We start from the raw sequence: 54,607 nt of genomic DNA, 5'->3' as shown, positions 1-54,607 counted from the left end.
ATCCGGGCGCTCGCGCTTCGCTCGCCGGATCGCCTGGCGGGTTCGGCGCACCGCTTCGTTGGTGACCGCGCAGCTATTCACAACGACCGCATCGCGGTCCCCGATCAGTGCGCGGACGCCTTCGCTTTCCGCGATGTTGAGGCGGCAGCCCAGGCTGATAATCTCTGCCATGCGTTACAGCGCAGTCTGAACGGAAAGGAACGACATGGCCGGTGATCTAGGGCGCGCAGGGGCGGAAGTCCACGCAGTCGCGCGCGATATCCTCGACTTCTGGTTCAAGGAATTGTCGCCCGAACAGTGGTTCGCCAAGGACGCCGAGATCGACGCGGCCATCGCTCGCCGTTTCGCCGCGACGCGCGACATGCTGATTGCGGGAGGTGCCGCCTCGTGGCGCGACAACCCCGAAACCCTGCTCGCCGCGGTGATCGCGATCGACCAGTTTTCGCGCAACATTCATCGCGGCGCGGCTGCGGCCTATGCCGGCGACGAGCTTGCCCGGCAATTGACGCTGCTCGCGCTCGATCGGGGGTGGGACCGGCAGATGACCGACCACCAGCGCCAGTTTCTCTACATGCCGTTGATGCATGCCGAGGATATGGCCTTGCAGAATCGCAGCGTCAGCCTGTTCGAAAGCTTGGGTCTTGAGCAGGCGGCTCGGTTCGCGCGCGATCACCATTCCGTCATCGAACGGTTCGGGCGATTCCCAAGCCGTAATGCTGCGCTGGGACGTGCATCGACGCCCGAGGAACAGGAATATCTCAGCCAGCCAGACGCTGGTTGGTAGCTACGCGGACGGGAGGTTGATCGGGGTTGGGTGCTGCCGTGAGCAGGCGCTTTTCAGCGAGCAACCGGCGCGCGCCCGTCATCGACAGCGGTTTGCCGAAATGCCAGCCTTGCCCCTTTGAACAGCCCATCGCGAGCAGCCGGGCGGCGACCGCCTCGTCCTCGATCCCCTCGGCGGTGACCGGCAGGTTCAGGCTTTCGCCGAGCTTGGTGATCGCCGTGACGATTGCCGCGCTATCGGGATTTTCGGACATCGACACGATGAAGCTTCGGTCGATCTTGATCCTGTCGAACGGCAGCGCACGCAAATGCGCGAGCGAGCTGTATCCCGTACCGAAATCGTCGAGCGCCAGGCGAATACCCTGGTTTTTCAGGCTGCCGATGATCGACTGCGCCAGCGCCATATTGTCGAACAGGGCGCTTTCGGTGATTTCCACCTCCAGCCGCTCTGCCGGAAAGCGCGTTTCGGTGAGCAGCTTGATGATCTTCTGGGCAAGCCACGCATCGCGGAGCTGCCAGGGCGAGATATTGACCGCGAGCGAGATCGAGCTGTCCCAATCGCGCGCGCTGGCAAAGGCCTGACGCATGATCGACATCGACAATTCGGCGATCATGCCGGTTTCTTCGGCCACGGGGATGAATTCTTCGGGCGAGATCAGGCCGCGTGTCGGGTGTTCCCAGCGCGCCAATACCTCGAACCCCTGCAGGCGCATCGTGGCTAGGTCGATCTGCTGTTCGAAATAGGGAACGATCTCCTGCCGGGGAATCGCGGAACGCAGCCCGTTTTCCAGTTCGTTGCGCGCTTCCAGCTCGCGCTCCATCGACCGGTCGAACCAGGCGAAGCGATTGCGGCCCGATTTCTTCGCAGAATACATCGCGATATCGGCCGAGCGCATCAGCGCATCGATGCTTGGGCAGCCGAAATCGGACCGGGCCAGGCCCAGCGAGCAGGAAATATGGCAGCCGATCCCTTCGACCGTGAACGGCTGTGCCATCCGGCTGACGAGCCGGTCGGCAATCCGGTCGACGGTGCCGGGATGTTCGGGATCGAACAGCATCGCGCAGGCGAACTCGTCGCCGCCGAAACGGGCGATCAGCGCGCTTTGCGGCAGGATATGGGTCATTTCCTCGGCAACCGCGCGCAGCAACGCATCGCCGACGGTATGGCCGTGCATGTCGTTGACGCTCTTGAAATGATCGAGATCGAGCAGCAGGAGTGCGGTTGCCTTGCCGCGCTTCGTCCCGCGTGAAAGCAGCGCTGCGCCTTCTTCGGCCATGCTGCGGCGGTTGAGAAATCCGGTCAGCGGATCGCGCGATGCCAGCAACTGCGCGCGCTCCTCGGCGGCAGTGCGAAGCGAGATTTCCTCTGACAGGTAATGATGGCGACGCCAGCCGATCAGGATCAGCGCGACATTGAGCAGCAGGGCGATCACGATCGTGCGGTCGGCAGGCTCGCCGCCCTCGAAATAATAGGCAAGGGTAGCGGACAGAACCGAACTGCCCGTGCCGACGAACAGCAGGATCGCGGCGATGGCGACAGCGCCGCTCAGCAGTTCTCCGCTTGCGCGGCGCGCCTTTGCTGGCGTTCGTTCCGAACCCGGCGTCATTGTCGGTTCTTCCCCTTCCTTCGATCGGGGGATCATCGACTCGATCGGTATAAATCGGGTTAAGCCGGTCGAACTTGCGCTTTTGCCCGGAAGGCGCTAAAGGCCGCGTCGTTCGCAATCGCGACACGTATATTTGTACCGTCCCATGGGGCGACGCCGGCCGACGAGGTTTCGTCCGCCGGCGCATTTTGCGTTACGCGGGTGCGACAGGAAATTGGAGTGCGCATGTTCGATAGTTTGAGCGACCGGCTCGGCGGAGTATTCGACAGGCTTCGTGGGCGCGGCGCGCTGACAGAGGCCGATGTCCGCACCGCCATGCGCGAGGTTCGCGTGGCGCTGCTCGAGGCTGACGTGGCGCTTCCCGTCGCGCGCGCCTTTGTCGAGCGCGCGACCGAAAAGGCGATCGGTCAGAACGTGTTGCGTTCGGTCACGCCCGGTCAGCAGGTCGTCAAGATCGTCCATGACGAGCTGGTCGAGATGCTTGGCCCCGATACGGCCGAACTCGACATCGGCACGACGCCACCGGCGGTCGTCATGCTGGTCGGGCTTCAGGGTTCGGGTAAGACGACGACCACCGCCAAGCTGGCCAAGATGCTCAAGGGCAAGCAGAACAAGAAGGTTCTGATGGCGTCGCTCGACGTCAATCGCCCGGCGGCGCAGGAACAACTTGCGACGCTCGGCACGCAGACCGAAGTCGCGACCTTGCCGATCATAGAGGGCCAGCAGCCGGTCGATATCGCTCGGCGTGCGCTTCAGTCCGCGAAGCTTCAGGGCCACGACGTTCTGATGCTCGATACCGCGGGCCGCTTGCACGTCGATCAGGCGCTGATGGATGAGATGAAGGCGGTGGCAGAGGTCGCCAACCCGGCCGAAATCCTGCTCGTCGTCGATTCGCTGACCGGTCAGGATGCGGTCAATGTCGCGCAGAACTTCTCTGAACAGGTGCCGCTGACGGGCGTCATCCTGACCCGGATGGACGGCGATGCGCGCGGCGGCGCGGCGCTGTCGATGCGCGAGGTCACCGGCAAGCCGATCAAGTTCGCCGGCGTCGGTGAGAAGCTCGATGCGATCGAGCCTTTCCATCCCGAGCGCGTCGCCGGACGGATTCTGGGCATGGGCGACGTCGTCAGCCTGGTCGAAAAGGCGGCGCAGTCGATCGAGCAGGAAGATGCCGAGCGCATGGCGCAGCGGCTCGCCAAGGGGCAGTTCGACATGAACGACCTGCGCTCGCAGCTTGCCCAGATGCGCAAGATGGGCGGTCTCGGCGCGCTTGCCGGCATGATCCCGGGGATGAAGAAGGCGCAGGCGGCGATGGCTTCGGGCGCGGTGGATGAACGCCTGCTGCTCCGCATGGATGCGATGATCACCTCGATGACTCCGAAGGAGCGCGCCAAGCCCGCGCTCCTGAACGCCAAGCGCAAGCGCCGCGTCGCCAATGGTTCGGGCACGACGGTGCAGGACGTCAACCGGCTGCTCAAGATGCACCAGGAAATGTCCACCGCCATGAAGAAGATCAAGAAGATGGGCGGCATCAAGGGCATGATGGCAATGCTCGGAAAAGGCGGGCCGGGCGGTGGGCTCGGCGGCCTCGGCAACGCCATGGGCGGCCCCGAATTGGGCGATGCGATGGGCAAGATGGGCGGAATGCCCGGCCTCCCGGGCAAAGGCGGCATGCCGCAACTCCCGCCCGGTTTCGAAAATATGGTCAAGAAGAAGAAATAACGCTGCCGTCGAAAGCGTTTGGTTTTGAAAACGAACTCCCGGCCCGGCCGGATGGGTATTGAAGAAGGAAGAAAGTAGAAAATGGCACTCAGCATGCGTTTGTCGCGGGGCGGCTCGAAGAAGCGTCCTTATTACCGGATCGTCGTTGCCGATGCGCGCAGCCCGCGCGACGGCCGTTTCATCGAAAAGATCGGCAGCTACAACCCGCTCCTCGCGAAAGACGACGAAAAGCGCGTCGTGCTCGATGGCGACCGTGCGAAGCACTGGCTGGGCCTTGGCGCGCAGCCGACCGATCGCGTTCTCCGCTTCCTCGACGCCGCCGGCATCAAGGAACGCGCTGCCCGCAGCAACCCGAAAAAGGGTGAGCCGGGCGAGAAGGCCAAGGAGCGCGCCGAGGAGCGTGAGGAAAAGCTGAAGGCAGCGCAAGAAGCCGAAGCCGAGGCAGTTGTCGCGGCCGAGGTCGAAGCGGCCACCGAAGAGCCCACGCCCGAAGCCGAGCAGGTCGCCGAAGCGACGGCCGAAGAAACTCCGCCCGCCGAGGGCTGATCGGTGAATCCCTCCCGCTTGCGGGAGGGATCAGGGGAGGGCATCGACCTTGCCGTCTGAAACAATCCCTCCCCCGGCGCCGCAGGAATGCGGAAAGGACGATTTCGCCGTCACGCTGGCCGCCATTATCGGCGCGCACGGCGTGACGGGGGAAGTCCGGCTGAAGGTCTTTGCCGAGGACATCGGCCGCTATCGCAGCTTCAACGGCGGCGCGCTGACGCTGAAATCGGTCCGCAAAGGGCCGAACGGCGCGATTGCGCGCTTTGCCGAAATCGGCGACCGCACCGCTGCCGAGCGGCTGCGCGGGACCGAATTGACAGTGCCGCGTTCGGCGCTGCCGCCGCTTGATGACGGCGAATATTATCATGTCGATCTTCTCGGCTTGCCGGCGGTCTCCGCAGACGGAGAGGCGCTTGGCCGCGTCGTCGCGGTCGACGATTTCGGCGCCGGCGACGTGGTCGAGATAGAACGCCCCTCGGGCAAACGCTTCATGGTGCCGATGCGGCCCGAAGCGGTTCCCGAATGGAATGGCGGCCGCCTCGTGGTGTCGGCCGAGTTCGCTGAGTTTTAGGCGGGTCGCAGCAGCGATATCTGCGCCTTGCCGTGTGCGCGAACGGCGTCGGCCTCGAAGCCCGTTACCGTCACGTCTTCGCCGCGTTCGGTCTCTATGCTGATCCAGCTATGCTCGCCGATCCAGCCAAGCCGGTTGAGCCGGTCGAGCGCGACCGCGCCGGCACCGGTTCCATAGGGCGGGTCCATAAGGATCAGGTCGAGCGGTTGCGGCGCGGGACCGAGCGCCATGACCGATTGCGCACGGATGTCCGCTCCGCGTGCCCCCAGCCGCAAGACATTATCACGCAGCGCCTCGATCGCAGCCTGATCCTGATCGACGAACAGGCATGTCGCCGCTCCTCGCGACAGTGCTTCCAGGCCGAGCGCGCCCGATCCCGCGAACATGTCTCCGACGCGCAGATCTTCGAAGCTGCCTAGCCTGCTCGCCAGCATCGAGAACAATGCCTCGCGCGTGCGGTCGGCGGTCGGGCGTGTCGTTGCGCCGCGCGGCGCCGATAGCGGGCGGCCGCGCCATTGGCCGGCGATAATCCTCATGTGCCGGGCCGCTTGCGCTCAAGCGACTTGCGAAACACGATCAGGTCGTGGCGCCGGACTTCGCCGATCCCGCCCGATGGCAGGTCGCCAAGCTCGAACGGGCCATAGCGTGTGCGGATCAACCGGTTCACCTCCAGGCCGAGATATTCGAGAACGCGGCGTACCTCGCGGTTCTTGCCCTCGGTCAGGGTTAGTTCGACCCAGGTATTGGCGCCGGTGCGCCGCTCCAGATTGGCGTCGATCCGGCCATAGCGCATGCCGTCGATCTCTACCCCTTCGATCAGTTCCTCGAGCTGTTCCTGGCTGATCTGTCCGAATGCACGCGCGCGATAAGTGCGCTCGACACCCGTTGCGGGGAGTTCGAGCTGGCGCTTGAATTCGCCATCGGTGGTCAGCAGCAGCAGCCCCTCGGTATTATAATCGAGGCGACCGACCGGCATCAGGCGCGGTAAATCCTTGGGCAGCACGTCGTAGATCGTCTTGCGGCCCTTGGGGTCGCGCTCGGTGGTCAGGCAGCCGGTGGGCTTGTGAAAGAGAAACAGGCGTGCGGGCGCCGGCTCTGCCACCGGCTTGCCATCGACCGTGACGCCGCGCAGCGATGCGACGAGTGTCGCCGGCGTTTCCAGCACCTTGCCGTCGATCGCGACGCGACCTTCGCCGATCATCCGCTCGACCTCTCGCCGCGAAGCGACCCCGGCACGCGCCAGCAATTTGGCGATGCGCTGCTCCTCTTTTTCCGCGCGCGACCCGGGGTTGGGTTGCGCGGGGCGGGACGGGCGAGCGGGGCGGCGTTTGCGCGGCGGAGATTTGCGATCGGCGGACATATCGCGGGCACGTGTAGAGCTTTTGGCGGTTGGTGCAAAAACTTTGCTGCGCGCAACGATCATGCGGCTATGGCGTTGATTCAATCGCAGGCGAAACGGTTGGGCGTCGAGGGAGCGTACAGGTCGGCTTATGTTGTTCGGTAAGAAGAAGCGACGGATTCACAACATCCTGATCGTCGAGGATGAACCGCTGGTCGCTTTCGACAACGAACATCTGCTGGGCGACGAGGGGTTCGAAATCGTCGACACGACCGATTCGGTCACAGAAGCCATCGCGGTGATCGATGGCGACATGCCCGTCGATCTGGTGCTGGTCGATGTGAAGCTGAAGGACGGCAGCGGTATCGACGTGGCGAAGGCGGCGCACGATGCCGGCATGCGCGTCCTCTTCGTCACCGGAAACTGCCCGACAGAGGCGAGGGAACTGGCTTCCGGTTGTCTCGCCAAACCCTATTCGCCGCGCGACCTTCTGGCGGCCATCGATGCGATCGAAGCGGTCGCCGATGGAAAGAAACACAAGAAACTGCCGCGCAATTTCAGCCTGTTTGCCGCCGACGCCTAGATGGCGTCGCCGTTGCGGCGAACGATCTCGACGATCGTGTCGCCAGACTGCAGCATATCGCATTCGGAGTCGCAAAAGGCATGCGGCTGGCCGTCGCGATAGATACGAACGCCAAGCCCGGTGTCGATCGTTCGTAACGGTTGCCCGATCTCAGCATCGGTAACGGCTCTTTCGCGCAGCGACACGCGTCCGCGGATCGACGCGAGATCCATCATGTAATCGGCGATGTGCTGATGCGAAGACGATCCCGCCAGCAACAGCCCGGCAAAGCTGACCGGGTTGATGACCGTGCTCGCGCCCGCCGCGCGTGCCGGTACCTCATTGTCTTCGGCCTTTACGATCACGCTGATCGGCAGGTCCGCCGAAAGGTGGCGTGCGGTCAGCGTGATGAGGATCGAGGTATCGTCGCGTCCCGCCGACACGATCATCGACCTGGCGCGAGTCAGCTTCACGTCTTCGAGGGTCGCATCGCGCGTGGCGTCGCCCAGAAGGACGTTGCAGCCGAGTGCTTCTGCGCGGCCGAGCGCATCGGCGTCGCATTCGATCACGACGATGTCGCGCGGTTCGGTGCCGCGCGCGATCAGTTCATCGACGGCTTCCGATCCAGTCGTGCCGAACCCGGCGACGATGACATGGTCGTGAAGATTCTTCTGGATGAGCGCCATGCGCCATTTCTCCCATGTCCGTCTGAGGACGAAATTATAGGCGGTGCCGAGGAACAGCAGCACCACGAACACGCGGATCGGAGTGACCACCAGCGCATCGAACATCCGCGCGCGTTCGCTGACTGGGGCGATGTCGCCATAGCCCGTCGTCGTGATCGAAATCATCGTGAAATAGATGACGTCGAGAAAGCTGACATGGCCGTCATAGGTGTCGCGCAACCCCGCTCGGTCGAACCAGTGGACGCCGACCGCCAGCGCCAGCAGCGCGAACACGCCCGCGACACGCCACCCGATCGACAGCCAGACGGGCAGCGAGGATTGGCGCCGGAGCGTTGCCGGTCGCCTCTGCTCGGTCATGAACGGTGGGGCAGCTTGGTCATGGGATCGATCGGCTTGCGACCCTTGCGGATCTCGAAATGAAGTTCGGGACGATCAGCAAAGCCGGTGTCGCCCGAAAGGGCGATTTCCTGCCCGCGCTTTACCGACTGGCCCCGTTGTACGAGCAACTGGCTGGCATGGCCATAGACCGTCGCATAGTCGTCGCCGTGCTTCAGGATCACGATGCCGCCCAGCGCAGGAACGTCATCGCCGACATACACGACCACCCCGTCGGCGGCAGCGCGTACCGGGGTGTCCAACGGCACCGCGATCGTGATGCCGTCGTTGCGCTCACCGCTCTTGCCCGGGCCGAAGCCTTTCAGGACGGCACCCTCGACCGGCCAGGCGAACGGGCCGCTGAGACGAGCCGGGGGCTGGACCGCAACGGTCGGCGGCAGGACGCGCGCTGACGATGCGGTGGCCTTGGCGGGTCGGTCGCCACGTCCGATGGCGGGTTCGCCGCCGGTGACAATATCCTCGATGTCGAGGTTGAAGGCGGCAGCGCGTTCGGCGACCGTCATCGGTCCCGTGGAGGGGATCAAAATGCGCTGACCGACGCGCAGGATATAGGGCGATTCTAGGTCGTTCGCCGCAATCACCTGCGACCAGGGCACGCCATAGGCGCGGGCGATGGCGATACCCGTTTCGCCCTGCTTGACGCGGTGATAGCGCCCCCCCGGGATTGTCAGCTTCTGACCCGTATAGATGGTGAACGGGGCCGAGAGATGGTTGGCGCGCGCAATCGCTTCCGATCCGGCACCGGTCTTGTTGGCGATGCCGCGCAGCGTATCGCCGTGCCTGACCGTGTAGGTCGAGGCGGAAACCAGCTTCGCATCGGCCGAAACCGGTCGCAATTCCCAGGCGGGCGGCGTCGATGGCAGGCGGCTTACCGTCTGCGCGTCGCTCCGCTTGGGCGCCGGTCTGTAATCATAAGGCGCATATCCCGCAGGAATGCATCCGCTTAGCGATATTGCCATCGCCGCGATCGCTGCGCGCTTCGTCGTTCGCCCCCCCATGGTCCCCCCTGACCGTGTTAGCGATAGATTTCGGTTAGATTATTCAGCGATTTATGGTGTGTAAGGTCAAGATGTAATGGCGTCACCGCGACGAAACCGTCCGCTACCGCCTCCAGATCGGTTGAATGTTGCGGCGTGCTCACTGCCGGTCCGAGGCCGAACCAGTGATATTCATATCCGCGCGGATCGCGGTTGGTGACGATCTGCAGACGGCCATAGTCGCGCAGGCCCTGGGCGGCGACACGGATGCCCTTTACCGCATCGGCGGCAAGCGCGGGAAAGTTGACGTTCACGAGTGTTCGCGGCGCCCAGTCCATGTCGAGCAGCGGGCGCAGCGCACGTTCACCCCACCGCGCCGCCGCTTCGAATGGTACGGTATCGCCCATCCCTTCACGCGAATAGACCTGGCTGAGCGCGACCGACCGAACGCCGGCAAGCGCTCCTTCCATCGCCGCCGACACTGTGCCCGAATAGGTCACGTCCTCGGCAAGGTTCGCCCCGCGGTTGACGCCAGACAGGATCAGATCGGGCGGATCGTCCTTCATGATCTTGGCAAGCGCCATCATCACCGCGTCGGTCGGCGTGCCCGACACCGCAAAGCGCTTTTCGGCAAAGCGCCGCAGCCGCAAGGGGCGGGTGATCGTCAGCGAATGGCCGGCGCCCGATTGTTCCTCCGCCGGTGCGACCACCCAGACATCGTCGGAAAACCTGGCTGCGATCTCCTCCAGAACTTTCAGGCCCGGCGCGTGGTATCCGTCGTCATTGGTGCAGAGAATGCGCATCAGGCAGCAGGCTCCAACCGGTCGAGCCCTTTGAGATAGGGGCGCAGCGCGACCGGAACCGATACCGAACCGTCGGCCTGCTGATAGTTTTCCAGTACCGCGACGAGCGTCCGCCCGACCGCCAGACCAGAGCCGTTGAGCGTATGGACGAAGCGTGTCGTCTTTTCCCCTTCGCGCCGGAAGCGTGCGTTCATGCGGCGCGCCTGAAAATCGGTGCAGGTCGATACGCTCGAAATCTCGCGGTAGCGATCCTGCCCGGGCAGCCAGACTTCCAGGTCATAGGTTCGCGCGGCGGTGAAGCCCATATCGCCCGTGCACAGCTTCATTCGCCGGAAGGGCAGGTCGAGCCGGGTCAGGATGTCCTCTGCACAAACGGTCATCCGTTCGTGCTCGTCCTCGGACGCCTCGGGCGTGACGACCGACACCATTTCGACCTTTTCGAACTGGTGCTGGCGGATATAGCCGCGTGTGTCGCGCCCGGCGGCACCCGCTTCGGAGCGGAAGCACGGCGTCAGCGCGGCGAAGCGCATAGGCAGTTCCTCCTCGCCCCAGATATGGTCGCGCACGATATTGGTCAGGCTGACCTCGGCGGTCGGGATCAGCCACCGGCCATCGGTAGTGCGAAACAGGTCTTCGGAGAATTTGGGCAGCTGCCCGGTGCCGAAAACGGCCTCGTCGCGGACCAGCAGCGGCGGCACGACCTGTTCGAAGCCATGCTCACCGGCAAGCGTATCGAGCATGAACTGGCCAAGCGCGCGGTGCAGACGCGCAGCAGCGCCGCGGACCAGCGTGAACCGCGCGCCCGACATCGCTGCCCCGGTTTCGAAATCAAGGCCCAGCGGCGGGCCGAGTTCGTCATGCTCCTTGGGCGCGAAGCTGAAATCGGGCTTGTCGCCATGCGTCGCGATCAGCGCGTTGTCGTCTTCGTCCTCGCCTTCGGGAACGTCGCCCATGGGCAGGTTGGGGATCGTGGCAAGCGCTGCGTTCAGTTCCTCGCTCGCGGCTTTTTCTTCGGCTTCGAGTGCGGGCAGGCGCTGTTTCAGCTCCGCCACCTCGGTCATCAGCGCTTGCGCGGCCTGCTCATCACCCTTTGCCTTGGCGGCGCCGATCGCCTTCGACGCTTCGTTTCGCCGCGCCTGTCCGGCCTGCGCCTCGCTGATAAGCGAGCGGCGCTTTTCGTCGAGCGCGAGCAGATGGTCGGCGGCGGCATCGAAACCGCGCCGTGAAAGGGCTGCGTCGAATGCGGCGGGATTGTCGCGGATGGTGCGAATATCGTGCATGACGCGGGCTATGGCGTCACTGGCGGAAAGGCGCAACCCGTCAGGCGTCCGCGCGTTATTTCCTTACACAATCGAGCCAACGAAAAGGAGAAACGCGATGCAGGTTCCCCACGACAGCTTTGTGGTGGTCGCCGATGGACGAAAAATGCTCTTCCTCAGGAACGAAGGTGATGCCGAGCACCTCAATCTGGTTGTGGACCGCGTGCGCGAGCAGGACAATCCACCCGACCGCGAACAGTCGACCGACGGACCCGGCACGACCTTTTCGGGTCAGGGTAACGGCCGGAGCTCCTATCAGGAAACCGACTTCCATCAGCTGGAAGAAGACAGGTTTGCCGCGGAGACCGCGGAAATCCTGAAGAAGCGGGCCTATAACAATGATTTTGAATCGCTGATCGTCGTCGCGCCGCCGCGTACGCTGGGTGAGCTGCGCAAACATTATCACAAGGAGGTTCTCGACCGCCTGAAGGGCGAACTCGACAAAGACCTGACCGGCCACCCTGTTGCCGAAATCGAAAAGTCGCTTATCGCAGCGTCCTGATATGACGATCGCCGCTCCGGCCCATCGGCCGAAGCGGCGATTCCCCCACCTCGCATGAATTCAAAGGGTCGCTCAGGCGGCCTTTTCTTTTTTGCGCTTCAGTCGCTTGCGGGCGACGAGCGTTGCCGCGGCTCCGCCGAACAACAATACCATCGGCGGTGCGGGCACCGGCGTCGGCGTTCCGCTCGATCCGCCATGATGGCCATGATGATGCCCGCTCGAGCTCCAGCCGCTCGAACCCCAGCCGTGGCTCGAACCCCAGCCATGATTGTCCTGGTTCTGATTCTGGCCCTGACCCTGATTTTGGTTCTGGTCCTGATTCTGCTGCTGGTTCTGATCCTGGTTCTGGTTTTGCGACTGCTCGTTCGAGTTGTTGTTCGTATTCGAATTCGAATTGTTGTTCGTGTTGGTGTTGTTGCTCTCGGACGAGCTGTTGCTCGAATTGTTGTTGTTGTTGTCGTTCGACTGATTGTTGGTGTTCGAATTATCGGCCGAATTATCGTTGTTGTTGGTGCTGCTGTTCGAATTGTCGATGTTCACATTGCTGCCGCTCGACGTCGACGAGATGACGATCCCGCTGCTGCCGCCGCTGCTGCCACCGAAGAACCCGCCGGCGAAAAAGCCTCCGCCAAAACCGCCGCCAAAGCCGCCGCTGCCGCCGATGACGACCGGAACCGCACCGCCGCCGCTGCTCGACACGACCGGGACGTCGCGGCGCGGAGGCAGCGGAATGGGCGCGCCTTGCGACGTCACCGTCACGACTGCCGGCTGGCAGTTCGGCACAACCGGCTTCGCCGTTTTGACGATGCGCTTGGTCCGGTGGACCTTGGTCAGCTTCGTGACTTTGGTCGCCGGGCGATGATAGCTGTGGTTCTTGCTCGCCACCCGCTTCACGTGCACGCGCTTGGGCGACGTGTCGAGAGCGTGTACCGCGCCGCCGCCGACGATTGCGCCGCCGCAAGCGCAGGCGCACAATTTTGCCAAGGCCATCCGTACCGACATAAAGCGTCCTATTCTCTTCTTTTCGCGGGCCCGAAGGACAGGCAAGAGAGCCAGATCCTTTCGCCGCTGATGGCCTAGGAGGTCAGAAGAAAAGATTAAGCGCAACGCGGTTAACCATGCTCTGCTGGTCTATTTTGGGAAAATGCCGCCGCGGCAGCAACGCGATATGGATAACGTCCGATTTCGGGACATAATTGCGCTCGTTCCGGCCCGCACTTCTTCGCCAACATGGTTAACGCATGTCCCGGGATAGGTCGTTCTGACCACCTGCGCCATCTAATTTCCCCCATGTCACTAGGGATTTATGGCGAATTTCTGCCGATTCGCATGCTTGTCGAGCGGCCCGCTTGAACGTATAGGGCCGGCGAGGGGAAGGACGGTCCATCTGGGTAACAGCCGGCTGGATCGCTAGTATGGAGAGTGGGGATGGCAACAGTTCTGGATCTACGCGACGAACCTTCGGGCCATCGCGGTGCCGCCAACGACCTTGATGGGTATCGGCCGCGCGCGAACGAGCCGTTCATGAACCCGCGGCAGCAGGAATATTTCCGCCGCAAATTGCTCGATTGGAAGGACGCGATCTGTCGCGAGGCAGAGGGTACGCTTTCGCAACTCCAGTCCGAACCGCTGCGCGAGGCGGACCTTACCGACCGCGCATCGAGCGAAACCGACTGGTCGATCGAACTGCGGACGCGTGACCGCCAGCGCAAGCTGATTTCCAAGATCGATGCAGCACTTCGTCGCATCGAAGAAGGCGAATATGGCTATTGCGAAGTGACCGGTGAGCCGATTTCGCTCGCACGGCTCGAGGCGCGGCCGATCGCGACGATGACGGTCGAAGCGCAGGAACGGCACGAGCGCAACGAGAAGGTGTCGCGCGAGGACTGATGTTACTGCGGAAACCCGCCGGCGGTTAACGGTTTCGATAATGATTGCTGGTCTATTGTCGGCCACGTGGATTTTCGATCGAGCCGAGCAGCAATGAATCAGCACCGTTCCGATGCGTTTGGGGATAAGCCCACCGCTGCTGGCGGGCATAGCCGGTCGAATGCGCGCGACAGCATGTTTCTGTCGGCGAAATTTTGCCATGACGGGCTTTCGGAAGCGCAGGTTGTTCGCATCCGCAATCTGTCTGCGGGCGGCCTGATGGCGGAATATCCTGAGCGGTTGGCGGTGGGCACGCCGGTATCGGTGGAGATTCGCGGTATCGGCAAGGTTACCGGCAGCGTTGCCTGGTGCACCGATGAACGTGTCGGGGTTGCCTTTGATCGGCAGGTCGATCCGAAACTGGCCCGCAAACCGGTTGGCAAGGGGGCGAAGTCGCCCGTTTACACGAAAGCCATACTCCCGCGCCGCTGAACGGCGCGGGGCAGGGCGCGAAGGGCGCTAGTGCGCCTGCATTTCCTCCTTCACGCGCAACTTCTCTCGCTTGAGTTCCGCAACCAGAAGCTGATCCGGGCGGGGCCGGTGCATTTCGTCGGAAATGCGGCGGTCGAGCTTGTGGTGCTTGGCCTCGAGTGACGAGATATGCGCATTCTGCATGGCAATGCTTCTCCTTTCGAGCTTGGGGGAACATAATAAACCACGCTTCGGGCCGATTGTCGCTATCCTTGTGATGTGCTTTCGACGGGGCGTGCGGTATTCGGCACCAGTTAGCGACCATGGGGGCAGGGTTGGACGATCAGGATATCGAGGCGCGGCTGGAGCAGGTTCGGATCGAGCACCGCGATCTCGACGCCGCGATTGACGCGCTGCTTCGCGGTGCCAATCCCGATCAACTGCGCATCGCGCGCCTGAAGCGGCAGAAGCTGCGGCTTCGCGACCGCATCGCGGATCTGGAAGATCGTTTGATCCCCGACATCATCGCTTGAACCAAATGCCGCGGTTCGGTGAACCGTTTTGAGAAAGTTCTGCTGGCGCGAGGGCCGAATTTGCCGTTCCGTTTGCTGGCGCTTTCTGGCACTCCATCGGGATGCACGCGCGCGACGAAATGAATCGAATCCATCGCCGGTTGATCGACACGCTCTATACCGAAGCGATGCTTCTGGCCGACGAGGCGCGCGGCTATTTCGACGCGGCCGGTCGTGAGGAGCGCAGCACGCTCGATGCGATAACGCGGGTGGCGTTTTCGTGCGAATCGCTGAAGGTGACCACACGCCTGATGCATGTCATCGCCTGGCTCCTGACCCAGCGCGCGATCGATTGTGGCGAACTGCCCGCGAGGGAAGCACTCGACCCTTCGCGCCGATTGGGAGAGGCGCCCGAAAGCGATGCGGATTTGACCGGCCGGATGCCGGCACAGGCGCGATCGATCATCGATGCGAGCATCGATCTTCACCGACGGGCATCGCATCTCGACCGCGCCCAGGCGGGTGAAGTCGAGGTCGAAAGTCCCGCTCGCGCCATGATGGCGCGGCTGAACCGCGCGTTCTAGCTGCCTATTTCGCGTTGAGGCGCGCCAGCGCCTCGCGATATTCCTTCTCGAGACGGTCGACGCGGGCCGCGACGGGCTCCACCGCATGGACTGCGCCGATGCCCTGTCCCGAGCCCCATATATCGCGCCATGCCTTGGCCTTGCTGTTCCCGCCCGATCCGAAATTCATCTTGCTCGGATCGCTGTCGGGCAGATTGTCGGGGTCGAGGCCCGCTGCTTCGATCGACGAGCGCAGGTAATTGCCGTGCACCCCGGTGAACAGGTTGGTGTAGACGATGTCCGACGCTCCGCTATCGACGATCGCCTGCTTATATGCTTCGCCGGCATTCGCTTCCGCCGTCGCGATGAAGGGCGATCCGATATAGGCAAGGTCGGCGCCCATCGCCCTGGCCGCGAGCACCGCTCCGCCATTGGCGATCGCGCCGGACAGGATGATCGGCCCGTCAAACCAGCTTCTCGTTTCCTGCACGAATGCGAACGGGTTGAGCTGTCCGGCGTGGCCACCGGCGCCCGCGCATACGAGGATCAGGCCATCGGCACCTTTTTCCACCGCCTTGTGCGCGAACCGGTCGTTGATGACGTCGTGAAGCGTGATCCCGCCCCAGCCGTGCACCGCATCGTTCAGGTCCTCGCGCGCGCCTAGCGAGGTGATGACGATGGGCACCTGCCATTTGGCGCAGGTCGCGAGATCGGCTTCCAGCCGGTCGTTCGACCGATGCACGATCTGGTTGACCGCAAAGGGCGCGGCCGGTCGATCGGGATTGTCGCGATTCCAGGCCGAGAGTTCTTCGGTAATCCGGTGAAGCCATTCATCGAGCTGGCTCTGTGGCCGTGCATTGAGCGCCGGAAACGATCCGACGATCCCGGCCTTGCACTGCGCGATGACAAGGTCGGGAACCGAGATGATGAACAGCGGCGATCCGATGACCGGCAGCCGCAGACGATCGAAGAGCGGTGGAAGTGCCATGTACGTTTCATAGCGCAACTGAACCCGGTGTCCAGCACGCTGCCTTCATCAATCGATCCGCTTCAGCCCGGCGGCGAACTGGCGCGCCTTTTCGACATAATGCGCGGCCGACATTTTGAGCAGCGCGAGCGCCTGATCGTCGAGCTTGCGGATTGCCCGGGCAGGGCTGCCGAGGATCAGGCTTCCGGCGTCGAACGTCTTGCCCTCCGTCACCAGCGCGCCGGCGCCGATGATGCAGTCGTCCGGGATGACGGCATTATTTAGGATCGTTGCGCCCATTCCGACCAGGACGCGGTTGCCGAGCGTGCAGCCGTGCAGGATCGCGTGGTGGCCGATGGTGCAGTCTTCACCGATGGTGAGCGGTGCATCATGATCCGAATGCCCCATGGCGCCGTCCTGAAAATTCGAACGAGCGCCGACCAGCATCGGCGTGTTGTCGCCGCGAATGACAGCGCCGAACCAGACGCTGGCCTGTTCGCCAAGGCGTACATCACCGATCAGATCCGCGCTTGGTGCCACCCATGCGCCGTCGCCAAGTTTAGGCCGGTTTCCCTCGATCTCGTACAGCGCCATGCAATCCTCCCATATTGTGGTTGATGCCCACACTGGTTCAGCCCGGATCGCGTAGCAAGCGCCGCTGGGGTTGCGAAAATGAGAAACGGCCCGCGTCGTCTGAGACACGGGCCGTTCCGCGGAGGATCTGGAGATGGGCGGGGTCAGGCAGCGGCGCCGTTGGCGTCGCTCTCCATGATCGTCCCGTTTACGCCGTCGGGGAAGAATCCGCCCTTGGTGCTCTGGGCAGCCGATAGATAGACGATATTCAGTACCTGTCCGGTCGTGCGACTGTAGGCGAGCCCGCTATCGTCCGCCGGGACCAGGTTGGCAGCGTTATCGCGCTCGGCAATGCCCTGGTCGTCATCGTCTCGACCGTCGAGGCTGTCGCGCGCGTCGGAGATATCTTCGGTCGCCTGGATGAGGCTCGGCGCTTGCAGACCCTTTCTATACAGCGTCGTGCGAACCAGACCGGCATGATAGGCCTCTGCGGCTAGGATTCCCGCTGCTGCTTCCAGAAATGTGCTGTTGGTGATCAGCGGGGACGCGCCCTTGTAGGCGGTGACGCCGACATCTTCGAAAATGAAAGCGCCGAGTAGGAAATTCTCGTCACTGGCATAGGGATCGAATGACTGCCCATCGCCGATTAGGCCAGCCGCGCGAGCTGCCGCCGAAAATGCGCCGTTGGCATCGGCGCTGATGTCGAGGGCAGGCTGCGCCACCGCCGCCGACCCCAGCGCACCGCGAAGAAAGGCCACGTGGTTCTGCTCGTCCCGAGCAATTTCGCGGGCATATTGGGCAACGACTGGATCGGTGAAGTTGACCTTCTTGCCACCGGAAACAGCGCCCTGCGTACCCGTTCCGCCAAGCATGGAGTTCGGAAGACCGGTGCCGGTTGCGGCATAGGCGTAGAATTGCGCTTCGAGATATTCGAGATTGAGGGCGAAGTTGAGCACATCCTCGTCGGTAACGCCCGCCGGTGGCGGCGGCGGGGGAGGCGGGGGCGGCGGTGCCTTGACAGGCGGATAGCCATTGTTGCTGTCGCACGCCGCGAGGACACTTGCGCCTGCGACCGCTGCACCGGCGCTACCTGCCAGGCGCAGAAATGAGCGGCGAGCCTCACGACGCTGATCGCATGCGTCGAGGATTTCGATGATATCGTCTTGTTTCATGGCTGTTCTCCCTGATCTCGGCGCAGTGATTTAGCTGGCGGCGCTGGTGGTGATGGCGCCGTTCACGCCGCTGGGGAAAAAGCCGCCCTGATCGACCGCCATATTGTTCAGATAGACGATGTTCAGAACCTGTCCCGTCGACCGGCTATAGGCGATGCTGTCTTCGTTCAGAGGCGCGATGTTGCTTGCCGTCTGCCCGTCGATCTGCATCGGCGCGATACCCTGGTCGTCATCCGACGGGCCGTCGAGGCTGTCGCGCGCATCCGATATCTTCTGCGTGGCCTGAACGAGCGAAGGCGCGTTGATGCCCTTCGCGTACAGGGTGCTGCGAACGATGGCGGCATGGTACCCCTCCACGGCCAGAATTCCGGCAGCCGCTTCGAGGAACGTCTTGTCCGAAATAAGGGGCGAGGCACCCTTGTAGGCGGTGACGCCGACATCCTCGAATATGAACGCGCCGAGAAGGAAGTTCTCGTCATTGGCATAGGGATCGAACGACTGTCCTGCCCCTATCAGGCCCGCCGCGCGTGCCGCGGATGAGAAGGCGCCGTTCGGGTCGCTGCTGATATCGAGGTCGGGCTGCGCAACCGCGGTACCGCCAATCGCGGAGCGGAGGAACTCGACATGGTGCATTTCGTCGCGCGCGATTTCACGGGCATATTTGCGGACTGCGTCATCGGAGAAATTCACCATTCGGCCGCCATTGACGGTTCCCTGCGTACCCGCGCCGGTCAGCAGATTGTCGGGCAGCGCCTGCCCGAATGCGGCGTGATAGTAGAACTGAGCTTCAAGATATTCGAGATTGAGGGCAAAGTTCAGAACATCACCGTCACTAGGGGCGGATTGCGCTGACGCCGGTGTGGCACGAAGGCCCGCCACCGTGGTCCCGCCAACCGCAGCCGCGACGCCTAATGCCTTGAAGAAACCGCGCCGTTCCTCTCGTCGCTTCTCTCTCGCTTCGAAAGCGTCGGCAAGCATCGTGTCGTCCGTCATCGCGCCTCTCCTGAAATATTTGCACGTCGAGCAACGGTCCGCGTAGAATTTCGGTTTCAATTTCTGGGGGTTACGTACGCGCGCGTACTGCAATGCATCCGATCGGGACTTTGCAACGAAGCTGCTAGCGTAGTTCTATGAATCGAGAGGTTGATGTTGAGCGCCGTTGTCGAACCGATTGAAAATCGCGATTGTCTGGAAACACCTAACTTACTTCTGCGAGCGCTTTCCTCGCATGGCGCGGCGCTGTTGAAACCGCATGTGCGGCGCATCGAAGTTTCATCCGGCGATGTGCTGAGCGAGGCCGGACAATCGAGCCAGAACATATATTTTCCCGAAAATGCCGTTGTTTCGCTGTGCGTGGTGGATCGCAAAAACTCCGGCTTCGAAGTCGCGATGGCCGGGCGCGAGGGCATGATCGGCGTTTCCGCTCTGCTGGGCGCCCGACTTTCTCCTCACCGGACGGTGGTTCAGATCAGCGGAGGCTCGGCGCTCGTCGCGAAATCCGATGTCGTAAAGGCACTTGCCGAACAGGATGACGAGCTTCGCAATCTGTTGCTGCGTTACACGCTCTATCTGAAGGAACAGATGGCGCGGACGATATTGTCCGAACGTCGCGATCAGGTCGAAGCGCGTCTCGCGCGCCGCCTGCTGATGCTGCACGACCGGATTGAAGGCGACGAGCTATCGGTCACGCATGCCGATCTCGGCGACGTGCTGAACGTCCGCCGTGCGACGGTAACCGACTGTCTGCACCTTCTTGAAGGTGAGCATATTCTACATTGCACGCGCGGCCGTGTTGCTATTCGAAACCGGGCGGGCCTCGAAAGGGCGGCCGGCGATTCATACGGCTCCCCCGAAGCGACCTATCGCGAATTGATATATCCCTTCGGCAAGACACGCGTGTCGTGATCTAGGCCGCCGACGCTAGGGTGCCGGCATCGCGGCCGTTCGGTAGCGCGATTGTAGGAAATCGCCGAACGACTCGTCCGCGCTTGCCAAAAGGCAAATACAAACCCGGACAGATACGGACCGTCGAACATGCCCAATGGCACAGCGCGGCGGGGCCATTAGCGTACCGTTCTCCTCGCCCTCACCAACCAGGGGGAGATAGCGCCGCAGCTTCGATCGAGGCCTTGGCGCCCATGAAGAGGAGAAGAACTCATGCGTACCAAAACCCTAATCCTGGCCTGCGCAAGCACCGCCGGACTCCTGATCGCCGCGCCTTCCTTCGCCCAGACGACGGGCGGTGGTGTCGGCGGGACCTTCAACAACGGTTCCGACCACAACCTGATCGTGAACGATCTGCTCGACGTTTTTGCGGTCGACAATGCGGCCGACAGCTACAGCACGTCGATGTCCTATCAGGCGAACAACAACTCGTGGTCGAACTCGCCGGTCGTCGCCTATCAGGAGCTGAAGGCGATGAACATCAACCATCACCTCGATGAAGTGGTGGATATGGACGGCGCTGACGATAGGCGTGCGAGTGTGGGCTATAACAGTGGTTCGCAATCGGTGAACGATAATGCCTTCGCGGCGTTCGCGGGCATTTCCAATGCCGCCTGGAATTCGGGCATCAATGCGAACACGCAAGCCGCCACGAACATCGCCGCGCGCGGCACGATCAACTTCGGCGTAAGCGGAACTGACTCGGCCGGATCCACCAGCGGCGACTGATCGACACTCCCGCGGGAGGGGCCGGGACAACACCCCCAAGCGTCCCGGCCCACTCTCCACGTCCGGTTCAACAGGAGGGGAAAATGTTCGTCAAAAGCATTTCGGCCGCTGCGATTGTCGCAGCCGCCTTCAACGCTGGAGCCGCGATCGCGCAAACGACGCCCTCCGATCCCGAGCGAAACCAGGTCCAGGCGGAGCGACCGCTTCCAATCCTTATCCCAGAGGACGAATTGCGGACGACACGCGGCACCGGCGACGGTGGAACGTCGATCGTCATCAACCAGCAGACGCTGAATGCGATCGTCTCGGGCAATGTGTTGGGCGACTATAGCGCGGGCGATGTGAACTTTGCCGACAACGCCCTGTCCAACTTTTCCGGCATCGGCAACTTCACGATCAATACCGGCGCGCAGAACAACCTGCAGACCGCGATGATCCTCACCGTCAACATTACCGACTAGGTGACGAAAGATGGGGTGGAGAAAATCGACTGTTCTGGCGATCAGCTCCGCCATGCTGGCGGCGGCACCTGCACACGCTCAGGTTCGCCTTGGCCCCGAAACCGGCGCGCCCTCGACCGTCCATGTGATGAGCTGGTGGGCGATCCCGTTCCGGACTGTCGTGCGCCAGCAATATGATTTCAGCTGCGGCTCGGCAGCGGTCGCGACGCTTCTGACCTATGGCTATGACCGCCCGACGACCGAGCGCGAGAGCTTCGCTGCGATGTGGAAGGTCGGCGACCGCGAAATGATCCGCAAAAAGGGTTTCTCGCTCTTCGACATGCGCGCCTATCTGCAGTCGATCGGTTATCGCGTCGAAGGGTTCAAGCTGACCATGGATCAGCTTTCGCAGCTCAAGCGACCGGTGATCGTGCTGCTAGACCTGCACGGCTACAAGCATTTCGCGGTCGTCAAGGGAATGGCCGACGGGCAGGTGCTGACCGGCGACCCCATGCTGGGTCTGACCAAATATGACAGCAAGCAATTCGCGCGCTATTGGAACGGCGTCGTTCTGGCGATCCTCGCCGGCCCCTATAAGGATCGGCCGGTCTACAACCTGCCGAGCGACTGGAACCCGTGGGCGCGTGCACCACTCGATGCGGAGGCGGGGACTACGACGGCGATTGCCGACCTGACGACCTATCTGCCACCGCAATACCAGATCACACCTCTGCTCCTGCTCGACGTGCGGGTAGGCACGGTAAATTAAGGAGGATGTCATGCGCGCCGTTGGTAGGACGCCCGTAATCCGGGCAGCAGCGCTTTCGCTCCTTGCTTTGATGGCGCTGGGAAATGCGACCGCCCCCCGCGCCGATGGCGAACTCGATCTCGAACAGCTTCAGACGCTCGACGACGAACTGCTGTCCGAGCAGCGCGGCGGATTCACCGTCGACGGAATGGACATTTCGCTCGGTGCCGAGTTCCGCACCTATCTCGACGGCGAACTCGCTCTGTTGACCACGATAAACTGGCAGGATGGCCCGCCCGAGCGCACCGAATGGGTCTCGGCGGTGCTGTCTAAGGCGACCGCTGAGCAGTTGCAGGCCGGGCTTCTCAACACCGGCAGTATCACGATGAAGGTCGGCGACCAGTCTGTGTATCTCGCAAATGATGGGCAGACCGCGCTTGCGCACAAGACCGACGGCGGCTTGCAGAACATCCTCATCAACACGGCGAACAACGCCAACATCCGACAGGAAGCCGACCTTCAGCTCGACATTTCGGGCTATGACGGGTTCCGCAGCGACGTGGTGAGCGCATCGGCGATTGCCGGAATTTCAAGAACGGTCGATCAAGGCCTTATCGGCGCACTCAACTGATCCGTAAAAAGGGCGTGCCTTCGACGCCGAAACTCCGGCCGCAGGCGAAATCCTTAAGCGCAGACATGCTTAGCCTTCGTCGGGCGCCCACATGTCATGCGAATCGACGCGCAGCTTCATGATTGCCCTGAGGGCAGCCACGCGTGCGGTTATTTCTTCGCGCCGTGCAGCCAGTGCCTGGCGATCGACGTAGAGCAGATCGGAGAGGTCGGTGACGCCGCCCTTGTACCCGCGCTCCGACAGGTCGGCTGCGCTGTCGGCGCCTTCAACCGCGGCAGCGCTTGCCTGCCACGCGGCGAAACGGTCTGTCGCGTTGCTCAGATCGGCGTCTGCGGTGGCGATAACCTCTCGGCGCGTATTGGTTAGTTCAAGGCGCGCGCGAGATGCCTCGGCTTCCGCCTTGTCGGCGGCCGCGCTGCGATAACCGCCGCCCAACGGCATCGAAAAGACCATGCCGGCGCCGCGTTCTGCACCGCTGCGTTCGCTGAACAAGCGGACACCGACCGACGGATCGGCAACCCGGTCGCGCCGGGCGCGCCGCCCGAGCACGTCGTAGCGATCCGCGCGAAACTCGGCGGCGCGAATTTCATGCGAGCGCTCGATGACCAGGTCGCGCAATCGCCCAAGCGCGGTATCGGGTAGTTCGGGCGTTGCCGGGGCAGGGGGGTCCTCTGGAAGCGGCAGATCGGGAAAGGTCGCATGCAGTTTCGCGCGGGCAGCGCGCATGTCGGCGGCGCTGTTCGCCAGCCGCGTCTTCGCCAGCGCCAGTTCGGAGCGTGCCTGCTCCGCATCAAGCCGGGCCGCGTCTCGCAATTCAACCCTGCGTTCGACGGCAGCGAGCAGCCGCTCATAATTGGCGACCGCTGCACGGTCGTTGCGCAGCAGCGCGCCGGCGAGCAGCCAGTCGTGCCACGCATTCATCAGCATCAGCGATGTCTGGTGCCGTGCATCCTCGCGGTTGTTGTCGGCTTCCTCGATACCCAGCGCACCAGCCTTTCGGTCGAGCCGCGCCTTGCCGGGCAGGCGGAACGCGCGAGCGACCGTCCCGTCGAATTCGTCGAACCCGCCCTCGCGATCGACCGAACGGCGGATATAGCTTCCGCTGACGGTGACTTCGTGCGGCCCCTTCCTGAGCATCCGCGCATCGGCGCGCGCGGCCGACACATCGGCCGCGGCTGCTTCGACCATCGGGTGCGTATCGAGCACACGCGCGACGACCGGGGCGGGCGGCAGATCGGGACGTTCCTGCGCCACGGCGGTAGTCGCCAGCGCGAAGAAGGAGGTAACGAGCAACAGCGCGGATTTCATGGCAGCCTCCCGCTGGCATGGAGATCGGTCGCGAGCCAGCGCACCGGATAGCTGCGCCGGCTGTCGTCAATCGCTGCGACGATCGCGTCCAGCTGTTCGGCGGCGCAGAGAAATTCCATCGCTATCCGGTCGAGCGTTCCGGTCACCCGCTCACTGGTGCTGGCGTCGCTGAAGTCGCGTCCATGGACCATTTCCTTGCGAACATGGATCGCGGCTTCGACGGTCTCGCGAAGCGCCGCGATCAGCGCGGCTTCGTCCGAGGCGGCGGCATACAGGGTGACGCGCAGTTCAGCCATCGAACGCTTCCTTCTCGCTGCGGCCTTCGCCGAAGCGTTCGAACAGGATCGGCAGAAGGATGAGCGTGAGCAGTGTCGACGTGACGAGGCCGCCGATCACCACCACCGCCAGCGGGCGCTGGATTTCGGAGCCGGGGCCGGTCGCGAACAGCAGCGGCACGAGCCCGAACGCCGTGATCGTGGCCGTCATCAGCACCGGGCGCAGCCGCCGTTCGGCGCCGATCCGCACCGTTTCCGCCATCGAATGCCCTTCGCTCCGGAGCTGGCGGAAATAGGAAACGAGGACGAGGCCGTTGAGCACCGCGATGCCGAGCAGCGCGATGAAGCCGACCGAAGCCGGAACCGACAGATACTCGCCTGACAGCCAGAGCGACACGATGCCGCCGACCATCGCGAAGGGAATGTTGAGCAGGATCAGCGTCGATGCGCGCAGCGATCGCAGCGTTGCCAGCAGAACGAAGAAGATGAGCAGCAGCGCAATCGGAACCACCAGCATCAGCCGCGCAGATGCGCGCTGCTGATTCTCGAACTGCCCGCCCCAGACGAGGCGGTATCCGGGTGGCAGCGGAACCTGCTGCGCAACGGCGGCCTTTGCTTCGTCGACATAGCCGACAAGATCGCGCCCGCTCACAAACGCCTGGACGAGCGCGTAGCGCGAGCCGTTCTCGTGATCGAGCTTCACCGGCCCCTCGGTGCGGGTGATGTGGGCCAGGTCGCTGGCGCGCGCCGTCATTCCCGCCGGCGTATGAAGCTGAAGGTCGGTGAAGCGCGCGGGATTGTCGCGGATCGCCTTGTCGCCGCGAATGACGATGGGAACCCGCTTTTGCCCTTCGGCGACGACGCCGGCATGCAGTCCTTCGACCTGGGCGCGCAGCGCGTCCTGAAGTTGATCGACCGGCATCCCGACACGGCCTGCCGCCGCCCGGTCGATGTCGATGCGCATGTAATCGACCTGATCGTTCGCCATGGTCATGACTTCCGACGCACCGCGAATGCCCGACAGGGTCTTTTGAATGCGTCCGGCAAGATCGGACAGCGTGTCGAGGTCGGGGCCGAAGATCTTCACGGCCAGGTCACCGCGCGATCCGGTGAGCATTTCCGACACGCGCATGTCGATTGGCTGGGTGAAGCTTGGCTCGATGCCCGGCAGATCCTTCATCGCCTCACGCATGCGCGCGACGATGTCGTCGATTGTGCCGGTCCATTCGGATCGCGGCTTCAGGACGACGAAGGTGTCGGTTTCGTTGAGCCCCATCGGATCGAGCCCGAGTTCGTCGGAGCCGGTCCGGCTGATGATGTTCGAGATTTCGGGAACCGCCTTCATCACCGCGCGCTGCGCCGCCATGTCGCCTTGGATCGAATGCTGCAGCCCGATCGACGGCAGCTTGGTAAGCTGCATGACGATGGTGCCCTCGTTCATCGTCGGCATGAAGGTCTTGCCCACCGAACCATAGGCAAGCACGGCAAGCGCGAGACCCACCCCCGCAAGGCCGTAAACGAGCGACTTGCGCGCAAAGGCGCCGTTCAGCAGCCGTTCGTAGCGCGGCGCGATCTGCCGCATGATCCACGGTTCCCGGCCGCTGTGCGCGCGCAGGCCGAAAGACGACAGTACCGGAACCAGCGTGAGCGCCAGCAGCAGCGAACCGGCAAGCGCGAACACGATGGTCAGCGCAACCGGTGCGAACAGCTTGCCCTCCAGCCCCTGCAGCGACAGGAGCGGCAGGAATACCAGCGCGATGATGATGATGCCCGCCGTCACCGGCACGATTACTTCGGCGGTCGCCTTGAAGACATGGTGCAGGCGTGGCGTGTCGCTGTGTTCGGCATGGTTCAGCCGCTCGACGATGTTTTCGACCACGACGACGGCACCGTCGACCAGCATTCCGATCGCGATGGCCAGCCCGCCAAGGCTCATCAGATTGGCCGACAATCCCATCCCCCGCATGAACAGGAAGGTGATGAGCGCCGCCATCGGCAGGGTTACCGCGACGATCGCGGCGGCGCGCCAATCGCCGAGGAAAAGGATCAGCAGGATCACGACCAGGACGGTGGCTTCGAGCAGCGCTTCCTCGACCGTGCCGACGGCCTTTTCGACAAGGTCGGAACGATCGTAGAAGACGTTCAGATGCGTTCCGGCGGGCAGGGTGCGCTCGATTTCGGCAAGCCGGGCCTTTACTCCGCTGACGACTGCCCGGGCATCGGCGCCGCGCAGCGCGATGACCAGCCCCTCGACCGTTTCGTGCTTTCCCTTTTCCGTCACCGCGCCGTAGCGCGTCAGGCTGCCCGTCGCGACCTGCGCGACATCACCGACACGGAGTATCCCGCCGGGTGAGGAACGCAAGACCACCGCGCGCAGGTCGTCCAGCGTCTTGATCGCGCCGACCGCGCGCACGATCAGCGCCTCTTCGCCCGTCTGGAGACGACCCGATCCGTCGTTGCGGTTTCCGCTTTCGATCGCATCGCGAAGTTCTGCGATGCTGATCCCGGCGGCCGCCATCGCTTCGGCGTCGGGGCGAACCTCGAAAGTGCGGACATAGCCGCCGAGCGAATTGACATCGGCGACACCCGGCACCGTGCGCAGCGCGGGCCGGATCGTCCAGTCGAGGAGCGTGCGCTTTTCCTGAAGCGTCTGCGGCCCTTCGATGGTGAACATGAACAGTTCCGAAAGCGGCGTGGAGATCGGCGCCAGTCCGCCTTGCACCGAGGCCGGAAGATCGCCCATCACCCCGGCCAGCCTCTCGGCGACCTGCTGGCGCGCCCAATAGATATCGGTGCTGTCCTTGAAGTCGATGGTGATGTCGGCGATCGCGTATTTCGCGGTCGAGCGCAGGATCGACTGATCGGGAATGCCGAGCATTTCCATTTCGATCGGCGTGATGACGCGCGTTTCGACCTCTTCGGGCGTCATGCCCGGCGCCTTCAGGATGATCTTCACCTGCGTCGTCGAAATGTCGGGATAGGCGTCGATCGGCAGCTTGCTGAACGCCCATGCTCCAAGCCCCGCCACCGCAAGGGCAAGCGCAAGGATCAGTATGCGATAGGAAAGCGCCCAGGCGACAAGGGGTTTCAGCATCGTCCTATTGCGCCAGGGCCAGCGACTTCAGTTCGCTGGTTCCGCGTGCGATGACCTTTTCGCCCGGTTTGAGTCCGGACAGGATCAGCGTGCGGCCGTCGATCGTGTTGCCCTTGCTGACATCTTGCGCGCGCACGCCGCCCTTGGCCTCGACAAAGACGATATCCTTGCCGTCGAGATTGGTCACCGCCGCGTCGGGAATCGTGACCGCATTTTCCGGCGCGGGACCATAAAGCGCCACATTGGTAGCGCCGCCGCTGACAATACCCGGAGCCGCCGGAACGCGGGCCTTTAGCAGCGCCGAACGCGTTTCCGGGTCGATCGTGTTGCCGACCGAGGTAACCTGTCCGCCGACGCCATCGGCCACCTGCACCGTCATTCCGGGCCGGACGCTGCCGATCAGCCGCTCGGGAAGCTGGGCGCGAACTTCGTAGCGGCTCGCCGAATCGACGATGAAGGGCGCCTGCATCGGATCGACGCGGTCGCCCGTTTCGGCGGCGACCTTCGAAACGCGTCCTCCGATCGGCGCGGTCAGCCGGTAGGTGCCGTCGCGCCCGGAGGCGCCACTCATCGCCAGCAGGCGGCGTTGTTCGGTGACGTCAGCCTGTGCCTGACGAAGCTGGGCCTGCGCTTCATCCGCTCGCGCGCCGGCGATCACGCCCTCGCGGCTGAGTTGCGCCAGTCGTGAAGCCGATGCTCTTGCTACACGCAGCCGTGCCTCGGCCCGGGTGAGGTCCGAACTGTGCGAAAGGATATCCGTGCTCGCGACGGTTGCGAGCAACTGCCCCGCCCGCACGGGATCGCCTTCGGCAACAAAGATACGGCGGATGATCCCGGGATAGGTTGCCGTGACCGCAACGCGCGCATTTGGCGGTGGGGCGATGGTGGCGGGCAGGCTGGCGATCGGCGCCTTGTCGGCCTTTTCGGCCACAGCCCATTCAAGGCCGAGCTTCTTTTCCTGCGCCGGGGAAACCGCGATTACCCCGGCCGGCGCAGCCGCCGTCTGGTTCTGCGTCGGCGCTTCGGTGTCGCCGCCGCAGCCGGCAAGCGCCAGCACCAGGGACAATCCCAGAAAAGGTCGGAATGAACACCGCATGAAGAAGGTGCTATGGGCTGAAGCTGACCATAGCCTGACGAGCTAAGCGAATTGCAGCCGGAGCGATTTTTCCGCGGGGATCGTCGTGAAGCTGGCGCCGTGCGCTGCGGCAATGCGGGACACGATTGCCAGCCCCAGCCCGGCGCCGCTGTTGCTGGCATGGTCGGCGCGCTTGTACCGGTGACGCAACTGATCGAGCTTTTCGGGCGCTAGACCCGGTCCTTCGTCGCGAACCGAAATGCGCCGCCCCGGCCCGATGACGATGGTGACCGTGCCGCCTTCCGGCGTGACGCGCAGGGCATTGTCGACGAGATTGCGTACCGCTGCCGCGATCGCTTCGCGTCGCCCGACCACATAGTCGCCGCCCTCCGATTCGACCGCGATTTTGCGTCGCTGCCTGATCGCGACCGGCGCCATCAGGCTGGCGACATCTTCGGCGACATCGCGGAGCAGCACGCGTTCGTCCGCCACCTGCGGCGTGTCGATGTCGAGCTGGGCGAGGATCATCAACTGCTCGATCAGGCGGCGCATTCGGGCGACATCTTCCTTCAGTCGCTCCGAGGCGGGGTGGTCGAGGCGTTCGATTTCGAGTGCGAGCACGCTCAACGGCGTGCGCAATTCGTGCGCGACATCCGCGGCGAACGCTTCCTGTTCGCGCGAGGCCAAGTCGATGCGCTCCAGCAGGGCATTCACCGCGTCGGCAAAGGGCACGACCTCGCGCGGCAGGCTGGTCGCATCCACGCGAAATCCGCGTTCGTTCTCCGACGCCTCGTCGATCTCGCGCGCCTGATGCTCGAGCGGACGCAGCGACGACCGCACGACCCAGCGTCCGGCCAGCGTCATAGGGAGAATCAGCACGAGGATCGGGATGAGGACGTGCTCGGTGAGTTCGTGCGTGACGACCGGGAGCTCGGCCGGGTCGAACAGCACCGAGAAGGTCAGCCCATATTCGATGCCGATGAACAGCAGGAGGCACAGCGCCCCGATGGCGCCGACCAGCGCAAGGCCTGAGATGAGCCTGCGTTCAAGCGACGTATGAACTCCGCTCACGTCCGTTCCTCCAGCAGATAGCCGACGCCGCGAACCGTATGCAGCATGTCGCCGCAATCTGCCTGTTCCAGCTTGCGCCGCAGTCGCGATACGGTCGCCTCTACCGCATTGGGTGTAACCGATGCGTCGAACGAATACAGCGCGTCCTCGATCGTCTGGCGACGAACGACCGATCCGGCCTTGCGCATCAGCAGTTCGAGTAGATCGGCCTCGCGCCGCGCAAGCTCCAGTCGCTCGCCATGCGCCACCGCCTCGCGCCGGTTGGTGTCGAAACGGATCGGGCCGATCACCAGTTCGACATCGCCGCGCGCTCCAGGGCGCCGCAGCAGCGCCCGAAGCCGTGCAGCCACTTCCGCCAGTTCGAAGGGCTTGACCAGATAGTCGTCGGCACCGGCGTCCAGTCCGGCCACGCGGTCCTCCAGCGCACCGCGGGCAGTCAGGACGAGGGCGGGGGGGATGGACCGTGACTGTCGGCGGTCGCGCAGCCATTTCAGCCCATCGCCGTCGGGCAGGCCGAGATCGAGGATCAGCGCATCGAAATTCGCCGCTGCCAGCGCCTCGTCAGCCGCTTCGAGATCGCCTGCCGGGTCCGCCGCGAAACCGGCATTCCTCAGTCCCTCACAGGTCAGCCTGGCCAACCGTTCATTGTCTTCGACTACCAGCACCCGCATGGAATGACGTCCCTTCGGTATCAGCCTATCGCTAGTGAAAGATGCTGACGATAGTCTGACGAACGGTCGGATGGAGCGCCGCGAAGGGGAGGGGCGGTGCGATGGCTGTCACCGCGCGAAATCCGCGGCAATGCGCGCCTTCTAAAGAAGGGATGGAGGCCCGAGCCGGAATCGAACCGGCGTACACGGATTTGCAGTCCGCTGCGTCACCACTCCGCCATCGGGCCGGAGCCGCGCGATTTGCGCGGGTGCGTCGCGCCTGTCAACCATTGAAGTGCTTCGTCGATGGTAATTGCAGGAAAAAGGACGATTGCAGGACCGGGGCAGTGGCTGATCGCGAAGCGGTCAACCATTTGCGCCCAGAAGCGCCAGAAGATCGCGCCCGCGCGGCGTGATCGATGCTTCGAGTACGAAGGGACGCTGGTGGACGCCCAGCAGAAGCGCGTCGATCATCAACAGGCCGTGGTCGCTGAGTGTCTGAATCGTCACGAGGAAAAGGCGATCCGCTGCGTCGCCGGATGGAAGATGCAACCCGTCGGGGTCGAGCGATCGGCCGCCGGGCCAGCTCTGTGCGAGCAGCAACAGAATCTCCTGCGCGAGATCGAAACCCGCGTCCTGCGACAGCGAGGTTGCATCGTCGGTGGTCTGTTCGACCGTGAAGGGTGGCGGAGAGGTGAGCATCGGCCCTGCCGCTTTCGATTGCTGCGACAGAATAGCCAGCCGCGGGGGCCGGGTATTGCACCGAACCGCCATGTCGGCGCGGTTCGTGGCGGCAGAGAAACCGTTTATCCCGAAAAAGGGCATCGCGAACGCTTGGCCTGTGCTTCGGTCCGCGATACAAACTGCAAACCCAAAATGTGTATTGCATGGCTAACACAGTTGTGCGAACAGGAAAGTCGATATGAATAACCAGGCCGATCTCTCCCGTTTCGAAGCGATGCGCCGCGCGATGGTCGCCAGTCAGCTGCGGACCACTGCCGTCAGCGACCGTCGGGTGGTCGAGGCGATGGCGGTTGTGCCGCGCGAACGGTATCTGCCCGAGGGCGTTCGCGATATCGCATATCGCGACACGTTGCTGCCGATCGGCGCCGGGCGGTACCAGAATCTGCCGATGGCGACGGGGCGACTGCTAAACGAAGCGCAACTGGGCAAGGGCGATCATGTTCTGCTGATCGGCGCCGCGGGCGGATATACCGCGGCAGTGCTTTCGCTGCTGGTCAAGTCGGTGGTCGCGCTGGAGGAAGATCCGGCACTGCTTTCGGCGGCGCGCGAGTCGCTTTCCGGCACGACCAATGTCGACCTTGTCGAAGGACCGCTCAATGCGGGCTGGAGCAAGGGCGCGCCCTATGACGCGATTATCGTCGACGGCGCCGTTCAGGAACTGCCCGGTACGATCGTCAGCCAGGCGAAGCCGGGTGCGCGGGTGACCACTGGCCTGGTCGATCGCGGCGTGACACGACTGGCAGCGGGCACCAAGACCGAGGGCGGGTTCGGCCTGTTCGATTTCGCCGATGCGGAATGTGCGGTGCTGCCGGGCTTTTCCAAACCCGAGAAATTCAAGTTCTGAGGCGCGAGACGAGATGAAACGAACGCATCGCTGGATCCTGGGCGCTAGCCTTTTTGCGCTGACCACGGCTCCCGCGAGCGCCGATACGCTGCGCGAGGCCCTTCTCAAGGCATATCAGACCAACCCGACGATCACCGGTGCGCGCGCAGACCTCCGCGCGACCGACGAAAATGTCCCGATCGCGCGTGCGTCGGGTCTGCCCTCGGCGGATGTTACGGGCGCGTATAATGAAAATGTGGTGAGCGCGCAGGACAGCTATCTGGCCCCGGCGCGCGTTCTGACCGCTCGTCCGCAACTGAGTGTGCCGATCTATCAGGGCGGCGCGGTCAAGAATTCGGTACGCGCGGCCGAAACGCGCGTTCTTGCCGGTCGCGCCAGCTTGCGCGGGACAGAGGCCAATCTGTTCACGCGGGTGGTCGCGGCATATATGGATGTCATCCGCGATCAGGCGATCGTCCAGCTCAATCAGCAGAATGTCCACGTCCTCGACGTCAACCTGCAGGCGACGCAGGACCGGTTTCAGGTCGGCGACCTGACGCGGACCGATGTCGCCCAATCCGAAGCGCGGCTCGCACAGGCGCGCGGCCAGCTTCGCAATGCGCAGGCGCAACTGATTTCCAGCCGCGAGACCTATGTCCAGGTGGTCGGCGATGCGCCGCAGGACCTGCAGCCGCCACCGCCGCTGCCGACACTTCCGAACAGTCCGCAACAGGCGGTGTCGGTTGCGCTCAACGAAAATCCCTCACTCGAAGCGGCGAAACAGGCGCGCCGCGCGAGCGCGTTCGATGTCAGCACGGCGCGTGCCGGTACGAAGCCCAAGCTGAACGTCGTCGTCGGCGCCAATTACAACAATTATCTCGGCTCTCTGGGGTCGATCCCCGGCGCCGGCACCGTGGCCGACCAGACCTCGACCTCCGCGACGGCGGGGTTGCAACTGTCGCTGCCGCTCTTTCAGGGCGGCCGTCCGGCAGCGCAGGTCCGCAAGGCGCAGGCGCAGGAAAGCTCAGCAATCGAACGCGTGACCGAGGTCCAGCGCGGCGTCATCGCCGACACACGATCGGCCTATGCCTCTTGGAAGGCCGCGCAGGACCTGATCGATTCGTCACAGGTGGCGGTGCGCGCCAACCGCCTGTCGCTGGAGGGTGTTCGCGCCGAAAACAGCGTGGGCACGCGGACCATTCTCGACATCCTCAATGCCGAGCAGGAATTGCTCAATTCGCAGGTCAATCTGGTCACGGCGCAGCGCAACGCCTATGTCGCCGGCTTCGCGCTGCTTGCCGCAATGGGGAAAGCAGAGGCACAGGACCTGCAGCTCGACAGCAGCTCGCTATATGATCCGACGATCAACTACCAGCGTGTGCGCGGCAAGATCTGGGATTGGGATTCGGATCCGACACCCAAGCCGGTGGCGACCGATACCGACCAGACCGCGCCGCAGACCTCAGACGTCAACGGGCAGTTGCAGGGCGATCTCGCGATCGATCCGGCGACGATGCCCGGACAGACGACCAATCCGCCCAACGGTCAGTAATCGCCTTTGTCGTTGACAGCATAGCCCCTGATCCCGCAGGGAAAACGGGTTAACGCCAGCTATCCCGAGGATTTGGCTATGGGGGACATCAGCAGCGATACGTCGATGGAAGACATTCTTTCTTCCATCAAGCGGATTATCGCAGAAGAGGGTGAGGGCGCGCAGAAGCGCTCCTCGCGCAAGGCTGCGCCCGAACCAAAGGAAAATGCGTCCGGCCGCGACGAGCAGCCCGAAGCTGCGCGCGATCCTGCCGAAGCAGTGCTCGAACTGCGCGAGGCGGTGGCCGATGCGATCGCAGACCCCGACCGTCAGGCAGCACGCAAGTCGATGCTCGACGACGCGGAACCTTCGGATCAGGGCGATGCCGGCGAGCGCGAGGCGGTGTCGCGCGACACCCTGCTGTCGCGTCAGACGGCAGAGGCCAGTCGTGGCCCTCTCGAAGCGCTGTCGCGCATGATCGTGAAGCCCGACCAGCCGGGTTCGGATACGCTCGAAGGACTGGTGCGCGAAATGCTGCGTCCGATGCTGCGCGAATGGCTCGACGCCAATCTGCCCGGCATTGTCGAGCGTATGGTCGCGCGCGAAATTTCACGAATCACCGAACGAGACGCCTGAACTTCAGGCGGCGGATCGCCCACACGGTGGCGATTCTCGACGATATACGCGGATTGGCTGACCGAGACGCTTGCACCGTCGCGCATGTCCGTTAAGTGCTGCAGGCATGAGCGAACTGCCCAAGACCTTCGACCCCGCCGACATCGAAAACCGCTGGTATCGGCATTGGGAGGACACCGGCGCGTTCCGGCCCGAACGTGACGGCGCGGAACCGTGGACGATCGTCAACCCGCCGCCCAACGTTACCGGCAGCCTGCATATCGGCCATGCGCTCGACAACACGCTGCAGGACATCCTCGTCCGCCATGCGCGGTTGCAGGGCAAGGACGCGCGATGGGTGGTCGGCACCGACCATGCCGGCATCGCCACGCAGATGGTGGTCGAGCGCCAGCTCAACGAAAAGCAGCAGAAGCGCACCGATTTCACCCGTGAGGATTTCGTCGGCAAGGTCTGGGAATGGAAGGCCGAAAGCGGCGGCCAGATTACCCAGCAGTTGCGCCGGCTCGGCTGTTCGATGGATTGGGCGAACGAACGCTTCACGATGGACGAGGGCTTTTCGAAGGCCGTCCTCAAAGTGTTCGTCGACCTGCATGACGAGGGGCTGATCTACCGCGACAAGCGGCTGGTGAACTGGGACCCCGGCCTCGGCACCGCGATCAGCGATCTCGAGGTCGAGACGAAGGAAGTGCAGGGCAAGTTCTGGCACTTCAAATATCCGCTCGCTGACGGTGGCGGCTTCATCCATGTCGCAACGACTCGGCCCGAAACGATGCTCGCCGACATGGCGGTCGCGGTGCACCCTGAGGACGAGCGCTACAAGGCACTGGTCGGCAAGAAGGTACGCCTGCCGATCACCGGGCGCGAAATCCCGATCGTTGCCGACGAACACGCCGATCCCGAACTGGGCTCGGGCGCGGTGAAGATCACGCCGGGACACGACTTCAACGATTTCGAGGTGGGCAAACGCGCCGGCGTGAAGCCCGCCGCGATGCTCAACATGCTGAGCGCCAAGGCAACGGTCGTGCAGACCGCCGACGGACTGATCCCCGATCAGTATCTCGGGCTCGACGTAGCCGAGGCGCGCAAGGCGGTGGTCGCGGCGATCGAGGCCGAAGGGCTGCTCGAGCGTGTCGAGGACCGCGTCATCCAGACGCCGTTCGGCGACCGTTCGGGCGCAGTGATCGAACCGTGGCTGACCGACCAATGGTATGTCGATGCCGAAACGCTCGCCAAGCCGGCGATCGAGGCGGTGCGGTCGGACCGGATCGAGATCGTGCCCAAGAGCTGGGAAAAGACCTTCTTCAACTGGATGGAGAATATCCAGCCCTGGTGCATCAGCCGCCAGCTCTGGTGGGGGCACCGCATCCCGGCGTGGTATGCCGAGGACGGCAGCATCTTTGTCGCCGAAAGCGCCGAGGCGGCGCAGGCGAAGGCGGGCGAGGGTGTTGCGCTGCGCCAGGACGAGGACGTGCTCGACACCTGGTTCTCGTCAGCGCTGTGGCCGTTTGCGACGATGGGCTGGCCCGATGCCGATGTGAAGGCGGCGGGACGCTATCCCAACGACGTGCTGATCTCTGGCTTCGATATCCTGTTCTTCTGGGACGCGCGGATGATGATGCAGGGGATGCACTTCCTGAACGACGTGCCGTTCAGGAAGCTCTATCTGCATGGGCTGGTGCGCGCCGCCGACGGCGCGAAGATGTCGAAATCGAAGGGCAACACCGTCGATCCGCTCGGCCTGATCGACCGGTTCGGCGCCGATGCGCTGCGCTTCTTCATGGCGGCGATGGAAAGCCAGGGCCGCGACATCAAGATGGATGAAAAGCGCGTCGAGGGCTATCGCAACTTCGCGACGAAGCTGTGGAACGCCGCGCGTTTCTGCCAGTCGAACGGAATCGGCGGCAGCAAGCATGTCGAGGCGCCCGACGCCAATTTCGCGGTCAACCGCTGGATCATCGCCGAGACGATCCAGACGGTGCAGGCGATCGACCTCGCCTTTGCCGACCTGCGCTTCGACGAGGCGGCGAACGCGATCTATCACTTCGTGTGGAGCCGGTTCTGCGATTGGTATCTCGAACTCATCAAGCCGATATTGCAGGGCCATGCCGGCCTCGACGCCGACGAGACGCGTAGCGTTGCCGGCTGGGTGCTCGACCAGATTCTGGTCATGCTGCACCCCTTCATGCCGTTCATCACCGAAGAGCTCTGGCACGCACTTGGCGAGCGCGAATACGACCTGATCGTTGCCAAATGGCCGATGGCCGATGCTCGCGCGCTCTATCCAGCGGCTGTTAAAGAGATGCAGTGGCTGATCCGCTTCATCACCGAGATCCGCAGCACGCGGTCAGAACTCAACGTACCGCCGGGCGCGCGCACGAACCTGTGGCTCGATGCCGATACCGAGCGTGCAGAGATGGGCGGCGACGTTCCGGTGGTCAGTGAGCTGGAGGGGCGTATCCAGGCGAACGCCATCTATCTCAATCGGCTGGCCCGCATCGATCAGGTCGAATTTCTCCGCTCCGGCACGGTCATGGACATGGCGACGCACGAGCGGCTCGACCGTTCGGACGTAACGCACCAGGCAGAAGGGTGCGCCACCTTCGTCGTCGATGACGTGACGTACATGCTGCCGCTTGCCGAGGTTATCGACCTGGAAGCCGAGCGTGGCCGCCTGTCCAAGGCGATCGCCGCGGTCGAGAAGGAGCGCGACAGCCTCTCCAAGCGGCTCGACAATCCAAGCTTCGTGGAAAAGGCGAAGCCCGAAGCGGTCGACAAGGCGCGCGCCGACCACGCGGACAAGGCCGCCGAGGCCGACCGGTTGAAGGCAGCGCTGGCGCGGCTGGGATAGAAGGTAGCGGAACCGGCGTCACGCATCGAGGCGCGCGGCGGTCGGTTCACGAGGTTCTGGTCGCCATCACCCGGATCACCCCGGCGGCGATGCGGGCGGTTACCGGGGTCTTGGCCAGCACCTCTCCGTCGATCGAGATGGGGAGCGGTGGTTCGGTGCGCACGCGCAGTTCCTTGCCGCGGAAGTCGATCACATCTTCCCTGCGCGCGGGCAGTCGCAGGACGCTGGCGCCCCAGTTTTTGAGCAGGCGGCGCTTGAAATGCCCCTGGACGGCCTCGACCACGATCTGGCCGCTATCGACTTCCGCCGCGTCGACCAGTTCGGTGCCTCCGTGGAACGGGCCGTTGGAAATGCGCAGCTCGACCGCCTCGACACGCTTTTCGTGGTCGCCTTCGCCGACGATGACGACGAAGGAACGGAATTTGATGAATTGCAGCGTCGCCCAGGCCAGATAGCCGACCCGGCCAAGATAGCGTTTCAGACGGTGCGGTACCGTTTCGGCAATTTGCGGCGAGATGCCGATCGCGGCGCAATTGGCGAAATAGTCGTCGTCGATCATGCCGAGATCGATCCGGCGCGGCTCGCCGGTACGGATGACATCGACCGCGCCCCCTATATCGAGCGGGATGCCCATGCTGCGCGCAAAGCTGTTGGCGGTGCCGAAGGGAAGGACGGCAAGAATGGTGTCGGTGCCGACGATATGATCGACCAGACCGCTGATCGTGCCGTCGCCACCGCCGAGAATCAGGAGATCGGGCTTGTTCGCAAGGATCGCCTCCATCGTCTCGTCCAGTTTTTCCGGGTCCCGGACCGCGCGCGCATCGACATGGAAGGGCAGGTCCTTCATCGCCTGACAGGCCTGTTTGAAGAGGTCGCGGCCGCGGCGCGACTGCGCGTTGACGATCATGGCGGCGGTGCGGATTTCGGTCATCGGGTCGTATAACGTCCGAAACGGTTTTCGGTCCCGCAATCCGTCTCACACCCGCTTGCACCGGCAGTGGGCTTGGCGCACAACCCGCGGCCATGACTGCGACCTTTCCCGCCCTGCGCCTTCGCCGCACGCGTGCTTCCGACTGGAGCCGCCGCCTGTTCGCCGAAAATGTCCTGACCCCAGCGGACCTGATCTGGCCGATGTTCGTCAGCGCGGGCGATGCCGAAGAACCGGTGGCGAGCCTGCCGGGCGTATCGCGCTGGCCGGTGGCGGGCATTGTCGAACGGGCGAAGGAGGCGCGCTCGCTGGGTATTCCGTGCATCGCATTGTTTCCGAACACGCCGCACGCGTTGCGCAGCGACGACGGCGCGGAGGCGTTCAACCCCGACAATCTGATGTGCCGCGCGATCCGTGCGATCAAGGATGCGGTGCCGGAGGTCGGCGTGCTGACCGACGTCGCGCTCGATCCCTATACCAGCCATGGCCATGACGGTCTGATCGACGATCGCGGCTATGTACTCAACGACGCGACGAGCGAGGTATTGGTGCGCCAGGCGCTGGTACAGGCAGAGGCGGGGGCGGACATCATCGCGCCGAGCGACATGATGGACGGCCGCGTCGGCGCGATCCGCAGCGCGCTGGAAGGCGGCGGGCACGTCAATGTCCAGATCATGGCCTATGCCGCCAAATATGCGAGCGCATTCTACGGGCCGTTCCGCGACGCGGTCGGCAGCCGCGGGCTGCTGCAGGGCGACAAGAAGACCTACCAGATGAGCCCCGCCAATGCCGAGGAAGCGCTGCGCGAGGCGTCACTGGACCTTGCCGAGGGCGCGGACAGCGTGATGGTGAAGCCGGGGTTGCCCTATCTCGACATCATCCTGCGGGTGAAGAGTGCTTTCGAAGTGCCTGTATTCGCGTACCAGGTGTCGGGCGAATATGCGATGATCGAGGCCGCCGCGGCGACCGAGGCGGGCGAGCGCGATGCGCTGGTGATGGAGACGCTGATGGCGTTCAAGCGCGCCGGATGTTCGGGTGTGCTTACCTATCACGCCGCCCATGCCGCGCGTCTGATGGGCGCATGATCGAGACCGAGCGCCTGTTGCTGCGCGTGCCCGACGAAGGCGACTTCGCAGCGCTCGCCGCGATGTGGGCTGACCCCGTGGTGATGGCGGATCTGGGGCCGGTGAAGGACGAGGTGCAGAGCCGAGAGGCGTTTGCGCGGCACGCCGGCTACCGCGAGCAGGGGCTTGGCTTTCTGGTCGTCGTGCCGCGAGACGGTGACACGGTCGCCGGCTTTGCGGGGCTGAAACCGGGGGCGGAGAACACCCCTATCGAGGGTGAGGTCGAAATCGGCTGGATGCTCGCGACGCCGTGGTGGGGCAAGGGTTATGCCGCCGAGGCCGCGCGCGCGGTGCTCGACTGGTGTTGGCGCACCCGCGATGCCGATCGGATCGTTGCGATCACTGCCGAGCGGAATATGCGCAGCCGCAAGCTCATGGACCGGCTCGGGATGCGGCACGATCCTGCCGACCGGTTCGATCATCCGCTGTTCGATGCAGCGGACGGACGCCGGAGCACGGTGATCTATTCGATTGGACGGCCGCGATGATCACGACCGAACGCCTGGTGCTACGGCCGTGGGAAGATCGTGACCGCGCGGTTTTTCTCGAGCAATGGCGCGATCCGCGGGTCATGCAATTTCTCGGCCCGCCGATGTCCGAGGACGAGGCCGATGCCGCGATCGCGCGGCAGCGCGACTGCCAGGAGCAGCACGGCCATTCCTTCTGGGCGGTCGAGCGTCGATCTGATGAAGCGCTGCTGGGCTTTTGCGGGCTGAAGCCGGGTGGCGAAGGAACGCCCCTATATGGGGAGATCGAAATCGGTTGGCGGCTGGGTGTCGAATATTGGGGCAGGGGTTATGCCCGCGAGGCGGCGATGGCGAGCCTCGACTGGGGCTGGCGCAATCTTGCCGTGCCGCGCATCGGTGCAATCACCGTGGAGGCAAATGCGCCGAGCTGGGGTCTGATGAAGCGTCTCGGCATGCAGCGAGTGCCCGGGACCTTTAAACATCCCGCGGTGCCCGACGGCAGCCCGCTCAAGACCTGCATCACCTATTTCGTCGACCGCCCCGAAACCGCGCCCGAAACCGCGGCTGTATGAGCGAAACGGTGTCCGCCGGAGCCGGGCGCTTCCGTCGGCCGGCATGGCTGTATGTCGCGACGATCCTGATCGGATCGTTCCTGCTTTTCCTTGTTCAGCCGATGGCCGCGCGCATGGCGCTGCCGCGGCTGGGCGGCGCGCCGGCCGTGTGGAATTCGGCGATGCTCGTCTATCAGGCGTTGTTGCTCGCCGGATATGGCTATGCCCATGCGCTCGGCTATCTGTCGCCGAAGCGACAGGCCGCGGTACATCTGGTGGTGCTGGCGCTAGGCGCGTTGTGGTTGCCGATCGGCCTTTTGTCGATGGAGCTACCGGCCGGTGCGGAACCGGCGATCTGGGTGCCTTGGTTGTTCGGCGCATCGATCGGACCGTTGTTCTTCGCGGTCGCCGCACAGGCGCCGCTCGTGCAGCGCTGGTATGCGGTGGCATCGGGCGGGCGCGACCCATACGCCTTATATGCAGCATCCAACCTGGGCAGCTTTGCCGGGCTGCTTGCCTATCCGCTGCTGGTAGAACCGGAATTGGGGCTGGGCGGGCAGAGTGGCGTCTGGACCGCGGGCTATATCCTGTTGTTTGCGTGTGTGGTGGTGATTGCGCTGTGGATACCACGGGGGGCGCCTCCCGAAGCGCGAACCGATGCCGGACCGCCGTCGTCGCCGGCCGTCGTCGCGCGGTGGATCATGCTCGCCTTCGTGCCGTCGGGTCTGATGCTCGCGACGACGACCTTCATCACCGTCGATATCGTTGCGGTCCCGTTGCTGTGGGTTTTGCCGCTGGGCCTGTATCTGCTCAGCTTCACCGTCGCCTTTGCCCAGCTGCGCGGACCCGCCGAATTCATCGCCCATTTCGCCCCGCTCGTGCTGCTGGTGTTCGGCGGCGTGATGATGGCGGGGCACGAGCAGTTTCCGTTCCTGAACGTCGTCATGGCGCTGGCGCTGCTCTTTGCAGTCGCCGTCGCGCTGCATTCGCGGATGTATACGCTCCGTCCCAACCCGGAGCGTTTGACGCAATTCTATCTGGCGATGGCGGTAGGTGGTGCGTTGGGCGGCGTCTTCGCCGGGCTGGTCGCACCGGTATTGTTCGATTGGACCTATGAATATCCGCTGCTGGTACTGGCGGCGGGTGCGCTGGCGCCGCAATATTTCCTCGTGCCGCAAATGGCCGCGCTGTGGCGTGGCATGCGCGGCAGGGTATTTCGCTACGGCGTCATCGCGCTGGCGCTGGTCGTGGCGATCATCGGCGCCATCAATCCGGGCAATCTTCTCGGCGAGCATCACGACAGTCTCGCCTATCTGCTGCTGATGCCGCTCGGCATCATGGCGATCGGCAGGCGCGGCGTATTCATTACCGTGCTGGCGGCGGCGCTATTCGTATTCGGCGGCTATCGCGCCTTGCTGCTTTCCGCCGACGGCGCCCGGACGCGGAGCTATTTCGGCGTCTATACCGTGCGGCAGGACGGCGACGTTCGCTGGCTCAGCAACGGCACGACGCTGCATGGGATGCAATTGCTCGGCTCGCCGGAGCGCGAGCGGACACCGACCAGCTATTATGTTGCAGCGTCGGGCGTCGGCCGCGCGATGCGCGCGGTACGGGCGCTATATGGCAATCAGGCGCGGGTCGGGGTCGTCGGCCTGGGAACAGGAACGCTCGCCTGCTACGCCCAGCCGGGGCAGCGCTGGCGCTTTTTCGAGATCGACCCGACCGACGTGCGTATCGCGCGCGATTCGGGTGAGTTCAGCTTTCTGCGCCGCTGCCGCCCGCATGTACCGATCACCATCGGCGATGCGCGCCTTTCGCTGGGTGCGGTGAAGGCCGATTCGTTCGACCTGCTGGTCCTCGACGCCTTTTCGTCGGACACGGTACCGATCCATCTGCTGACGCAGCAGGCATTCGCGACCTATGGCCGTGCGCTGGCCGGTGACGGGTTGCTGATGGTGCATATTTCCAACCGCTATCTGGACCTCGAACCGGTGATAGCTGGCGCGGCCGAAAGCGGCGGCTGGGCAACCGCGGCGCTCGCCTATCCCGGTCACGCCGATGTCGAGGGCGATCTGCCCTCGATCTGGGTCGCGATGTCGCGCGATGCGGACAAGCTGAACGCGCTGGTTGCGCGCGGCGGCAACTGGCGTGCTTTGCATGTCGGCGCGGGGGCGGCGCACTGGACCGATGACTATGCAGCGGTGGTCCCGCTGCTCCGCGCGCTTCAACCCGGCGAGGAATAGCCGGGCGCCAGCGCCTCGATCGCCTGCAGGCGTTCCGCCTGCTTCGCATCGGCGGCTTCGGCGTTCGAAATCGCCGTTTCGAGCGCGGGATAGGGAGGCTTGCCAGACTGTGCCCGCGCGATGGCCAGATCCTCGAGATCGACCAATGGGCTGAGGATGCCGGTACGCAACCCGTCGAGCCGGGACAGCGCGGCCTGTGCGGCGATCCAGCGCTCGCTGCCGGTTTCGGCACCCGACGCCGCTTCGACCGATTGTTTCACCTGCGGAGCCGCTTCGTCGAAATCCGCGACCGCCTTGTCCACCTGGTTCGAAAGCACCGCGATTTTGGCGTCGAGCGCGGGATCGGGTTCGGGCGCGGGAATCGGATGCACCGCGACGGCGTCGCTGCGGCTTTCGATCGGGCGGGGCAGCAGCGAGGGTGCGTTCGCGGTCGCGCCGGAACATCCGGCGAGCATGGCGAGAAGCGGTAAAATCAGCGAAGTGCGCATGGTTTTGCTGTATGAGGTGGAAAAAGGTTGCGCAACGGGGTTGCGTTGCCCGGCCAGCCCTTCTATCTGGCCTCCCACTGCGCGCCCGTAGCTCAGCTGGATAGAGCACCAGACTACGAATCTGGGGGTCAGAGGTTCGAATCCTTTCGGGCGCGCCATTTCCTCTCCATTGTCGGAATTGTTCGGGTTTCGCCGCTTGACGCGGGCGGATCGGCTGTCCAGTTGCTTGTTGCAACCAAGCAGATGGAGCACAGCCATGAAGACCCGCGCCGCCGTCGCCTTCGAAGCGAAACAGCCGCTCGAGATCGTCGAAGTCGATCTGGAAGGACCCAAGGCGGGCGAGGTGCTGGTCGAGGTGATGGCGACGGGCATCTGCCACACCGATGCATACACGCTCGACGGGCTCGATTCGGAAGGACTGTTCCCGAGCATCCTCGGCCATGAAGGCGCCGGCATCGTGCGCGAGGTCGGCCCCGGCGTGACCAGCGTGAAGGAAGGCGACCACGTCATCCCGCTCTACACGCCCGAATGCCGCCAGTGTAAGTCGTGCCTGTCGCAGAAGACCAACCTGTGCACCGCGATCCGCGGGACGCAGGGCAAGGGCCTGATGCCCGACGGGACGAGCCGGTTCAGCTACAAGGGGCAGATGCTGCACCATTATATGGGCTGCTCGACCTTTTCGAATTTCACCGTGATGCCAGAGATCGCGGTTGCCAAGATCCGCGACGACGCGCCGTTCGAGACGAGCTGCTATATCGGCTGCGGCGTGACGACCGGCGTCGGCGCGGTGGTCAACACCGCGAAGGTCGAGCCGGGTGCGAACGTCGTCGTGTTCGGGCTGGGCGGTATCGGCCTGAACGTCATCCAGGGCGCGAAGATGGTCGGCGCGAACCGTATCATCGGTGTCGACCTCAATCCCGACCGCGAGGAGTGGGGCCGCAAGTTCGGGATGACGCATTTCCTCAACACCAAGGGCATGAGCCGCGATCAGATCATCGCCAAGGTGCTCGAACTGACCGATGGCGGCGCCGACTATACGTTCGATGCGACTGGCAATGTCGAGGTGATGCGCACCGCGCTGGAATGCGCGCATCGCGGCTGGGGTGAAAGCATCATCATCGGTGTTGCCGAGGCGGGCAAGGAGATTGCCACGCGCCCGTTCCAACTCGTCACCGGCCGCGTGTGGAAGGGTACCGCGTTCGGCGGCGCGCGCGGGCGCACCGATGTGCCGAAGATCGTCGATTGGTATATGGACGGCAAGATTGCCATCGACCCGATGATCACCCACACCTTCAAACTCGAAGACATCAACAAGGCGTTCGACCTGATGCATGCCGGTGAGAGCATCCGCAGCGTCGTCGTTTACTAAGGGAGAAAATGCCGATGTTCAGTCACGTCATGCTTGGCGCCAACGATATCGAGGCGTCGAAGAAATTTTACGATGCGGCTCTGGGCGAACTCGGCATTCAGCCGGGTCGGGTCGATCCCAAGGGGCGCGTCATTTACATGCACGACGGCGGCGTCTTCCTGCTGACCAAGCCGATCGATGGCGGTGAGGCGACGTGCGCCAATGGCGGCACGATCGGGTTCGCGGCGAAATCGACCGAAGCGGCCGATGCCTGGCACAAGGCGGGTGAAGCCGCGGGCGGTACGCCGATCGAGGATGCGCCGGGCTGGCGCGAGGGAAGCGGAATGCGGCTCTATCTCGCCTATCTGCGCGATCCCGCCGGCAACAAGGTCTGCGCGATGCATCGCGGCGGCTGATGGAGCCCCGGCGCTGGATCCTGACGCTGACCTGCGAGGACCGCGTCGGCATCGTCGCGGGCGTCAGCGGGTTCCTGAGCCGCAACCAGGGCTTCATCGTCGATAGCCAGCAATATGCTGATCTTGAAACCGGGCGCTTTTTCATGCGCGTCGTATTTCAGCGCGGTGGCGGCGGTTTTCCCGATGGTGCGGATGCGCTGCGCGAGGCGTTCGCTCCGGTCGCGGGCGAACTGGCGCTCGACTGGTCGCTAAGCCCCGCCGACCACCGCCCACGCGCGGTGATCGCGGTGTCGAAAGGGCTTCACTGCCTCCACGATCTGCTCCACCGCGCACGCTCCGGAGCGCTGTCGGTGGAGATCGCGGCTGTGGTCTCCAACCACGCGGCGGCGCGCGAACTCGTCGAATGGCACGGCATCGACTTTCATCATCTGCCGATCGAACCTGGGGGGAGGGCGGCGCAGGAACAGGCGTTGCTGGGCGTGATGGCGGACGCGGATGCCGAGCTGTTGGTCCTGGCGCGCTATATGCAGGTGCTGTCCGAAGACTTGGCTGCCCGGGTGAGCGGGCGATGTATCAACATCCATCACAGCTTCCTGCCCGGCTTCAAGGGTGCGAAACCCTATCACCGGGCGCATGCGCGCGGTGTGAAACTGATCGGTGCCACCGCGCATTTCGTGACAGGCGATCTTGATGAGGGACCGATCATCGAGCAGGCGGTCGAGCGCGTCGATCATCGCGATGATATCGATGCGCTGGTCCGCATCGGCCGCGATATCGAGGCGCAGGTGCTGGCGCGCGCCGTCAATGCCTATGGCGAACGACGGCTGTTTCTGAACGGTGGAAAGACGGTGGTATTTCGATGAGCATGGAAACGGTTTCGACCAACAGGGCGCATGGCGGGACGCAGGGTATCTATCGTCATGGATCCGATGCGACGGGCACCAACATGACATTTTCGGTGTATGTCCCGCCGCATGAGGAAGGCGCGCGGCTGCCGGTGCTCTGGTACCTTTCGGGGCTGACGTGCACCCATGCCAACGTCACCGAAAAGGGTGAATTTCGCGAGGCCTGCGCAAAGCACGGGATTATCTTCGTTGCGCCCGACACGAGCCCGCGCGGCGACGACGTGCCCGACGAGGATGGGTATGACTTTGGCAAGGGCGCGGGCTTCTATGTCGATGCGACCGAGAAGCCCTGGGCCGCCAATTACCGTATGCGCAGTTATGTCGAGGAGGAACTTCCGACGCTGATCGCCGCGCAGTTCCCCATGGCCGACATGACGCGCCAGTCGATCACGGGGCATTCGATGGGCGGGCACGGCGCGCTGACGATCGGGCTGCGCAATCCTAACCGGTTCCGTAGTATCTCGGCCTTCGCGCCGGTCGTGTCGCCGATCCACTGCCCCTGGGGCGAGAAGGCGCTGGGCCGATATATCGGCGAGGATCGGGCAGGCTGGCGGCAATATGATGCGTGCGCGCTGATCGAAGATGGCGCGCGGGTTAAGGAATTGCTGGTCGATCAGGGCGATGCCGACAATTTCCTGGAAGAACAGTTGAATCCCGATCTGTTGCGCGACGCGTGCAAGCGAGCCGGGATCGACCTGACGCTGCGAATGCAGCCGGGATACGACCACAGCTATTATTTCATCTCGACCTTTCTCGGCGAACATGTCGGCTGGCACGCCGAACGGCTGAAACGGTAGGGCTGCGCTTCAGATTCCGTAGCCGCGCTCTACCGAATCGAGCAGGCGGCCACCGGCCATGAACACCGCGACGGGGCACACCGCGAACAACATATAGCCGCCATAGCCCGGAAACTGGTGGAGATAGTGAAAGCCGCGCTCCACCGCGCCGGTGCCGAGTCCGTAGATGACGAGGAACGCCTCGAACTTGGTCTTGATGGTGAAGAGTCGTTTAACCTTGGTCCACATGCCGAAAGGTTAAGCAAGCGCCATACCAATGGCGAAAATCCGGGGTTTCCGGATTTCCGAACATGGTTAACTGTCAATTAAACCGACACAATCGGTCGCTTCGAGCAGCGCGCGGTGGGCGCGTTCGATCCGAGCGATCAGCGCCGGGTCGGCTATTTCGCTGGGATCGATCCGTTCGGGCCAATATTCCTCGACGACCTTGGCGAGCCGGTCGAGCTTGGCATTGTCGACCAGAAAGCGCGGATCGATCGTTGCGGGATCGGCGACGACGCGCAGGCGTAGGCAGGCGGGGCCGCCGCCATTGGCCATCGACTGGCGAACATCGACGACTTCGAGGTGACGGATCGGGCCGTTGCCGGCGACGAGTTCCTGCAGCCAGCTCCAGACATTGGCGTTCTCGCGCGCCTCTGCGGGCAGCACGAGCGCCATGCCGCCCTTCGGCAAGGTAACAAGCTGTGCGTTGAACAGATAGGAAGCGACCGCGTCCTCAAGGCTGACGCGCGATGCCGGCACCTCGATGATCTCGATATCCGGCATCTTGTCACGAAGCTCGGCGTAGAAGGCGTCGCGATCCTGATAGGCGAGCTCGTGCGTGAACAGCACCTGCTCGTTCGCCACCGCGACGACGTCGTTGTGGAACGCGCCGGCGGAGATCGCCTGCTCCGACTGCTGGACGAAGATCGTACTGGCGGGATCGAGGCGGTGCATCCGCGCGATCGCTTCGCTGGCGTCGCGGTGTTGGCGCGCGGGGAAGGGGCCGCCGGTCAGGCCATAGACGAAGACTTCGACACCGGGCCGGTCATGGGCGGTGGCAAGTCGCATATGGTTGGCCGCGCCCTCGTCACCGAATGGCGGCGTGACGGGGCCGTGAACGGCAAAGGCCGGATCGGCGAATGCAGCTTCGAGCTGGGCGAGCGTGAAACGCCATTCGTGGCTGCGGTGCGGCATCGTCACGAGATTGGCGACGGTCAGGTGGCACTTGCCGTCGAGCGTGTCGGGTGCTGGCGAGACGGTCGCGGCATTGGCCGCCCACATCGACGAGGCCGACAGCGCCTGCGCCTGGAGGTGCGGCGGTGCCTCGGCATAGTCTGTCGCCAGACCCTCGAGCCAGCCATGGTCGGGGCGCGGTTGCGGCAGGAAGAATCCCTGCGCCAACCCAAGCGCGAGATTGGCGCGCATCTTGGCGATGCCTTCGAGGGCTGCCGCGCGCGGTGCCGACGCCATGCCACGGTTGCGCGTGGCGGCGAGGTTGCCCGGGCTGAGGCCTGCGTAATTGTGGCTCGGTCCGACGATGCCGTCAAAATTGATCTCGGTAACAGCCATCAGCGCGCCACCCATGTGATGTTGCCGCCCTCCGCAATGTCGAGCGCGTTGGCGGCGGCGGGATCGATCGTGACGCTGTCCTCGCCAGCCTGAATGTCGCCATAGGCGCAGCGGAAATCGGCGAGGCGGCCAGTCGAGATCAGCGCCTGCTCGCCGCCGCCGGCGACATGGGCAACCTTCGCGTCATGTGCTTCCTGAATCGTCTTCACCTGATCGGTGCGCGCGAGCATCGTCGGACCGCCATCGAAGATGTCGACATAGTTCTCGTACGCGAAGCCCTCTTTTTCGAGCATCCGCATTGCGGCGCGGCCGGAGGGGTGGGGAAGGCCGATTACTTGACGCGCGCTTTCTGGCAGCATCGCGACATAGACCGGGTGCTTGGGCATCAGGTCGGCGATGAACTGGTTGCCGTGGATGGCGTTGAACTCGTCGGCCTCCTGAAAGCTCATGCCGAAGAAGCGACCGGCGACGCCGTCCCAGAAGGGCGACCCGCCGCTTTCGTCGATGATGCCGCGAAGTTCGGCGAGCACGCGCTCGGCAAAGCGGGCGCGGTGGGCGCGGATAAAAAGATAGCGGCTCCTCGCGAGCAGCATGCCGAGCCCGCCGGCGCGTTCGTTCGGATGGAGGAACAGCCCGCCGACTTCGGAGCAGCCCTCGAGGTCGTTGGTCAGGTTGAGGAGCTCGGCGCGGAAGGTGCGGTTTAGCGCTTCGCTATGCTTCGTCAGCGTGCCGATGCGGTAGCTGTAAAAAGGCCAGTGCTGCCCGACCTGGGTGAAGATCTGGCAGGTGCCGCGCACCTCGCCGGTCACGACATTTTCCAGCACCAGCACGAACAGATCGTCGCCGAGCGTATCCTCGGTGCGCTCGAACGCCTCCTTGCTGCGCGCGAGCTTGCCGCGAAGCGCATCGCGGTCGGGCGGCAGGTTGGTAAAGCCGCCGCCGGTCAGCTTCGCCATCTCATAGAGGTGTTGGAGGTCGCCGTCCTGCGCAGCGCGGATACGGAACGGGTGTGCGGTCTCCCTCACAGGCGCCCCCGCTCGGCAATGCGCAAAATGGTGAGCGCGGATAGGTTCGCGCGTTCTTTGAGGCTTTCGGGAATCATGAATTCTTCACTCGAATGAATGGAGCCGCCGCGTGCGCCCATGGTGTCGACCACGGGCACGCCGCATGCGGCAATGTTGTTGCCGTCGCATACCCCGCCGGTGTCGCGCCACGAAACGGGAATGTCGAGATCGGCGCCGCTTTGTTTCACCAGGGCGAACAGCTTCGCGGCTGCATCGTCGATCGGCTTGGGCGGACGATTGAAGCTGCCATGTACCTCGATCCGCACATCGTGCTGTCTTGCGACGGCGGCGACGGTAGCGTCGATATGCGCCCGCGCACGGTCGATCTCTTCCTGCGCCTTGGGCCGGAAATTGACGCGCAGCACGGCGAGTTCGGGGACGACGTTGTTGGGACCGCCGCCGTCGATCTTCGCCGGGTTGACCGAGAGCGTCGGCGCTTTCGCTTCCATCAGACGCAGAGCGATGTCCGATGCGGCGACGATGGCGTTGCGTCCATCATCGGGGTTGCGCCCCGCATGCGCGCTCTTGCCGTGGACGACGATCGAGAAATTGCCGGTGCCGCCGCGCGCGCCGGCGAGCGTGCCGTCGGCAAGCGCGGGTTCGTAGGTGAGCGCAGCGACCTTGCCGCGTGCGGCGCGCTCCAGCAACCTGGTCGATGAGAAGCTGCCGGTTTCCTCGTCGGAATTGATGACGACCTCATAGCCGATCTTTTCGGCAAGCGGTGTCGCCTCGACCGCTTTGAGCGCCGCGAGGAGCAGCGCGAGGCCCCCCTTCATATCGGCCGCGCCGGGACCATTGAGGCTGCCGTCGTCCAGCCATGTCGCGGTCTGGAAGGGATGGTCGACCGGATAGACCGTGTCCATATGGCCGGTGAACAGCATCTGCACCGGTGCATCCGCGCGAACGGTGAGGTGAAGGTGCTTGCCATGGTCGAGCGCGACCGTCTCGCCGGCGGCGGTCACCGCCTCGTGCGGTTCGGGGGCGACGAGTTCGATCTCGCCCGGAAGCGCACCGAATGCGTCGCTCAGCAAATCGGCCATGGTGGCGAGGCCATCGAGGTTCGCCGTGCCGCTGTTGACCGCGACCCAGCGTTCGACATTGGCCAGTATGGGCTCGTCCGCGATCATCTCCATCGCGGTGTGTTCATGATTGGATAGCGTCATGCGCCGAGGGTGTAGTGCGAACCGCCCTCGGGGTGAAGAGGGCTGCCCCGCCGGTCAGAAATCGTAGACGAGAGAGGCCCTGCTGGTGGTGTCGGTACTGACGCGGCCGGCGGGTGGCCGGCTTTCATACTGGACCTGGTAGGAAAGCTGGCCCGACACCGGCCCGAAGAGCCTGGCGCTGATCGCGCTCTTCGATGTGGCGGTGCTGTTCGCCGCCTGAAGATAAGCCGAGGCGTCCTGACGAAAGGTCAGCATCGGCGACAATTTCCATTTGAACGCCAACGATCCACGACCGGCGAAATTCGATTCGACCGTCGCGTCGGTGAAATTGGTGTTCCGGTATGCCGGACCCAATTCGAGATCGAGCGTCATGTTCGGGTCCTTGATGACGCTGTAGCCGGCGCCGCTGGAGAAGGAATAGCGGTCGTAATAGCCGAGGAACTTGTCGCTTTCGTACTGGAGCGCGCCGTAGATATAGGCCCGGTCGTTGATCTTGTAGTTGGGTTCGTAGGCCGCGAGATAATGTTCGCGCGATTCGACGCCGGAGCTTTCCTGATAATCGGCCATCAGGTGAAGCTTGTGCCGCCATTTATACCCTTCGCGCTTCACATCGACCGTGCCGGTCACACCGACGATGTGGGTGTTGCCGGTCGTGATCAACCCGCCGAGTTCGGCCTTGCCCTCGACCAGTTCGAAAAAGTCCGAATGCTGCAGGCGTCGCGTTGCTGCCTCCCGCCGGGCGCGGGTCCAGTCGGATGCGATCTCCGCAATTTCCTTCGAAACATCGGGTGCGGCCTTGCGGGCATATTTGACGATGGTCGCAACATCGCCTTCGCGCCCCGACTTCATGGCATCGCGCAGCATCGCCGCGATCGTCGGTGGAACGTCGTCCGGAATCTCCTGCGGCTCGCTGTTGGCGAGAAGCAGGAACGCGGCGGGGAGGAGGAGCAGACTGCGCACGGTCAGGCTATTATGTTGCGATGCGGCGCGCGGGCAAGCGCTTTCGCCCTTGTAACGACGCGATTTATCGTTTCATCATTTCATCAAGCGGTTCTGCGAAGATTTCGAACAGCTTTTCATACAGCGCCTTTTTGAACCCGACGATCGCCTGCGGCACCTCTTCCGGTTCGGCCCAGCGCCACGCCCGAAATTCGGGATGTGGCGTGCGAATGTTGATGTCGTGATCGGCGCCGGTGAAGCGGTACAGGAACCAGCGCTGTCGCTGTCCGCGATATTTGCCGCCCCAGATTTTGCCGATCAGTTCGTCGGGAAGATCGTAGAACAGTTCTTCTTCGGCCTTCGCCACCAGTTCGACCTTGTCGGGCGTGACGCCGGTTTCCTCCACCAGTTCACGCAGCGCCGCGGCCTCGGCCGCCTCGCCCTTGTCGATCCCGCCCTGCGGCATCTGCCACGCTTCGAGAGTCGAATCGAGCCGCTGGCCGACGAAGATGTTGCCGTGGCGATTGACCAGCATCACGCCGGCGCAGGGACGGTAGGGAAGTTCGCTGCCGTCGGCCATCATTCGGCCGCCTGCGCCATTACGCGGTCGCCTTCGGCTTCGTTGATGATCTCTCGCAGCACGGCGAGCGCGCCTGCGACGTCGCCCTGGCTGGAGGGGATCGCTTTGCGGATGTTGACGAAGCCGTGGATATTGCCCTTCGCCTCGCGAAAGCTCGTCGGCACACCGGCCCTGATGAGCGCGGCAGCATAGGCGCGGCCCTGATCGCGGATCGGGTCGAGACTGGCGGTCATGATAAGCGCGGGCGGCAGGCCAGACACATCGCCTTCCATCGGCGATCCGCGCATATGCGTCAGATCGGCCTGATAGGCATCGTTGAACCATTCCATGCTGTCCTTCGTCAGCAGGAAACCTTCGCCGAAATCGGTATAGGACGGATATTCGGTGCCCATATCGGCCGCCGGATAGATCGGGAATTGCGCGATGACGGGGACCTTTGCCGGCTTGTCGCGCAGCGCCATCGCGGTGGTGATGGCCAGCGTTCCACCGGCGCTGTCGCCGCACAGCACCAGGCTGGTGACATGGCGACCGAGTTCGTCGGGGCTGCCCGCCACCCAGCGTGCGGCGGCCTCGCAATCGTCGGGAGCCGCCGGCCAGCGATGCTCTGGCGCAAGGCGGTAATCGACCGAGATGACTGGGATGTCGAGCACGCGCGCCATTTCCGCGCAGAAGGACGCATGGGTTTCGATATTGCCGATGACGAAGCCGCCGCCGTGGAAGAAGACCATTGCCGGGCCGGGGTCGCGCTCTGCCGTGGCGTCGAACAACCGCGCGGGGATGTCGCCGCCGGGTCCCGGAATCGTGAGGTTCTTCTGGACGGCGAGATCGCCGATGGGAGGATCGGCGACATCCTTCATCGCTTCATATTGCGCACGCGCGGCCGGAGCCTCCATCTCGTGCATCTTCGGGCCCGGTATCGTTTCCAGGAAATCGAGAAACGCACGGACATCGGGACGGACAAAGGGTTCGGTCATCAGGCTCTCCGCATGGCGGCGCGGATGGAAATTCGCCGCTGTACGCCCTAGTTAGGAAAGATGATCGCGGTCGTCCATCATCCGGATTATGTCGCGCCTGCACCGGCCCGCAGCACTTACCAGTGGAACAAGAACGGGCTGATCCGGGATTTGCTGCGCACCAGCGAGGCCGATATTTCGTGGCATGAGCCGGAACCGATGCCCCTCGAATGGATCGCGGCGGTGCATGACCCCGACTATGTCGCGCAGATCGCGGCGGCCGATGTTCCGCGCGAAAAGACGCGCCGGATCGGCTTTCCGGTGACAGCGCAGGTCGCGACAAGGGCGATTGCGGTCCCGGGAGGAACCTATCTGGCGGCGAAGCTGGCACTGGAGCGCGGCTTTGCAGCGAACAGCGCCGGCGGAAGCCATCATGCGCTCGCCCATACCGGTGCGGGGTTCTGCATTTTCAACGACCTTGCCATCGCGGCGCACCGGCTGATCGAGGAGGGGGCGGTCGCGCGCATCCTGATCGTCGATTGCGACGTGCATCAGGGCGACGGCACCGCGGCGCTGATGGCTGGCAGCGCGGAAATCGCCACTTATTCGATCCACGCCGAAAAGAATTTTCCGGTGCGGAAGGCTCGCTCGACGCTCGATGTGCCGCTGGCCGACGGTATCGGCGACGATGATTATATGGCGGCGCTGGCGGAAACGTTGACGCCGATGCTCGACCGGTTCCGGCCCGAACTGATCCTGTATCAGGCCGGGGTCGATCCGTTCGAAGCGGATCGGCTGGGCCGACTGGCACTCAGTAGCGACGGTTTGATTCGACGCGAGCGATTTGTTGCGCAGACCGCGGTCGAACGCGGCATCCCGCTCGCCAGCACGGTCGGCGGCGGCTATGGCACCGACGCGATGGAGGTAGCGCGTCGTCATGCCGATGCGATCCTTGCGCTTGGGGGCGTTTTCGAAAAGCATAGTTTGCACGCCCCCAGCGCATTTCTACCTTTAGAAGAACGCGTCACGGGCGTAGAGGTGCGCCCCGACATCACACGAACATGACAGCAGGAAGCGCCGACATGGCAACCGCCGCCCACAAGGTTACCCCCAAAGAAGCGAATGCGAACCCGCCGCCCGAAGCGGTCGTGGTGCGTTTTGCAGGCGATTCTGGCGACGGCATGCAGTTGACCGGCGGTCAGTTCACGCTGTCGACCGCGCTGGCGGGCAACGACCTTGCGACCTTCCCCGACTTTCCGGCCGAAATCCGTGCGCCGCAGGGCACGCTGTTCGGCGTTTCGGCGTTCCAGATCAATTTCGGCTCCGCTTCGATCGAGACCGCAGGCGATGCGCCCGACGTGCTGATCGCGATGAATCCGGCCGCGCTCGCCGTGAATGTCGATGTGCTGAAGCCCGGCGGGCTCATCATCGCCGACGAGGGCGAGTTCACCGACCGTAATCTGTCCAAGGCGAAATACGAATCCAACCCGCTGGAGGACGACAGCCTCGCCAAGTGGCAGCTGATGAAGCTCAACATCTCGCAGCTCACGCTCGACGCCGTGAAGCCGTTCGGCCTCGGCAACAAGGAAGCGCTGCGCTGCAAGAATATGTGGACGCTGGGCCTCGCGCTGTGGATGTTCGACCGCGACCGCCAGCCGATCATCGACTGGCTGAAGGCGAAATTCGCCAAGGCTCCCGACATTGCCGAAGCCAATATCGCCGCGCTCAATGCCGGCCATGCTTACGGCGAAACCGCTGAGATTGGTGGGCAGGTCGGACAGCTTCACATGCCCGCCGCTCCCGTGGAGCCGGGGCTGTACCGCACCGTCACCGGCGCGGAATCGATCTCACTCGGGCTTGTGGCAGGAACGCAGCTTGCGGAGCTGCCGATGTTCTTCGGCGGCTATCCGATCACGCCTGCGTCGGCGATCCTTCATCATCTGTCGCGCTTCAAGGAATACGGCGTCACGACCTTTCAGGCGGAGGACGAGATTGCCGCTGTCGCCGCCGCGATCGGCGCGAGCTATGCCGGGTCGCTGGGCGTAACGAGTTCGTCGGGGCCGGGAATCGCACTCAAGACCGAAGCGATCGGGCTGGCGATCATGACCGAGCTGCCGCTCGTCGTCGTCAATTCGCAGCGCGGTGGGCCGTCGACGGGCTTGCCGACCAAGACCGAACAGTCCGACCTCTATCAGGCGGTCTATGGCCGCAATGGCGACGCGCCGATGCCGGTGATCGCCGCGCGCTCGGCCGCCGACTGTTTCGACGTCGCGATCGAGGCGTGCCGGATCGCGACGCGATATATGACGCCGGTGATGTTGCTGACCGACGGCTATATCGCCAATGCGGCCGAGCCGTGGAAGGTGCCCGACATGGCGGGCTATGAGCGCTTTCCGGTGCAATTCCTCGAGGAAGCGCCCGAGAGCGGGTTCGAGGCCTATGCCCGCGACGAGAAGCTCGCGCGGCCGTGGGTCAAGCCGGGTACGCCGGGCCTTCTCCACCGCATCGGCGGCATCGAGAAGAAGGCGGGCACGGGCAATATCGATTACAGCCCTGAAAACCATCAGCAGATGACCGATCTGCGTCGCGACAAGGTGGCCGGA

Annotated in this window: 59 protein-coding genes and 2 tRNA genes (2 of these 61 only partly in view); 30 read left to right on the top strand and 31 right to left on the bottom strand. The window is 63.9% G+C overall.

Features of this window, described 5'->3' with window-relative positions; all coding sequences use genetic code 11:
- Positions 1–171 carry the 5' portion of a tRNA (N(6)-L-threonylcarbamoyladenosine(37)-C(2))-methylthiotransferase MtaB gene (mtaB, locus tag J7S20_RS05100; protein WP_284053136.1) on the bottom strand. It extends 1,062 nt beyond the left edge of the window, so 171 of the gene's 1,233 nt are visible here — the first part of the coding sequence; its start codon is at positions 169–171; its stop codon lies beyond the left edge, outside the window.
- A gap of 34 nt (positions 172–205) precedes the next feature.
- On the opposite strand from mtaB, the gene J7S20_RS05095 reads away from it, so the two are divergent.
- The gene (locus tag J7S20_RS05095; RefSeq protein WP_284053135.1) at positions 206–784 is read left to right on the top strand and encodes a DUF924 family protein; all 579 of its coding nucleotides are present in this window, start codon (positions 206–208) and stop codon (positions 782–784) included.
- On the opposite strand, the gene J7S20_RS05090 is transcribed toward J7S20_RS05095, so the two are convergent.
- Positions 759–2,390, bottom strand: a complete 1,632-nt coding sequence (locus J7S20_RS05090) for a putative bifunctional diguanylate cyclase/phosphodiesterase (RefSeq protein WP_284053134.1) — start codon at positions 2,388–2,390, stop codon at positions 759–761. The two genes, J7S20_RS05095 and J7S20_RS05090, sit on opposite strands and share 26 nt — an antisense overlap.
- Positions 2,391–2,615: 225 nt before the next feature.
- Between J7S20_RS05090 and ffh the strand changes: the two genes are divergently transcribed.
- The 3 genes from ffh to rimM all read left to right on the top strand — a co-directional run bounded on the left by ffh (position 2,616) and on the right by rimM (position 5,229).
- Entirely contained in the window at positions 2,616–4,112 is a 1,497-nt protein-coding gene (gene ffh, locus J7S20_RS05085; RefSeq protein ID WP_284053133.1) for a signal recognition particle protein, read from the top strand.
- Positions 4,113–4,193: 81 nt separating this feature from the next.
- Positions 4,194–4,658 carry a 30S ribosomal protein S16 gene (gene rpsP, locus J7S20_RS05080; RefSeq protein ID WP_284053132.1) on the top strand — a complete coding sequence of 155 codons (465 nt, stop codon included), beginning with the start codon at positions 4,194–4,196 and terminating at the stop codon, positions 4,656–4,658.
- Positions 4,659–4,707: 49 nt separating this feature from the next.
- Positions 4,708–5,229 (top strand): ribosome maturation factor RimM, encoded by a 522-nt coding sequence (gene rimM, locus J7S20_RS05075; protein ID WP_284053131.1) that lies wholly within the window; start codon positions 4,708–4,710, stop codon positions 5,227–5,229.
- On the opposite strand, the gene rsmD is transcribed toward rimM, so the two are convergent.
- Both rsmD and J7S20_RS05065 read right to left on the bottom strand, forming a co-directional pair.
- Positions 5,226–5,765 carry a 16S rRNA (guanine(966)-N(2))-methyltransferase RsmD gene (rsmD, locus tag J7S20_RS05070; protein WP_284053130.1) on the bottom strand — a complete coding sequence of 180 codons (540 nt, stop codon included), beginning with the start codon at positions 5,763–5,765 and terminating at the stop codon, positions 5,226–5,228. The genes rimM and rsmD overlap by 4 nt on opposite strands.
- Positions 5,762–6,589, bottom strand: a complete 828-nt coding sequence (locus J7S20_RS05065) for a pseudouridine synthase (RefSeq protein ID WP_284053129.1) — start codon at positions 6,587–6,589, stop codon at positions 5,762–5,764. Before J7S20_RS05065 ends, rsmD begins: the two co-directional genes overlap by 4 nt.
- Before the next feature lie 130 nt (positions 6,590–6,719).
- Between J7S20_RS05065 and J7S20_RS05060 the strand changes: the two genes are divergently transcribed.
- Entirely contained in the window at positions 6,720–7,151 is a 432-nt protein-coding gene (locus tag J7S20_RS05060) for a response regulator (protein ID WP_284053128.1), read from the top strand.
- On the opposite strand, the gene J7S20_RS05055 is transcribed toward J7S20_RS05060, so the two are convergent.
- Genes J7S20_RS05055 through serS form a run of 4 tightly spaced genes read right to left on the bottom strand, consistent with a single transcriptional unit; the run spans position 7,148 to position 11,272 of the window.
- A complete protein-coding gene (locus tag J7S20_RS05055; protein WP_284053127.1) occupies positions 7,148–8,173 on the bottom strand; it encodes a potassium channel family protein in 1,026 nt (341 codons plus the stop codon). The genes J7S20_RS05060 and J7S20_RS05055 overlap by 4 nt on opposite strands.
- Positions 8,170–9,171, bottom strand: coding sequence for a peptidoglycan DD-metalloendopeptidase family protein (locus tag J7S20_RS05050; protein WP_284053126.1), 1,002 nt, complete (start codon positions 9,169–9,171; stop codon positions 8,170–8,172). The genes J7S20_RS05055 and J7S20_RS05050 overlap by 4 nt, the downstream gene beginning before the upstream one ends.
- A gap of 56 nt (positions 9,172–9,227) precedes the next feature.
- Positions 9,228–9,992 (bottom strand): 5'/3'-nucleotidase SurE, encoded by a 765-nt coding sequence (gene surE, locus J7S20_RS05045; protein WP_284053125.1) that lies wholly within the window; start codon positions 9,990–9,992, stop codon positions 9,228–9,230.
- Positions 9,992–11,272, bottom strand: a complete 1,281-nt coding sequence (gene serS / locus J7S20_RS05040; protein WP_284053124.1) for a serine--tRNA ligase — start codon at positions 11,270–11,272, stop codon at positions 9,992–9,994. Before serS ends, surE begins: the two co-directional genes overlap by 1 nt.
- 97 nt (positions 11,273–11,369) lie before the next feature.
- Here serS and J7S20_RS05035 point away from each other — a divergent pair, with 97 nt between their 5' ends.
- Positions 11,370–11,813, top strand: coding sequence for a host attachment family protein (locus J7S20_RS05035; protein ID WP_284053403.1), 444 nt, complete (start codon positions 11,370–11,372; stop codon positions 11,811–11,813).
- A 72-nt stretch (positions 11,814–11,885) separates the two neighbouring features.
- Here the strand turns inward: J7S20_RS05035 and J7S20_RS05030 are convergent, their stop codons facing one another.
- A complete protein-coding gene (locus J7S20_RS05030) occupies positions 11,886–12,803 on the bottom strand; it encodes a hypothetical protein (RefSeq protein WP_284053123.1) in 918 nt (305 codons plus the stop codon).
- A gap of 438 nt (positions 12,804–13,241) precedes the next feature.
- Between J7S20_RS05030 and dksA the strand changes: the two genes are divergently transcribed.
- Both dksA and J7S20_RS05020 read left to right on the top strand, forming a co-directional pair.
- Positions 13,242–13,703 (top strand): RNA polymerase-binding protein DksA, encoded by a 462-nt coding sequence (gene dksA, locus J7S20_RS05025; RefSeq protein ID WP_284053122.1) that lies wholly within the window; start codon positions 13,242–13,244, stop codon positions 13,701–13,703.
- Between the two features lie 66 nt (positions 13,704–13,769).
- Positions 13,770–14,174, top strand: a complete 405-nt coding sequence (locus J7S20_RS05020; protein ID WP_284053121.1) for a PilZ domain-containing protein — start codon at positions 13,770–13,772, stop codon at positions 14,172–14,174.
- Positions 14,175–14,201: 27 nt separating this feature from the next.
- On the opposite strand, the gene J7S20_RS05015 is transcribed toward J7S20_RS05020, so the two are convergent.
- Positions 14,202–14,357: a YdcH family protein gene (locus J7S20_RS05015; RefSeq protein WP_284053120.1), complete on the bottom strand. Its 156-nt coding sequence runs from the start codon at positions 14,355–14,357 to the stop codon at positions 14,202–14,204.
- A 119-nt stretch (positions 14,358–14,476) separates the two neighbouring features.
- On the opposite strand from J7S20_RS05015, the gene J7S20_RS05010 reads away from it, so the two are divergent.
- Complete coding sequence (locus J7S20_RS05010) at positions 14,477–14,686, top strand: YdcH family protein (protein ID WP_430980905.1); 210 nt, start codon at positions 14,477–14,479, stop codon at positions 14,684–14,686.
- A 119-nt stretch (positions 14,687–14,805) separates the two neighbouring features.
- Entirely contained in the window at positions 14,806–15,249 is a 444-nt protein-coding gene (locus J7S20_RS05005; RefSeq protein WP_284053119.1) for a DUF1465 family protein, read from the top strand.
- A 4-nt stretch (positions 15,250–15,253) separates the two neighbouring features.
- Here J7S20_RS05005 and J7S20_RS05000 read toward each other — a convergent pair whose 3' ends face one another.
- The 4 genes from J7S20_RS05000 to J7S20_RS04985 form a co-directional block, all read right to left on the bottom strand.
- Complete coding sequence (locus J7S20_RS05000; protein WP_284053118.1) at positions 15,254–16,216, bottom strand: NAD(P)H-dependent flavin oxidoreductase; 963 nt, start codon at positions 16,214–16,216, stop codon at positions 15,254–15,256.
- A 48-nt stretch (positions 16,217–16,264) separates the two neighbouring features.
- Positions 16,265–16,789: a gamma carbonic anhydrase family protein gene (locus J7S20_RS04995; RefSeq protein ID WP_284053117.1), complete on the bottom strand. Its 525-nt coding sequence runs from the start codon at positions 16,787–16,789 to the stop codon at positions 16,265–16,267.
- 143 nt (positions 16,790–16,932) lie between these two features.
- On the bottom strand, positions 16,933–17,940 hold the full coding sequence (locus J7S20_RS04990) for a ferritin-like domain-containing protein (RefSeq protein ID WP_284053116.1): 1,008 nt from the start codon (positions 17,938–17,940) through the stop codon (positions 16,933–16,935).
- A gap of 30 nt (positions 17,941–17,970) precedes the next feature.
- Positions 17,971–18,933 (bottom strand): ferritin-like domain-containing protein, encoded by a 963-nt coding sequence (locus tag J7S20_RS04985; protein ID WP_284053115.1) that lies wholly within the window; start codon positions 18,931–18,933, stop codon positions 17,971–17,973.
- 261 nt (positions 18,934–19,194) lie between these two features.
- On the opposite strand from J7S20_RS04985, the gene J7S20_RS04980 reads away from it, so the two are divergent.
- The 5 genes from J7S20_RS04980 (at position 19,195) to J7S20_RS04960 (ending at position 22,432) form a co-directional block, all read left to right on the top strand.
- A complete protein-coding gene (locus J7S20_RS04980) occupies positions 19,195–19,845 on the top strand; it encodes a Crp/Fnr family transcriptional regulator (RefSeq protein ID WP_284053114.1) in 651 nt (216 codons plus the stop codon).
- A gap of 252 nt (positions 19,846–20,097) precedes the next feature.
- Positions 20,098–20,613 carry a hypothetical protein gene (locus J7S20_RS04975; protein WP_284053113.1) on the top strand — a complete coding sequence of 172 codons (516 nt, stop codon included), beginning with the start codon at positions 20,098–20,100 and terminating at the stop codon, positions 20,611–20,613.
- Between the two features lie 83 nt (positions 20,614–20,696).
- Complete coding sequence (locus J7S20_RS04970) at positions 20,697–21,074, top strand: hypothetical protein (protein ID WP_284053112.1); 378 nt, start codon at positions 20,697–20,699, stop codon at positions 21,072–21,074.
- 10 nt (positions 21,075–21,084) lie between these two features.
- A complete protein-coding gene (locus J7S20_RS04965) occupies positions 21,085–21,822 on the top strand; it encodes a C39 family peptidase (protein ID WP_284053111.1) in 738 nt (245 codons plus the stop codon).
- 70 nt (positions 21,823–21,892) lie between these two features.
- Complete coding sequence (locus J7S20_RS04960; protein ID WP_284053110.1) at positions 21,893–22,432, top strand: hypothetical protein; 540 nt, start codon at positions 21,893–21,895, stop codon at positions 22,430–22,432.
- Between the two features lie 69 nt (positions 22,433–22,501).
- Here J7S20_RS04960 and J7S20_RS04955 read toward each other — a convergent pair whose 3' ends face one another.
- The 8 genes from J7S20_RS04955 to J7S20_RS04920 all read right to left on the bottom strand — a co-directional run bounded on the left by J7S20_RS04955 (position 22,502) and on the right by J7S20_RS04920 (position 30,607).
- Positions 22,502–23,740 carry a TolC family protein gene (locus J7S20_RS04955; RefSeq protein WP_284053109.1) on the bottom strand — a complete coding sequence of 413 codons (1,239 nt, stop codon included), beginning with the start codon at positions 23,738–23,740 and terminating at the stop codon, positions 22,502–22,504.
- The gene (locus tag J7S20_RS04950) at positions 23,737–24,036 is read right to left on the bottom strand and encodes a DUF3240 family protein (protein ID WP_284053108.1); all 300 of its coding nucleotides are present in this window, start codon (positions 24,034–24,036) and stop codon (positions 23,737–23,739) included. The genes J7S20_RS04955 and J7S20_RS04950 overlap by 4 nt, the downstream gene beginning before the upstream one ends.
- Complete coding sequence (locus tag J7S20_RS04945; RefSeq protein ID WP_284053107.1) at positions 24,029–27,109, bottom strand: efflux RND transporter permease subunit; 3,081 nt, start codon at positions 27,107–27,109, stop codon at positions 24,029–24,031. Before J7S20_RS04945 ends, J7S20_RS04950 begins: the two co-directional genes overlap by 8 nt.
- A gap of 4 nt (positions 27,110–27,113) precedes the next feature.
- Positions 27,114–28,166, bottom strand: coding sequence for an efflux RND transporter periplasmic adaptor subunit (locus J7S20_RS04940; RefSeq protein ID WP_284053106.1), 1,053 nt, complete (start codon positions 28,164–28,166; stop codon positions 27,114–27,116).
- Between the two features lie 81 nt (positions 28,167–28,247).
- Positions 28,248–29,255, bottom strand: a complete 1,008-nt coding sequence (locus J7S20_RS04935; RefSeq protein ID WP_284053105.1) for a sensor histidine kinase — start codon at positions 29,253–29,255, stop codon at positions 28,248–28,250.
- On the bottom strand, positions 29,252–29,926 hold the full coding sequence (locus J7S20_RS04930; protein ID WP_284053104.1) for a winged helix-turn-helix domain-containing protein: 675 nt from the start codon (positions 29,924–29,926) through the stop codon (positions 29,252–29,254). Before J7S20_RS04930 ends, J7S20_RS04935 begins: the two co-directional genes overlap by 4 nt.
- 153 nt (positions 29,927–30,079) lie before the next feature.
- Positions 30,080–30,153: transfer RNA gene (locus J7S20_RS04925), tRNA-Cys, on the bottom strand.
- A 118-nt stretch (positions 30,154–30,271) separates the two neighbouring features.
- Positions 30,272–30,607 (bottom strand): hypothetical protein, encoded by a 336-nt coding sequence (locus J7S20_RS04920; RefSeq protein ID WP_284053103.1) that lies wholly within the window; start codon positions 30,605–30,607, stop codon positions 30,272–30,274.
- A 220-nt stretch (positions 30,608–30,827) separates the two neighbouring features.
- On the opposite strand from J7S20_RS04920, the gene J7S20_RS04915 reads away from it, so the two are divergent.
- From J7S20_RS04915 to J7S20_RS04900, 4 genes are all read left to right on the top strand, one after another.
- On the top strand, positions 30,828–31,493 hold the full coding sequence (locus J7S20_RS04915; protein ID WP_284053102.1) for a protein-L-isoaspartate O-methyltransferase family protein: 666 nt from the start codon (positions 30,828–30,830) through the stop codon (positions 31,491–31,493).
- Positions 31,494–31,506: 13 nt separating this feature from the next.
- Positions 31,507–33,024, top strand: coding sequence for a TolC family outer membrane protein (locus J7S20_RS04910; protein ID WP_284053101.1), 1,518 nt, complete (start codon positions 31,507–31,509; stop codon positions 33,022–33,024).
- A gap of 78 nt (positions 33,025–33,102) precedes the next feature.
- Positions 33,103–33,639: a DUF2497 domain-containing protein gene (locus J7S20_RS04905; protein ID WP_284053100.1), complete on the top strand. Its 537-nt coding sequence runs from the start codon at positions 33,103–33,105 to the stop codon at positions 33,637–33,639.
- 106 nt (positions 33,640–33,745) lie between these two features.
- Positions 33,746–36,487: a valine--tRNA ligase gene (locus tag J7S20_RS04900; protein WP_284053099.1), complete on the top strand. Its 2,742-nt coding sequence runs from the start codon at positions 33,746–33,748 to the stop codon at positions 36,485–36,487.
- Between the two features lie 46 nt (positions 36,488–36,533).
- On the opposite strand, the gene J7S20_RS04895 is transcribed toward J7S20_RS04900, so the two are convergent.
- Positions 36,534–37,418, bottom strand: a complete 885-nt coding sequence (locus J7S20_RS04895; RefSeq protein ID WP_284053098.1) for a diacylglycerol/lipid kinase family protein — start codon at positions 37,416–37,418, stop codon at positions 36,534–36,536.
- A 92-nt stretch (positions 37,419–37,510) separates the two neighbouring features.
- On the opposite strand from J7S20_RS04895, the gene hemB reads away from it, so the two are divergent.
- Genes hemB through J7S20_RS04875 form a run of 4 tightly spaced genes read left to right on the top strand, consistent with a single transcriptional unit; the run spans position 37,511 to position 41,800 of the window.
- Positions 37,511–38,500 carry a porphobilinogen synthase gene (hemB, locus tag J7S20_RS04890; protein WP_284053097.1) on the top strand — a complete coding sequence of 330 codons (990 nt, stop codon included), beginning with the start codon at positions 37,511–37,513 and terminating at the stop codon, positions 38,498–38,500.
- A complete protein-coding gene (locus tag J7S20_RS04885) occupies positions 38,497–39,027 on the top strand; it encodes a GNAT family N-acetyltransferase (protein ID WP_284053096.1) in 531 nt (176 codons plus the stop codon). Before hemB ends, J7S20_RS04885 begins: the two co-directional genes overlap by 4 nt.
- A complete protein-coding gene (locus J7S20_RS04880; protein WP_284053095.1) occupies positions 39,024–39,578 on the top strand; it encodes a GNAT family N-acetyltransferase in 555 nt (184 codons plus the stop codon). Before J7S20_RS04885 ends, J7S20_RS04880 begins: the two co-directional genes overlap by 4 nt.
- Positions 39,575–41,800, top strand: a complete 2,226-nt coding sequence (locus J7S20_RS04875) for a hypothetical protein (RefSeq protein WP_284053094.1) — start codon at positions 39,575–39,577, stop codon at positions 41,798–41,800. The genes J7S20_RS04880 and J7S20_RS04875 overlap by 4 nt, the downstream gene beginning before the upstream one ends.
- Here the strand turns inward: J7S20_RS04875 and J7S20_RS04870 are convergent.
- The gene (locus J7S20_RS04870; RefSeq protein ID WP_284053093.1) at positions 41,782–42,288 is read right to left on the bottom strand and encodes a hypothetical protein; all 507 of its coding nucleotides are present in this window, start codon (positions 42,286–42,288) and stop codon (positions 41,782–41,784) included. The two genes, J7S20_RS04875 and J7S20_RS04870, sit on opposite strands and share 19 nt — an antisense overlap.
- Before the next feature lie 81 nt (positions 42,289–42,369).
- Here J7S20_RS04870 and J7S20_RS04865 point away from each other — a divergent pair.
- The 5 genes from J7S20_RS04865 to fghA all read left to right on the top strand — a co-directional run bounded on the left by J7S20_RS04865 (position 42,370) and on the right by fghA (position 45,754).
- Positions 42,370–42,446, top strand: a tRNA-Arg gene (locus J7S20_RS04865).
- A 98-nt stretch (positions 42,447–42,544) separates the two neighbouring features.
- Entirely contained in the window at positions 42,545–43,657 is a 1,113-nt protein-coding gene (locus tag J7S20_RS04860; RefSeq protein ID WP_284053092.1) for an S-(hydroxymethyl)glutathione dehydrogenase/class III alcohol dehydrogenase, read from the top strand.
- 14 nt (positions 43,658–43,671) lie between these two features.
- The gene (locus tag J7S20_RS04855; RefSeq protein WP_284053091.1) at positions 43,672–44,052 is read left to right on the top strand and encodes a VOC family protein; all 381 of its coding nucleotides are present in this window, start codon (positions 43,672–43,674) and stop codon (positions 44,050–44,052) included.
- Positions 44,052–44,915, top strand: a complete 864-nt coding sequence (purU, locus tag J7S20_RS04850) for a formyltetrahydrofolate deformylase (RefSeq protein WP_284053090.1) — start codon at positions 44,052–44,054, stop codon at positions 44,913–44,915. The genes J7S20_RS04855 and purU overlap by 1 nt, the downstream gene beginning before the upstream one ends.
- Positions 44,916–44,917: 2 nt before the next feature.
- The gene (gene fghA, locus J7S20_RS04845; RefSeq protein WP_430980904.1) at positions 44,918–45,754 is read left to right on the top strand and encodes an S-formylglutathione hydrolase; all 837 of its coding nucleotides are present in this window, start codon (positions 44,918–44,920) and stop codon (positions 45,752–45,754) included.
- Positions 45,755–45,763: 9 nt separating this feature from the next.
- Here the strand turns inward: fghA and J7S20_RS04840 are convergent, their stop codons facing one another.
- From J7S20_RS04840 to J7S20_RS04810, 7 genes are all read right to left on the bottom strand, one after another.
- Positions 45,764–45,982 carry a hypothetical protein gene (locus J7S20_RS04840; RefSeq protein WP_284053088.1) on the bottom strand — a complete coding sequence of 73 codons (219 nt, stop codon included), beginning with the start codon at positions 45,980–45,982 and terminating at the stop codon, positions 45,764–45,766.
- Between the two features lie 66 nt (positions 45,983–46,048).
- A complete protein-coding gene (locus J7S20_RS04835) occupies positions 46,049–47,305 on the bottom strand; it encodes an N-succinylarginine dihydrolase (protein ID WP_284053087.1) in 1,257 nt (418 codons plus the stop codon).
- Complete coding sequence (locus J7S20_RS04830) at positions 47,305–48,261, bottom strand: arginine N-succinyltransferase (protein ID WP_284053401.1); 957 nt, start codon at positions 48,259–48,261, stop codon at positions 47,305–47,307. Before J7S20_RS04830 ends, J7S20_RS04835 begins: the two co-directional genes overlap by 1 nt.
- Before the next feature lie 65 nt (positions 48,262–48,326).
- Positions 48,327–49,532, bottom strand: a complete 1,206-nt coding sequence (locus tag J7S20_RS04825; RefSeq protein WP_284053086.1) for a hydrolase — start codon at positions 49,530–49,532, stop codon at positions 48,327–48,329.
- Positions 49,533–49,586: 54 nt separating this feature from the next.
- Positions 49,587–50,492: a DUF481 domain-containing protein gene (locus J7S20_RS04820; RefSeq protein WP_284053085.1), complete on the bottom strand. Its 906-nt coding sequence runs from the start codon at positions 50,490–50,492 to the stop codon at positions 49,587–49,589.
- Positions 50,493–50,556: 64 nt separating this feature from the next.
- Entirely contained in the window at positions 50,557–51,051 is a 495-nt protein-coding gene (locus tag J7S20_RS04815) for an RNA pyrophosphohydrolase (protein WP_284053400.1), read from the bottom strand.
- Entirely contained in the window at positions 51,051–52,025 is a 975-nt protein-coding gene (locus J7S20_RS04810) for an alpha/beta hydrolase (RefSeq protein WP_284053084.1), read from the bottom strand. The genes J7S20_RS04815 and J7S20_RS04810 overlap by 1 nt, the downstream gene beginning before the upstream one ends.
- Before the next feature lie 60 nt (positions 52,026–52,085).
- Here J7S20_RS04810 and J7S20_RS04805 point away from each other — a divergent pair, with 60 nt between their 5' ends.
- Positions 52,086–53,069: a histone deacetylase family protein gene (locus tag J7S20_RS04805; protein WP_284053083.1), complete on the top strand. Its 984-nt coding sequence runs from the start codon at positions 52,086–52,088 to the stop codon at positions 53,067–53,069.
- 17 nt (positions 53,070–53,086) lie between these two features.
- Positions 53,087–54,607, top strand: the 5' portion of a protein-coding gene (locus tag J7S20_RS04800) for a 2-oxoacid:acceptor oxidoreductase subunit alpha (RefSeq protein ID WP_284053082.1). 348 nt of this gene lie beyond the right edge of the window; only the first 1,521 of its 1,869 coding nucleotides appear in the window; it begins with the start codon at positions 53,087–53,089; its stop codon lies beyond the right edge, outside the window.

Source organism: Stakelama marina (genome assembly GCF_018122655.1).
Lineage (GTDB): Bacteria > Pseudomonadota > Alphaproteobacteria > Sphingomonadales > Sphingomonadaceae > Sphingomonas > Sphingomonas marina.
Note: the sequence above shows the minus strand (reverse complement) of the source record. Positions and strands in the feature narration are given on the sequence as shown.

Bases quoted from the DNA above. Each gene is read 5' to 3' on its own strand.
- J7S20_RS05095 (WP_284053135.1), top strand. From the start codon at position 206: ATGGCCGGTGATCTAGGGCGCGCAGGGGCGGAAGTCCACGCAGTCGCG.
- J7S20_RS05090 (WP_284053134.1), bottom strand. From the start codon at position 2,390: ATGACGCCGGGTTCGGAACGAACGCCAGCAAAGGCGCGCCGCGCAAGC.
- ffh (WP_284053133.1), top strand. From the start codon at position 2,616: ATGTTCGATAGTTTGAGCGACCGGCTCGGCGGAGTATTCGACAGGCTT.
- rpsP (WP_284053132.1), top strand. From the start codon at position 4,194: ATGGCACTCAGCATGCGTTTGTCGCGGGGCGGCTCGAAGAAGCGTCCT.
- rsmD (WP_284053130.1), bottom strand. From the start codon at position 5,765: ATGAGGATTATCGCCGGCCAATGGCGCGGCCGCCCGCTATCGGCGCCG.
- J7S20_RS05065 (WP_284053129.1), bottom strand. From the start codon at position 6,589: ATGTCCGCCGATCGCAAATCTCCGCCGCGCAAACGCCGCCCCGCTCGC.
- J7S20_RS05060 (WP_284053128.1), top strand. From the start codon at position 6,720: ATGTTGTTCGGTAAGAAGAAGCGACGGATTCACAACATCCTGATCGTC.
- J7S20_RS05055 (WP_284053127.1), bottom strand. From the start codon at position 8,173: ATGACCGAGCAGAGGCGACCGGCAACGCTCCGGCGCCAATCCTCGCTG.
- J7S20_RS05050 (WP_284053126.1), bottom strand. From the start codon at position 9,171: ATGGCAATATCGCTAAGCGGATGCATTCCTGCGGGATATGCGCCTTAT.
- surE (WP_284053125.1), bottom strand. From the start codon at position 9,992: ATGCGCATTCTCTGCACCAATGACGACGGATACCACGCGCCGGGCCTG.
- serS (WP_284053124.1), bottom strand. From the start codon at position 11,272: ATGCACGATATTCGCACCATCCGCGACAATCCCGCCGCATTCGACGCA.
- J7S20_RS05035 (WP_284053403.1), top strand. From the start codon at position 11,370: ATGCAGGTTCCCCACGACAGCTTTGTGGTGGTCGCCGATGGACGAAAA.
- J7S20_RS05030 (WP_284053123.1), bottom strand. From the start codon at position 12,803: ATGGCCTTGGCAAAATTGTGCGCCTGCGCTTGCGGCGGCGCAATCGTC.
- dksA (WP_284053122.1), top strand. From the start codon at position 13,242: ATGGCAACAGTTCTGGATCTACGCGACGAACCTTCGGGCCATCGCGGT.
- J7S20_RS05015 (WP_284053120.1), bottom strand. From the start codon at position 14,357: ATGCAGAATGCGCATATCTCGTCACTCGAGGCCAAGCACCACAAGCTC.
- J7S20_RS05010 (WP_430980905.1), top strand. From the start codon at position 14,477: ATGGGGGCAGGGTTGGACGATCAGGATATCGAGGCGCGGCTGGAGCAG.
- J7S20_RS05005 (WP_284053119.1), top strand. From the start codon at position 14,806: ATGAATCGAATCCATCGCCGGTTGATCGACACGCTCTATACCGAAGCG.
- J7S20_RS05000 (WP_284053118.1), bottom strand. From the start codon at position 16,216: ATGGCACTTCCACCGCTCTTCGATCGTCTGCGGCTGCCGGTCATCGGA.
- J7S20_RS04995 (WP_284053117.1), bottom strand. From the start codon at position 16,789: ATGGCGCTGTACGAGATCGAGGGAAACCGGCCTAAACTTGGCGACGGC.
- J7S20_RS04990 (WP_284053116.1), bottom strand. From the start codon at position 17,940: ATGAAACAAGACGATATCATCGAAATCCTCGACGCATGCGATCAGCGT.
- J7S20_RS04985 (WP_284053115.1), bottom strand. From the start codon at position 18,933: ATGACGGACGACACGATGCTTGCCGACGCTTTCGAAGCGAGAGAGAAG.
- J7S20_RS04975 (WP_284053113.1), top strand. From the start codon at position 20,098: ATGCGTACCAAAACCCTAATCCTGGCCTGCGCAAGCACCGCCGGACTC.
- J7S20_RS04970 (WP_284053112.1), top strand. From the start codon at position 20,697: ATGTTCGTCAAAAGCATTTCGGCCGCTGCGATTGTCGCAGCCGCCTTC.
- J7S20_RS04965 (WP_284053111.1), top strand. From the start codon at position 21,085: ATGGGGTGGAGAAAATCGACTGTTCTGGCGATCAGCTCCGCCATGCTG.
- J7S20_RS04960 (WP_284053110.1), top strand. From the start codon at position 21,893: ATGGCGCTGGGAAATGCGACCGCCCCCCGCGCCGATGGCGAACTCGAT.
- J7S20_RS04955 (WP_284053109.1), bottom strand. From the start codon at position 23,740: ATGAAATCCGCGCTGTTGCTCGTTACCTCCTTCTTCGCGCTGGCGACT.
- J7S20_RS04950 (WP_284053108.1), bottom strand. From the start codon at position 24,036: ATGGCTGAACTGCGCGTCACCCTGTATGCCGCCGCCTCGGACGAAGCC.
- J7S20_RS04945 (WP_284053107.1), bottom strand. From the start codon at position 27,109: ATGCTGAAACCCCTTGTCGCCTGGGCGCTTTCCTATCGCATACTGATC.
- J7S20_RS04930 (WP_284053104.1), bottom strand. From the start codon at position 29,926: ATGCGGGTGCTGGTAGTCGAAGACAATGAACGGTTGGCCAGGCTGACC.
- J7S20_RS04920 (WP_284053103.1), bottom strand. From the start codon at position 30,607: ATGCTCACCTCTCCGCCACCCTTCACGGTCGAACAGACCACCGACGAT.
- J7S20_RS04915 (WP_284053102.1), top strand. From the start codon at position 30,828: ATGAATAACCAGGCCGATCTCTCCCGTTTCGAAGCGATGCGCCGCGCG.
- J7S20_RS04910 (WP_284053101.1), top strand. From the start codon at position 31,507: ATGAAACGAACGCATCGCTGGATCCTGGGCGCTAGCCTTTTTGCGCTG.
- J7S20_RS04905 (WP_284053100.1), top strand. From the start codon at position 33,103: ATGGGGGACATCAGCAGCGATACGTCGATGGAAGACATTCTTTCTTCC.
- J7S20_RS04900 (WP_284053099.1), top strand. From the start codon at position 33,746: ATGAGCGAACTGCCCAAGACCTTCGACCCCGCCGACATCGAAAACCGC.
- J7S20_RS04895 (WP_284053098.1), bottom strand. From the start codon at position 37,418: ATGACCGAAATCCGCACCGCCGCCATGATCGTCAACGCGCAGTCGCGC.
- hemB (WP_284053097.1), top strand. From the start codon at position 37,511: ATGACTGCGACCTTTCCCGCCCTGCGCCTTCGCCGCACGCGTGCTTCC.
- J7S20_RS04885 (WP_284053096.1), top strand. From the start codon at position 38,497: ATGATCGAGACCGAGCGCCTGTTGCTGCGCGTGCCCGACGAAGGCGAC.
- J7S20_RS04880 (WP_284053095.1), top strand. From the start codon at position 39,024: ATGATCACGACCGAACGCCTGGTGCTACGGCCGTGGGAAGATCGTGAC.
- J7S20_RS04875 (WP_284053094.1), top strand. From the start codon at position 39,575: ATGAGCGAAACGGTGTCCGCCGGAGCCGGGCGCTTCCGTCGGCCGGCA.
- J7S20_RS04870 (WP_284053093.1), bottom strand. From the start codon at position 42,288: ATGCGCACTTCGCTGATTTTACCGCTTCTCGCCATGCTCGCCGGATGT.
- J7S20_RS04860 (WP_284053092.1), top strand. From the start codon at position 42,545: ATGAAGACCCGCGCCGCCGTCGCCTTCGAAGCGAAACAGCCGCTCGAG.
- J7S20_RS04855 (WP_284053091.1), top strand. From the start codon at position 43,672: ATGTTCAGTCACGTCATGCTTGGCGCCAACGATATCGAGGCGTCGAAG.
- purU (WP_284053090.1), top strand. From the start codon at position 44,052: ATGGAGCCCCGGCGCTGGATCCTGACGCTGACCTGCGAGGACCGCGTC.
- fghA (WP_430980904.1), top strand. From the start codon at position 44,918: ATGGAAACGGTTTCGACCAACAGGGCGCATGGCGGGACGCAGGGTATC.
- J7S20_RS04840 (WP_284053088.1), bottom strand. From the start codon at position 45,982: ATGTGGACCAAGGTTAAACGACTCTTCACCATCAAGACCAAGTTCGAG.
- J7S20_RS04835 (WP_284053087.1), bottom strand. From the start codon at position 47,305: ATGGCTGTTACCGAGATCAATTTTGACGGCATCGTCGGACCGAGCCAC.
- J7S20_RS04830 (WP_284053401.1), bottom strand. From the start codon at position 48,261: ATGGCGAAGCTGACCGGCGGCGGCTTTACCAACCTGCCGCCCGACCGC.
- J7S20_RS04825 (WP_284053086.1), bottom strand. From the start codon at position 49,532: ATGACGCTATCCAATCATGAACACACCGCGATGGAGATGATCGCGGAC.
- J7S20_RS04815 (WP_284053400.1), bottom strand. From the start codon at position 51,051: ATGGCCGACGGCAGCGAACTTCCCTACCGTCCCTGCGCCGGCGTGATG.
- J7S20_RS04810 (WP_284053084.1), bottom strand. From the start codon at position 52,025: ATGACCGAACCCTTTGTCCGTCCCGATGTCCGTGCGTTTCTCGATTTC.
- J7S20_RS04805 (WP_284053083.1), top strand. From the start codon at position 52,086: ATGATCGCGGTCGTCCATCATCCGGATTATGTCGCGCCTGCACCGGCC.